Origin of the sequence: Aestuariivivens sediminis, from assembly GCF_022662105.1 — a bacterium.
Taxonomy (GTDB): domain Bacteria; phylum Bacteroidota; class Bacteroidia; order Flavobacteriales; family Flavobacteriaceae; genus Aestuariivivens; species Aestuariivivens sediminis.
In genome coordinates this window covers 57672-115342 of the sequence record NZ_JAKMCP010000004.1, presented here as the reverse complement: position 1 = coordinate 115342, position 57671 = coordinate 57672, and the positions used below count along the sequence as shown (strand labels likewise).

General features: G+C 39.3%; 40 protein-coding genes and 1 tRNA gene (2 of these 41 cut by a window edge). 6 read left to right on the top strand and 35 right to left on the bottom strand.

The features are described from left to right. A protein-coding gene (locus MR054_RS12035) for a DNA polymerase III subunit (protein ID WP_242083658.1) crosses the window boundary here: on the top strand, window positions 1-169 show its 3' end. The gene continues 986 nt to the left of window position 1, outside the view; the window shows 169 of its 1155 coding nt (coding positions 987-1155); its start codon lies beyond the left edge, outside the window; its stop codon occupies window positions 167-169. 5 nt (window positions 170-174) lie between these two features. Here the strand turns inward: MR054_RS12035 and MR054_RS12030 are convergent, their stop codons facing one another. The 3 genes from MR054_RS12030 to MR054_RS12020 all read right to left on the bottom strand — a co-directional run bounded on the left by MR054_RS12030 (window position 175) and on the right by MR054_RS12020 (window position 4079). Then, window positions 175-2526: a TonB-dependent receptor plug domain-containing protein gene (locus MR054_RS12030; protein ID WP_242158073.1), complete on the bottom strand. Its 2352-nt coding sequence runs from the start codon at window positions 2524-2526 to the stop codon at window positions 175-177. A 53-nt stretch (window positions 2527-2579) separates the two neighbouring features. Next, window positions 2580-3500 (bottom strand): FecR family protein, encoded by a 921-nt coding sequence (locus MR054_RS12025; RefSeq protein WP_242158071.1) that lies wholly within the window; start codon window positions 3498-3500, stop codon window positions 2580-2582. Between the two features lie 66 nt (window positions 3501-3566). Continuing rightward, on the bottom strand, window positions 3567-4079 hold the full coding sequence (locus MR054_RS12020; RefSeq protein WP_242158069.1) for an RNA polymerase sigma factor: 513 nt from the start codon (window positions 4077-4079) through the stop codon (window positions 3567-3569). A gap of 322 nt (window positions 4080-4401) precedes the next feature. Here MR054_RS12020 and MR054_RS12015 point away from each other — a divergent pair, with 322 nt between their 5' ends. Continuing rightward, window positions 4402-4830: a DUF6438 domain-containing protein gene (locus MR054_RS12015; protein ID WP_242158067.1), complete on the top strand. Its 429-nt coding sequence runs from the start codon at window positions 4402-4404 to the stop codon at window positions 4828-4830. 263 nt (window positions 4831-5093) lie between these two features. On the opposite strand, the gene MR054_RS12010 is transcribed toward MR054_RS12015, so the two are convergent. The 5 genes from MR054_RS12010 to MR054_RS11990 form a co-directional block, all read right to left on the bottom strand. Beyond that, window positions 5094-5612 carry an OmpH/Skp family outer membrane protein gene (locus MR054_RS12010; protein ID WP_242158065.1) on the bottom strand — a complete coding sequence of 173 codons (519 nt, stop codon included), beginning with the start codon at window positions 5610-5612 and terminating at the stop codon, window positions 5094-5096. A gap of 229 nt (window positions 5613-5841) precedes the next feature. Continuing rightward, entirely contained in the window at window positions 5842-6702 is an 861-nt protein-coding gene (locus tag MR054_RS12005) for a class I SAM-dependent methyltransferase (RefSeq protein ID WP_338081522.1), read from the bottom strand. A 66-nt stretch (window positions 6703-6768) separates the two neighbouring features. Next, on the bottom strand, window positions 6769-8640 hold the full coding sequence (gene mnmG, locus MR054_RS12000) for a tRNA uridine-5-carboxymethylaminomethyl(34) synthesis enzyme MnmG (RefSeq protein ID WP_242158064.1): 1872 nt from the start codon (window positions 8638-8640) through the stop codon (window positions 6769-6771). A gap of 82 nt (window positions 8641-8722) precedes the next feature. Beyond that, window positions 8723-9133, bottom strand: coding sequence for an rRNA maturation RNase YbeY (gene ybeY, locus MR054_RS11995; protein ID WP_242158063.1), 411 nt, complete (start codon window positions 9131-9133; stop codon window positions 8723-8725). Then, a complete protein-coding gene (locus MR054_RS11990; protein WP_242158062.1) occupies window positions 9126-12521 on the bottom strand; it encodes a DUF4175 family protein in 3396 nt (1131 codons plus the stop codon). The genes ybeY and MR054_RS11990 overlap by 8 nt, the downstream gene beginning before the upstream one ends. 91 nt (window positions 12522-12612) lie before the next feature. Here MR054_RS11990 and gltX point away from each other — a divergent pair, with 91 nt between their 5' ends. Continuing rightward, the gene (gltX, locus tag MR054_RS11985) at window positions 12613-14127 is read left to right on the top strand and encodes a glutamate--tRNA ligase (RefSeq protein ID WP_242158061.1); all 1515 of its coding nucleotides are present in this window, start codon (window positions 12613-12615) and stop codon (window positions 14125-14127) included. Window positions 14128-14226: 99 nt separating this feature from the next. On the opposite strand, the gene MR054_RS11980 is transcribed toward gltX, so the two are convergent. Then, window positions 14227-14910, bottom strand: coding sequence for a hypothetical protein (locus MR054_RS11980; RefSeq protein WP_242158060.1), 684 nt, complete (start codon window positions 14908-14910; stop codon window positions 14227-14229). A gap of 84 nt (window positions 14911-14994) precedes the next feature. Here MR054_RS11980 and MR054_RS11975 point away from each other — a divergent pair, with 84 nt between their 5' ends. Then, entirely contained in the window at window positions 14995-15918 is a 924-nt protein-coding gene (locus tag MR054_RS11975; RefSeq protein ID WP_242083636.1) for an SPFH domain-containing protein, read from the top strand. A gap of 107 nt (window positions 15919-16025) precedes the next feature. Here MR054_RS11975 and MR054_RS11970 read toward each other — a convergent pair whose 3' ends face one another. The 6 genes from MR054_RS11970 to MR054_RS11945 form a co-directional block, all read right to left on the bottom strand. Next, the gene (locus MR054_RS11970) at window positions 16026-16331 is read right to left on the bottom strand and encodes a hypothetical protein (protein ID WP_242158059.1); all 306 of its coding nucleotides are present in this window, start codon (window positions 16329-16331) and stop codon (window positions 16026-16028) included. Between the two features lie 106 nt (window positions 16332-16437). Further along, window positions 16438-17070 carry a response regulator gene (locus MR054_RS11965; protein ID WP_242158058.1) on the bottom strand — a complete coding sequence of 211 codons (633 nt, stop codon included), beginning with the start codon at window positions 17068-17070 and terminating at the stop codon, window positions 16438-16440. Then, a complete protein-coding gene (locus MR054_RS11960) occupies window positions 17057-18553 on the bottom strand; it encodes a sensor histidine kinase (RefSeq protein ID WP_242158057.1) in 1497 nt (498 codons plus the stop codon). The genes MR054_RS11965 and MR054_RS11960 overlap by 14 nt, the downstream gene beginning before the upstream one ends. Before the next feature lie 206 nt (window positions 18554-18759). Continuing rightward, window positions 18760-19923, bottom strand: a complete 1164-nt coding sequence (locus MR054_RS11955; protein WP_242158055.1) for a GNAT family N-acetyltransferase — start codon at window positions 19921-19923, stop codon at window positions 18760-18762. Between the two features lie 68 nt (window positions 19924-19991). Then, window positions 19992-20480 carry a DUF1761 domain-containing protein gene (locus MR054_RS11950; protein ID WP_242158053.1) on the bottom strand — a complete coding sequence of 163 codons (489 nt, stop codon included), beginning with the start codon at window positions 20478-20480 and terminating at the stop codon, window positions 19992-19994. 80 nt (window positions 20481-20560) lie between these two features. Beyond that, entirely contained in the window at window positions 20561-22567 is a 2007-nt protein-coding gene (locus MR054_RS11945) for a glutamine--tRNA ligase/YqeY domain fusion protein (RefSeq protein ID WP_242083630.1), read from the bottom strand. Window positions 22568-22665: 98 nt separating this feature from the next. Between MR054_RS11945 and folB the strand changes: the two genes are divergently transcribed. Then, on the top strand, window positions 22666-23028 hold the full coding sequence (gene folB / locus MR054_RS11940) for a dihydroneopterin aldolase (protein WP_242083629.1): 363 nt from the start codon (window positions 22666-22668) through the stop codon (window positions 23026-23028). A 77-nt stretch (window positions 23029-23105) separates the two neighbouring features. Then, window positions 23106-23176: transfer RNA gene (locus MR054_RS11935), tRNA-Cys, on the top strand. Window positions 23177-23245: 69 nt separating this feature from the next. Here the strand turns inward: MR054_RS11935 and MR054_RS11930 are convergent. From MR054_RS11930 to MR054_RS11835, 20 genes are all read right to left on the bottom strand, one after another. Further along, the gene (locus MR054_RS11930) at window positions 23246-23941 is read right to left on the bottom strand and encodes a LysE family translocator (RefSeq protein WP_242083628.1); all 696 of its coding nucleotides are present in this window, start codon (window positions 23939-23941) and stop codon (window positions 23246-23248) included. A gap of 111 nt (window positions 23942-24052) precedes the next feature. Beyond that, window positions 24053-27796, bottom strand: coding sequence for a glycosyl hydrolase (locus MR054_RS11925; RefSeq protein WP_242158051.1), 3744 nt, complete (start codon window positions 27794-27796; stop codon window positions 24053-24055). Window positions 27797-27870: 74 nt separating this feature from the next. Further along, window positions 27871-29271: a T9SS type A sorting domain-containing protein gene (locus MR054_RS11920; RefSeq protein WP_242158050.1), complete on the bottom strand. Its 1401-nt coding sequence runs from the start codon at window positions 29269-29271 to the stop codon at window positions 27871-27873. Window positions 29272-29591: 320 nt separating this feature from the next. Then, window positions 29592-32879, bottom strand: coding sequence for a VCBS repeat-containing protein (locus MR054_RS11915; RefSeq protein WP_242158049.1), 3288 nt, complete (start codon window positions 32877-32879; stop codon window positions 29592-29594). Window positions 32880-33006: 127 nt separating this feature from the next. Beyond that, window positions 33007-33918, bottom strand: a complete 912-nt coding sequence (locus MR054_RS11910; RefSeq protein WP_242158048.1) for a glycoside hydrolase family 17 protein — start codon at window positions 33916-33918, stop codon at window positions 33007-33009. A gap of 2 nt (window positions 33919-33920) precedes the next feature. Continuing rightward, on the bottom strand, window positions 33921-36278 hold the full coding sequence (locus MR054_RS11905; protein ID WP_242158047.1) for an MFS transporter: 2358 nt from the start codon (window positions 36276-36278) through the stop codon (window positions 33921-33923). A 153-nt stretch (window positions 36279-36431) separates the two neighbouring features. Then, window positions 36432-37343 carry a glycoside hydrolase family 17 protein gene (locus tag MR054_RS11900; RefSeq protein WP_242083619.1) on the bottom strand — a complete coding sequence of 304 codons (912 nt, stop codon included), beginning with the start codon at window positions 37341-37343 and terminating at the stop codon, window positions 36432-36434. Window positions 37344-37394: 51 nt separating this feature from the next. After that, window positions 37395-38024, bottom strand: coding sequence for a hypothetical protein (locus MR054_RS11895; RefSeq protein WP_242158046.1), 630 nt, complete (start codon window positions 38022-38024; stop codon window positions 37395-37397). 39 nt (window positions 38025-38063) lie between these two features. Beyond that, window positions 38064-39494, bottom strand: a complete 1431-nt coding sequence (locus tag MR054_RS11890; protein ID WP_242083614.1) for an MFS transporter — start codon at window positions 39492-39494, stop codon at window positions 38064-38066. A gap of 14 nt (window positions 39495-39508) precedes the next feature. Then, on the bottom strand, window positions 39509-40969 hold the full coding sequence (locus MR054_RS11885; protein ID WP_420868345.1) for a glycoside hydrolase family 30 protein: 1461 nt from the start codon (window positions 40967-40969) through the stop codon (window positions 39509-39511). 63 nt (window positions 40970-41032) lie between these two features. Further along, a complete protein-coding gene (locus tag MR054_RS11880; RefSeq protein WP_242158043.1) occupies window positions 41033-42316 on the bottom strand; it encodes a glycoside hydrolase family 17 protein in 1284 nt (427 codons plus the stop codon). A gap of 2 nt (window positions 42317-42318) precedes the next feature. Further along, the gene (locus tag MR054_RS11875) at window positions 42319-43539 is read right to left on the bottom strand and encodes a glycoside hydrolase family 17 protein (protein ID WP_242158042.1); all 1221 of its coding nucleotides are present in this window, start codon (window positions 43537-43539) and stop codon (window positions 42319-42321) included. Window positions 43540-43583: 44 nt separating this feature from the next. Continuing rightward, the gene (locus MR054_RS11870) at window positions 43584-46991 is read right to left on the bottom strand and encodes a hypothetical protein (RefSeq protein WP_242158041.1); all 3408 of its coding nucleotides are present in this window, start codon (window positions 46989-46991) and stop codon (window positions 43584-43586) included. A 117-nt stretch (window positions 46992-47108) separates the two neighbouring features. Continuing rightward, complete coding sequence (locus MR054_RS11865; RefSeq protein ID WP_242158040.1) at window positions 47109-49298, bottom strand: immunoglobulin-like domain-containing protein; 2190 nt, start codon at window positions 49296-49298, stop codon at window positions 47109-47111. Window positions 49299-49316: 18 nt separating this feature from the next. Next, complete coding sequence (locus tag MR054_RS11860) at window positions 49317-50210, bottom strand: glycoside hydrolase family 16 protein (RefSeq protein WP_242158039.1); 894 nt, start codon at window positions 50208-50210, stop codon at window positions 49317-49319. Window positions 50211-50239: 29 nt separating this feature from the next. After that, window positions 50240-51652 (bottom strand): glycosyl hydrolase family 16, encoded by a 1413-nt coding sequence (locus tag MR054_RS11855; protein WP_242158038.1) that lies wholly within the window; start codon window positions 51650-51652, stop codon window positions 50240-50242. Window positions 51653-51664: 12 nt separating this feature from the next. Then, window positions 51665-54856, bottom strand: a complete 3192-nt coding sequence (locus tag MR054_RS11850; RefSeq protein WP_242158037.1) for a glycoside hydrolase family 2 TIM barrel-domain containing protein — start codon at window positions 54854-54856, stop codon at window positions 51665-51667. 393 nt (window positions 54857-55249) lie between these two features. After that, complete coding sequence (locus tag MR054_RS11845; RefSeq protein ID WP_242158036.1) at window positions 55250-55948, bottom strand: phytanoyl-CoA dioxygenase family protein; 699 nt, start codon at window positions 55946-55948, stop codon at window positions 55250-55252. A gap of 44 nt (window positions 55949-55992) precedes the next feature. Further along, window positions 55993-57537, bottom strand: coding sequence for a sugar porter family MFS transporter (locus MR054_RS11840; protein ID WP_242158229.1), 1545 nt, complete (start codon window positions 57535-57537; stop codon window positions 55993-55995). 41 nt (window positions 57538-57578) lie between these two features. Continuing rightward, window positions 57579-57671, bottom strand: the final stretch of a protein-coding gene (locus tag MR054_RS11835) for a hypothetical protein (protein ID WP_242158034.1). The gene runs 1857 nt beyond the window's last position; only the last 93 of its 1950 coding nucleotides appear in the window; its start codon lies beyond the right edge, outside the window; the stop codon is at window positions 57579-57581.

Below are 57671 nucleotides of genomic sequence, written 5' to 3'. Positions count from 1 at the left end.
TTTTAAACTGGAGAATTTTGCCCCTTTCATTCACAATACTAATATTATAGAAATCAGTAATGAATTACAGGAGGCCATCTACCATATTGAACGCAATGGCAATTCTAAAATTATTTTAACCGATTTATCGATAAAACTTACACGATTACTGCATAAAAAAGCGAAGTAGCCTTTTTAAAATTGCACGCGAAACACGAGGTTAGGGGTTAACCCCAGGGAGGTTTTGTTTATTTCCCGAAGTTCTGCCTCACTGTTTTGGGTGTTTTGTCTGATTTCATAGGTCCGGCTTAACACATTTTCCCTGTTATATATGTTTAATAATGAAACCCCTAATTTCCCCTTCCAGTTATCCTTTTTGGACAACTTAAAGGTATAGGTGGCGGAAAGATCCAACCTGTGATAATCCGGTAGACGTGCCCTATTGGTATCTTCAAATACAATGACCGTGCCGTTAGGGGTGTTTTCTGTACCTGTGGCTCTTGTAAATGGTATTCCGGTCCTTATATTCCATCCTAATGACAAGTTAAAGTGATTCCATTCATAGGTGTGGGACCAAACAAGGTTATGGGTGATGTCTGTATTACCGGGGAATTTTTCTCCGTTGTTAATGGTCTTAAATAAGAAATCGTTGTTAATTAAGGAATAACTGAGCCAGGTCCGGTAGTTTTGAATCTTTTTCTTGATTAAGACATCCAGGCCAAAAACATCACTCTCGCCTATAGAGAAAAAATCCTGTCTTCTATCAAATCCCAGTGTGATGGAGGTCAATCCGTCTATTTTTTTATAATACAGCTCAACATCCAAATTCCATCCATTCTTGCTAAAAATCATGCCTGTGGTTAGCTGCGTGCTTTTTAGGATCGGGATGTCTTCCCCGTCGGACAGCACCCACACCTGATTTTCTAATCCAAATTCCTGGGTGTTGAATTCAACCACCTGACTCACCGTTTGATGTAAGCGCTCTCCTGATATTTTAAACTTTAAAAACGGATTTAAATGCGCACTGAGTTGCACTCTGGGCTCGACAAAAATCTTATCCAAAACCGAAAAATAATTGGTTCTCAGACCCGTGTTGACAAACCATTTCTGTTTCAGCTTATACTGATAGTCCAGATAAAGGGCATGGGCATTATTCGTATCGACCTGGGATTCATTAAAATTCTCTTCCGGACTTTCGGTATCCGAAAAACTAAGGGCATACTCCACATGGTTGGACGAGAACTGATAGCCCAGACCCCAGGTTGACCTTGGACTAACCTCCCCGGTTATATCCCATGAAAAGCCGAAATCATCAATCGTATTGGTCTTATCTAACTGGTCATCCAGTTCGCCGGAAATCCTGTTACTTCCCACATATTCCAAATCGAAATTAGAATAATAAAGCTTAAAATCGTGTGAAAACGCGTCATTATAAACATGACTCCAGTCTAAACTCAAGCCTTGATTTACAATATTCAACTGGTCCTGTGAGGCTTCTTCAAAGGCTTCAATTAAAAAGCCATAATCCAATTTATTCCTGGCGTACAAACTACTTAACTCCAGGTTGTCCTTAGGGCCAATATCGACCATGGCCTTTGCGGTCAGGTCCGTAAAATAAAAAAGGTCGTTGGTGGTGGTGACTTCATCATCTTCGAAGACCCTGTTCCCGTTGGCAATTTTGGTTTCCTGAAACACCCTTTTCGATAAGTTACTAAAGGTTTCTGTTTGAATGGCATCCGTAATGGAGCGTCTGGCAGAACATACCAGTGAGGCGTTCTTCCCCAAAGGTGCCTTTACAAAGGCATCGGCATGGGTCATATTAAAACCAAATCCGCCTTCCAGTTTCTCAGGAATTGAATTGTCGGACTCCATATCAATAACCCCCGCAATGCGGTCGCCATATTTGGCTTTGGTTCCGCTCTTATACAATTTAATTTGATTGGTAATGTAGGGATTAAAAGCAGAAATGGTTCCAAAAAAATGCCCCGTATGATACATCTTTATACCGTCCCAAAGAATTAAATTCTGGTCCGGTGTGCCTCCCCGAATGAATAAGTCCGACGCGGTTTCGTTTGGGCTTTGAACACCGGGGATTAACTGCAGGCTTTGTAACACATCGGGTTCTGTTAAACCGGGCAGGATCCCTAAGGATTGCGGGGAGATGATTATGGAAGAATCCTCCCCGTCGTTACGAATACCTGAGGTAATATATTCCTCAATCAATATTTCATCAAGCTCCTGGGTATCCGTGAGTTGCCGTTTCGTAATGGTAACTGTATAATACCGGTTAGATGCCTTATTGAACTTCAGGAACAACTGGTCTGAAATGGTGAGCAGGAGCTCTTCTAAAGAGGCGTCTACTGCATTAAGGGTAAGGGTCCTGTTATTAACGAGTTCGGCATTGAAGGATAATTTAATGTTGAATGTGTTTTCCAAATCGGAAAACACTTCACTGAGCGGCGTGTTTTGATAATCAACGGTTATGGTTTCTTGAGCGGACAGGCAGACCGTAAAGAAAAAAAGGAAAACCGCTAAGTTATACTTCATTTGCTATTCTAAATTAATCCAGGGACATCCAAATTTAGAATAAAATAACCACATTATGGATTATTGTGGTAGGAATTAAGATGAATAACACCATTTTCCTTGTCTACAGAATACGACAGTCCCATTGGCCCGGAAACCGTCTTTAAGGCTAAACTTAGGTTTTTATGGGTAAATGCACCGGTAAAACGGGTATTCAAATCGATGGCGGATGTGTCAAATTTTATTCCAAACTGATTCTCTAAAGCCCCCAATACCTGTGCAATAGGGGCATTATAAAAGGTGGTTTCTCCCGCGGTCCAGTTAGTCGCATTAACATCAAATTTCCATTCTTCAAGACCATTATTAATAACCCTCACGGCATCTCCCGGCAATAAAATCAAATCCTTGTTCAGCACATTGCTGGTAACGCGTACCTTACCCTCCATACATTGCACTTCAAAGTAGGTATCTCTGGAAATGACATTGAATTCGGTACCCAAAACCTCAACCATCCCTAAATCGGTTAACACTTTAAAAGACTGCCCTTTCTCCACATCAAAAAAGGCCTCACCGGATAACTCTATCGTTCGGTTAGCGACCCATCCTGCCTTTTTAAATGCAACTTGAGAATTGGCATTAAGCTCCACTTTGGAATGGTCCGGAAGCAACACGGCCAATTGTTCGCTATATCCCGTTTCGTAATGGGAGCTCATGGTGGTGACATAGAGCAGACCAAGGGCAATAACGAGAACAGCGGCTGCTGTATAGGCCCAATACGGTATGAGTTTTCTAACTTTGGTCCGGGACTGAGATGAATTGTGTTCTTTTAATTGTATTAATAGTGCTTGATGGTTAAAAGTAGGTGCTTTTAAATTTTGGGACGCATCATTAATCTTTTTAAGAACCGGATAATCTTGAGACGTTTTAAATCGTTCCAGCTCTTCAGGACTGAGTTCACCTGCAATCCATCGTGCTAAAAACGTTTTATCTTTCATAAAATTTTCCATACTATGCAAAAGTTCTTATACGTATAAAACAGTTGGTTTTCGTTTTACCCTACTTTAAATGTTACCTAATTTATCTCTCAGGGCGATTAAGGCCAAACTCATGCGTTTTTCTACAGCTTTAATCGATATCCCTACAATCTCTGAAATTTCAGAATATTTCTTCTTGTCAATCCGACTCAACAAAAACACCTCACGTTGTTTCTCCGGTAATCCGGCAATGGCCTCATTGAGTTTCTCCATAAATTGCTGTTCCTCCAAAAGGAACTCCGGAGTTTGGTTGTTGATGCTCTTATTCGGATTGGATTGGTACTTCAGGACAATCTTTTTATGGGCTGCCTCATTAAAAAAAAGATTCCTGGCAACCGTAAATACATATGATTTTGCTTTTTCAAAATCGACTTTCGAACAATTACGCCAAAGCTTTATAAAAGCATCCTGAACAATGTCCTCGGCCTGTTGCCGATCACCACATTTATAATATATAAAGTTGAATACGGTGGTAGAATGGGTGTTAAAAAGCTGTTCATAGTTTTTTGGATCACAAACAGATTTGGATGTACTAGTCATACGTATAGTAATAACAAGGCTTATTCACCAAAAATAAAAAAATTAAATATAAAAGTAGGGTAATCTGCTTTTAAACTGTTTTACTTATAAACAAGATTGTTAGCGCCCCAATTAACCGTCTTGTTTTTTTAGCCCCAAGCCCCATTTTTACTGTTTTCTTACCTACGAATGTCATGGTAACCCATATCATGCTATGGCTTTGATGTCATAACATGGATGGTATTCAGATCTTGCTGATCTCTTGACGGATAAGTTCGTTTATTTTGTAAAAGCATGCCCCTTTTATGGCTTTGACCAAAAAATTAACGACTTACTAAATTGAATGTTGAACAGAACTAAAGTTGCTATGACTTTATTGACCTCTTATTTTGTGAATAAGCAAAACCGATATGACGATAAGGATGACGCTTTCCTCAGCCTGACCAAAGGAAAGTCTATGAATGACCATCCCGTATTTGATGTATGGCTTTTTGAAGATGGAACCGTTATCTATAAAGGCATTGAGAATGTTAAAAAAACGGGGATTCATAGAACGACCCTGTCCTTAAACCTACTCGATAAAATAAAAGCCCTGGCACTAAACCTATCGTCCAAGGAGATTGGCGATGCCAAAGGAAGGGACAATCCGTTGAGTATCATTAAATACAATGACCGAAAAATTGTCTACCAATCGGCCAGGGCCAGAGGAAATTTATTGGAATTGAATACACTATTGGAACATGTCGCCAACAGCTTAAACGACAGCGAATAACATTTCACAATACAAATAAAAGAGAATGAGGGTTCAAACTTTATTTGTGAGCCTCCGTAAACCTAACGACGGAGGCTTTTTTTTATCTCTTAAGTTAATCGCGAGGGCCTCTTGTCCCCTTTTGGGGACCACTCACTTAAAGTGGTTTTCAGATGCCATACACCCCCTGAGAAAAATGACAGGTGAATTCCCGAATCGCCTGGTGACCCTCTGGGTTGCACCAAATAGGATCAATTGAAGATTAAGGCCCTGGGTAACCGTTGTTACTGCTTTTGATACGCTGCGTTTAAAGCATCCAAAATAATTTGAGTTAAATTATTTTCATCGGTCCCATAAAGCACAGAAGCGGCCGCATCGCTAGTCCCTAAAATGTAAGTGTAGCCATTGTCCTTGCCATAATTCCGTACAAAGGTCTTTACCTTTATAATTAAGGAGTCTATTTCCGTTTGAAAGGCTTGTGACAATTGTTGTTGCTCAAATTGCATTTGTTGCTGCAGCATTTGTTGTTTTTGCTGTAAACCCTGTATCAGTTCCTGGGCCTTTTTTTGTGACGCCTTTCGCGCATCGATTTGCGTTTGTTGCACTTCCAACTGAAACGCTTTACTAATACTGTCCGCTCGTTTTGTAAAGGCTTCCTCCCTGGCCTGGAATTTGTCTTCTACATCTCTTTTTTCCTGATATTGATTGATGACCGTTCCATTATCGACATATCCGATTTTTTTCTCCTGCTGGCAAGCCAGGGTTCCAAGTGCTACGATGAACACATACATTATAGTTTTCATTACCTAAAAATTTTAAAATTCGAACAAAAGTAATAAAGTAGCACTTGATATGAGGCGGAAAGGCATGAATTTATAGCTATAAGAATAATTTATAGACATATTAAATTTGAATAATTTTTGATTATCATATTTTGACTTAAATAAAGCGATTTAAGAGCGTATTTAATATCCTTAAATACTTATTTGTACGGAAGTGCTAAAATGCCTTCTGAAGTGATTTAAAACGATTTTATTTGTTTTTAATGACATAAATGAAGGACGACGCTTCTTTTGTTTTAAAATAGTTCAAATTGGAAAGGCATCCAATCCAAATGGCCCGTACAACATTCATTTGACCAAACTTATATTTCTCTGACAGCAAGCTCACATAAAACGCATCGAACCACATGGGTTTCATGGCAACCACTTTCATATCGTGCCGTTCTACCAATTTAGAAATGGAGGCTTTATTAAAATGCCATAGATGTCTGGGCACATCATAGGCTGCCCAAAAGTTTTTATAATATGAGGCATCATAACTTTTATAATTAGGTACGGCTATCATTAAAGTGCCCTGAGGTTTTAAAAGTTTTTTAAACAGCCTAAGCTGTTTCTCTAAATTGGGTAAGTGCTCCAGAACATGCCACAAGGTTATGACATCAAAACGCCTTTCATGACGCGTGGCCAACCACTCCGGAGGATGTACCGCATCATTTGTTTTTTGATTCGCCAAGGCTCTTGCGTGATCATGGGGTTCAATTCCGGTAATGCTCCAGCCCTTTATCATGGCCCGCTCCAGAAAATCTCCCGTGCCGCATCCTACATCCAACAGATGATTGCCATCCCCCGACCAACGTCTAACGCATTTTAACTTGGATCTTAGCGTTACAGATTTTACAAGGTGATAGCCGTGTTCAAACCAATTTCGTCGGTTTCCCGTATGCGAAATATAATCCTCGCTTTGGTAATATTCAGACCACCTTTCCTGAGGGGGTTGCGGTACCGTTTCTAAAAATCCGTATTCCCGGTTTTCCATTAACTTGAATACCTCTCCCGAAACGGAATGATCCTTAACTTCTAAATAAAATTGAATTTCCCTTTCTGTTATCACAAATCAACCACGCTTTAATTAAAATTGTAATATCCCCTATAATGTTCCACGTGGAACATATGGGGTCTATCTTCCCATATAAACCAATAAAACTGAAATGTCATTGGGGGACACCCCACTAATCCTGGAGGCCTGTGAAACGGTCTTTGGCCGTACTTTTTTAAGCTTTTCACGCGCTTCGAAACTCATGGATTTGATTTTAGCATAGTCGAAATCCTCCGGAATTTTTACATATTCCAATCGGTTGAGCTTGTCGGCATTGTTTTTTTCCTTCGCGATATACCCGGAATATTTCACTTGAATTTCGGTTTGTTCAATAACCTCCCGATCCAACTGATGATCCTGGATGTAGGCCGCAACGCTCTCCAGCTGTTGCATAGCCTTCATGTCCAGGTTGGGTCTGGCAAAAATCTTAAACAGCTTTCCGGCCTGACTCACCGGGGCTGAATTATGGGATTCTAAAATGGGGTTGATGTCCTCAGGACGCACACTGGTGTTTTTAAAAAAGGACACAAAATGCTTCGAGGATGCCTGCTTTTCCTCCATACGTCTTAATCGCTTTTCAGAGGCCAATCCCAATGCATAGCCTTTAGGGGTTAGTCTCAAATCGGCATTATCCTGACGCAATAAGGTTCTGTATTCCGCTCTTGAGGTAAACATCCTGTAGGGTTCTTCCGTGCCTTTCGTAATTAAATCATCAATCAAAACGCCTATATAGGCCTCATCGCGTTGTAGGGTAAAGGGTGCTTTCCCCTGGACCTTTAAACTGGCATTTATTCCGGCCATTAATCCTTGTGAAGCCGCCTCTTCATAACCCGTGGTCCCGTTTATCTGTCCGGCAAAAAACAAGCCTTTAACTAATTTGGTTTCCAAAGTATGCCAAAGTTGAGTGGGAGGAAAATAATCATATTCTATGGCATAACCGGGTCTAAAAAACTTAACGTTCTCAAAGCCTTCAACAGAACGTAATGCCCGAAACTGAACCTCCTCGGGAAGGGAGGTGGAAAATCCATTCACATAAACCTCAACAGTATTCCATCCTTCCGGTTCGACAAACAACTGATGTCTTTCCCTATCGGCAAAACGATTAATTTTATCCTCTATGGATGGACAATAGCGTGGCCCTAAACTTTTAATGCGTCCATTAAACATAGGAGACCGATCGAAGCCTTCCCGTAACAGATCATGAACCAGCGCACTCGTATAGGTCATGTAACAGGACCGTTGTTTTTCCAAAGGTTTGGTGATATCTAAAAAGGAAAATTTTTCAGGTTGCGCATCACCGGGCTGCTCCACCATTTTGGAATAATCCAAAGAGCGTCCATCCACCCGGGGAGGTGTTCCGGTTTTCATCCGTCCGGCATCGAAGCCTAAATCGACCAATTGTTCTGTAATTCCGGTAGCGGCCTTTTCACCGGCCCTGCCTCCACCAAAATTTTTATCTCCAATATGGATGAGTCCATTGAGAAAAGTGCCATTGGTTAACACTACCGATTTGGATCTTATATCGACCCCCAAAGCCGTTTTTACACCCACGACACGCTCTCCTTCAATAAGAAGACCGCTTACCATGTCCTGATAAAAATCAAGATTTGGCGTGCGTTCTAAAAGGAGTCTCCAATCTTCAGCAAAACGCATTCGGTCACTCTGCACCCGGGGACTCCACATCGCCGGTCCCTTGGACTTATTCAACATTTTAAACTGAATGGCCGAGGTGTCGGACACCAGTCCACTATAGCCTCCCAAAGCATCAATTTCCCGTACAATCTGACCCTTGGCTATACCACCCATAGCCGGATTACAAGACATTTGCGCAATGTTCTGCAAATTCATAGTAACCAGCAGGGTCTTACTCCCCATGTTTGCCGCCGCTGCCGCCGCTTCGCTTCCCGCATGACCGGCTCCAACAACTATAACATCATAAACTTCATTAAACATAATTAATCAAATAAGCATTACATTGTTCCACGTGGAACACCGTACCTTAAAGTTTGCAAATATACGTCGAATTCCTGAATTGTTACCCCCAAAGATTAAGGTAATGGGTCTCCTTAGCTCTCATGTTTGCCTTATCTGTCTCGTGTTTATCGGTATACCCACAGTAATGCAAAATACCATGAATCATAACGCGAAGTAATTCATTATGAAAAGCCACCCCAAAAGTCCCGGCATTTTCTGCTACCCGTTCTACGGAAATATAAATATCGCCTTGTATTATTTTTCCTATAGAATAATCGAAACTTATAATATCCGTCAACGTATCGTGATTTAGAAATTCGACATTCAATTTATGCAAATATGCGTCGTCACAAAATATATAACTGATATCGCCTTCAGAACATCCCTCTAAGCCAATGACCTTAGAGATCCAATTTGAAATCTCCAATTCATTATCCAACTTAAAATCGGTTTCATAATTATAATCAATCATTCACTGAATTAAAATAGGCTTTTACTTTCTTTTTATATTCGAGATGCAAAGGTAAGGCTTGTCGATTCAATATTTCCGTTGTATTAAAATATTGTTTGGCCGACTGAATCGCATTGGTACTCGTGTTCGTAAAGGTTTTGGTATTCGACTCGGATTCCCGTCTATCCTCCTGGCCCTGTTGTAAAGTGGCCTGTTCCAACTTTAAAAGTTGATGCTGCAAGTCCATCATCTTTTGAAGCGTTCGCTGTGTAAACCCTTTATTCAGCAAATCGAGTTCTACCTCTTCCATGTCCTTTAAAATGCGATCTCCAACACCGCGCTGGCCTTCCTTTTCCAGACGTTCTTTCAATGCCTTACGCAATTCCTGCTGTTGCTGATAGATCTCAAACAACTTTTCACTGATAAACTCATCGGAAAAATTCTGACCTTCACCACCTTCCTTTTGACCGTCCTTTTGTTCCCCTTTATTTTTACCATCGCCTTCATTTTCCTCTAATCCATTGGGACGTTCTCCTTCGTTTTTTGGTTGGCCCTCCTCACTGTCCTTCATGCCCTCCTGCATCATTTTCTTAAGTTCTTCCTGACCCATAATAATATCGGGTAACTGCATCTCGCCTTTACCGTTACCGGGCTTCATGCTCAGCGATTCCTGCATATTGTCCAGAATGGAACTTAAAAAATCGGCCAAATTATTAGCAGCAGTAACCGCAAATTGTTGCTTCGACACCCCTTGATAAAGTTGATTTTCGGCTAAAAGACTCAAAGCTTTATCCATATTAAAATACACCTCGGTGATCTCCTTATTCACCTGTTCTGAAATTTTTGGCTGTCGTAATGACAAGGCAAAAAGACTGTCATCAATATGTTCGAAATGTTCTTTGAGGTAATTTTGCTCACGCAGGTAGTTCGCATATTTATTATGATTGACCTCAATGGTCTTGAATTGATGCATCAAGTCCTCTTCATCAAAGGAAAAGAGCAGTAAATTATCTAATATTTGCCTAAGCATTTGGATGTCTTCCTGCATCTGTTCCCCGCCACCCGATTGCATGCTACTTTGCATGCGCTGACTCATCTGCTTCATTTTTTGACCGGCTTTCTTTTGACTTTTCTGAGCATTTTTTAAATTCTCATCTTTCTCTTTTTGATCTCCCTGATCCTCCTCGCCCATAGGATTCGGAGCCATTTCCTGCAATTGTTCTGTAGCCTTATCCTGCTCCTTATCCACTTCGTTTTCATCCAATTTATCGCGTGGGATGTCCAATGGTTTCTTCAGGCCCTTGTTGTCTTTTTCCAATTGATCCAAATCCTTTTTATACGCATCAAACTGCTTGTTGAGTTCTTCCTGGCGTTCTTTTAATTGGTCTTGCTCGGCGCTGTTTGATAATTTTTCCTGCTCCTCCCCTAATTTCATTAAATCCTCATTAAGCTTATTAAACTTTTTTTCAACATAATACCGTTTCGTTAACTCCAATAACTGCTCCAGGCTGCGCTTTTTATTTTTATTCTGCTTGGCCAGCTCTTCCAGTTTTTCTACTAAATCTTCCTGATTAATCTTATCCTGGAGTTGTCTCAATTCCTCCAACAATTTCTCATCCTGTTTTAACTGGGCTTCATTTTCTTCCAATCGCTTTTTCAAATCCTCATTAAACACATCCTTATCCCGGTGTTCCTTTTGAAAATCCTCTAAGTTATCCTTTAACTTCTTGTTAAAATGCTTCATCATTTCATCCTGCTGCTCCTGTCGCTTTAAAAATGATTCCAATTTCTTCTTGTCATTAAAATTCAGCAAGGATTTTTCTTTCTGGGTCCTGGTTAATTCCTCCAGTTGTTGTTCCTGTTTTTTGTAATGGTTTAAGGAATTGTTGATGTCCTGAATGGTTTGACTCTGTTGCTCCAAACGTCTTTTTGTTTCCTCTTCATCGGTTCGTTTTCTGTAGGTAAATGTGCTGCTCTTTGCCCTTTTGAAATGATTAATAGCATCATTGTCAAAAACCTGAAAATACAATTCATAAGGTCGGCCCTCTTCAACCTCCAGACCATCCGGGAACACGCTTACAAACTGGGACACGTTGGACGCAGAAATGGCAATTGATTCCGTTTTTTTATGGCTTGTATCATCCAAAGGATAATACACTAATTCCAGCTTTGACAGCCCGTAATCATCACTGGCCTGGCCATAAAAATATAGGGTTTGCTGGTCTATACTATCCGTTTGCACCTGAAGGTTCAATTCGGGAAATTCATCCTTAATAACGGTGATTCTAAAGGCCAAATTCTCATAATTACTAACGTTCTCATTACTGGTACTAATTTGATAATCGACATGGTTAAACACCTGCTTCGAGGCCTCAAACACGTTGGATTGACCTGATGAAAACCCGAGCGTATCTTTGGCATATAGGTGTACGCTGTCTGTAGATTTGGTTATGACCTTCCAGGTGATTTTAGTTCCCTCTGGCACGGATGCATTTCCCGTGCTTTTGATCACTTCATTGGATTTCTTTGTATGCACAGGATAATCCAAGGCCATTTCAAAATTTACTAAGGCGGGCACCTTAAGAACCGTTAACTCATAGGGTTTGGATTGAATGCCGTTCGCTTCCAATTGAAATTCTACAGGGCTTTGGGGTTTGGAAAATACAAACTCAAAGGTCGTTGCATTGGTCTTCTGTAAAAAATAGGACTCCCCGTTAAATTGGATTCGGGCATTTTCGGGAACCACCTCACCTACCGTCTTTACAATAAGTTTAAAGTCCTGATTCTCAAACGTATTCAACGCTTCGTTCACCACAAAAAACGTAAAAGGAGCTGGCGGTTCGAATGGTGTTTTGAAATGCACGACACGGGTGTAACTGTCACTAAACCAGTTAAAATTTCCAAAAACGAAACTCCCCAAAAGGATCGCCACAGGAATGGCTGCATATTTCAAATATTTGGTATTTTTACGCAGGTTAATGGCCACTTTAAACGGTATGGGCTTCAATTCCAATGATTTTTGTTCAATACTGGCCAATACCAATTCCGACTGGTGCCTGGATTGATTAAGCTGTAAGACATTGAGCAATTTATCATTGACTTCGGGGAAGTATCTTCCAATCATCTTAGAGGCCGCTTCATGGTCTATCCCCTTTTGAAGCTTAAAGAGTTTGGCCAGCGGCAAAACCACAAATTTCGCCAATAACAACAGCTCAACGCTAACAAAGACCCAAAACAAAACCGTTCTGGCCGTGGGGTTTAACCATAACATGTATTCCACAAAGAGCACCACTAACATATACAACAACCCAATGGCAAAAAACAAAATGATCCCCTTTAGCAAGGCATTGAGGTAATACTTCCTAATGAATTGCTCTAACTTAATGACTATGTCGTTAAAATCGCTCATCCTATAAAAACAGTGATACTAAACTACAATTTTATTTAGTACGGGGCTTATAATTATGTGTTAATTGTATCTTTGCTCAAAATAACCAAAAATGACCAAAACCGTACGTGTGCGCTTTGCGCCAAGTCCAACGGGACCATTACATATAGGTGGTGTTCGTACTGCTTTATTCAATTATTTATTCGCGAAAAAACACGGTGGGACATTTGTGCTTAGAATTGAAGATACGGACCAAAATCGTTTTGTAAAAGGCGCTGAAAACTACATTATTGAATCCTTGAACTGGTGCCACATCCCCTTTGACGAGGGCCCGGGTAAAAACGAACGATTTGGCCCCTACAGACAGAGTGAGCGCAAAGCGTTGTACAAACAATATGCCGACGTGTTAATTGCATCCGGTCATGCCTATTACGCCTTTGACACTGCAGAAATACTGGATTTCCATAGAAAAGACCACGAGGCAAAAGGCAAAACCTTTGTGTATAACTGGCACAACCGGTTAAAGCTTACTAATTCCTTATCCTTAAGCGCCAAAGAAACCCAGGCCAAGATACATGCCGGAGAACCCTATGTGATTCGCTTTAAATCCCCACAAGGGCAAACCCTCCATTTGAAAGACCTGATTCGCGGTGATATCAAGGTAGACTCCAATACCTTAGATGATAAAATCCTGTTTAAAAGTGATGGTATGCCTACCTATCACCTCGCCAATATTATTGACGACCACCTCATGCAAATTTCTCATGTTATCCGTGGCGAGGAATGGCTGCCCTCTTTAGCTTTGCATTATCTCCTGTACAAGGCCTTTGGATGGGACATCCCTCAATTTGCGCACCTTCCCTTAATATTAAAGCCAACGGGTAAAGGCAAATTAAGTAAGCGTGATGGTGATAAACTCGGGTTTCCCGTATTTCCTCTGGAATGGGAGGATCCCAAAACCCATGAGATTTCCAGAGGGTATAAGGAAGAAGGGTATTTCCCCCAGGCCGTAGTTAACTTTTTGGCCTTTTTGGGTTGGAATCCCGGTACAGAACAAGAGCTGTTTAGTTTGGAAGCCCTAATCACCAATTTTGACATTGCACGGGTTCACAAAGGGGGCGCCCGTTTTGACGCCGACAAAATCAAGTGGTTTAATCATCAATACATGCAGTTGCAAGATAATGTGAGTCTGGCTGAAGCATTCAAATCGGAACACAATGCCCTGGAGGATATTGACGTTAACTATATCGCCCTGGTGATTGGCTTAATTAAGGAGCGCGCTACATTCATTAGTGATTTTTGGGATCTGAGTTTTTATTTCTTTAAAGCCCCGAAACAATACGACAACAAAGATCTAAATAAAGCAATTAAGGAGGACACTCCGGAACTTATGGCTGAATTGGCAACTCTGGTAAGCACTATGGATGCGTTTACATCAAAGAACCTTCAAATCACCATAAAAAGCTGGATCGCAAGCAAGAATGTGGGGTTTGGTAAAGTAATGATGCCCTTACGATTAGCCCTGGTCGGCGCCCTTCAAGGACCCGATGTTTTTGATATCATGTACATGATTGGCAAAACAGAAACCGTTAGTCGTATTAAAACATTGATGCGCCATTTGCCATAACCCTGTCATTCTGAATTCATACCCACGGGGCAGGGTAGTAGCGGATTAGCTGTTAATCGGTAGTTTCAATGGCTGCTAAAACCCCTCAGGCCCATGCCCTTAAAAAGAAACCATCGCACCAAAAACCAACATGGACTGATTGCCCTTAAAGCGAGCATCCCCTCCGCTAGTATCCAGATTTTGGTCTTCCAGTTTTTTCAAGAGGTTCGTAAATCCATAAATATACTGAGCCTTTAGTCTAAAAAACCCATATCCTACCGAAGCCCCAATTACCCCGTTAAAGTTAAATTGGGACACGGCACTGATATCTTCTACTTTCAGGTTGTCATAATTATTGATATAATACCCCTCTTGATTCTCATTTTTTAGTTCAAGTTTCCCATTATACTGTATCATAGGCCCGGCATCAATAGTCAAATGGCTACCAATCAATTTAATATGCCCCAATAATGCCAATTGTGCTGCAAATAATTTGTATTGTATTAGCTCTTGTTCCTGTCCCCCCTGGGTTGCTCTTCCCTCTATACCGATGTAATTTTCGGAAAGTTGCATGCCATAGCTCATATTGTACCATCTATGGGGAATATCTACCGTAGCGGATGCCCCGAATAAAAATCCGTTGTCCTTCTTTGTGATAAAATTATCGGTTTCGATATCGAGTTGGGTAATTGCCCCAAAGATTCCAATACCGTTGGTAATTTTATACGTTTTATGCTGAGCAAAACTTTTTGTAACAAAAACCAGTAAAAGTGCTACTAATAGGGTGCGAGGTTTGTATTGCATTTGTTGGTTGATTGGTTTGGTATGACCCTCAAATATAGTATAAATTTTGTATCTTAATTTTTTAAACCTAATTAAACACCTATCATGAACTATCTTTTCTATCCGCTGGTTATTTTCCTGATCCTCGTTATTTCCATTTCTGCATTCTTCATAGTAAAACAACAGACAGCGGCCATCATTGAACGTTTTGGCCGTTTTCATAGTATCCGCCAATCCGGATTACAATTAAAAATTCCCCTTGTAGACCGGATCGCAGGCAAACTGAGCCTTAAAATCCAACAACTGGATGTCCTGGTGGAAACCAAAACCCTGGACGATGTATTTGTCCGCCTCAAAGTATCTGTACAATATAAGGTAATCCGTGACAAGGTCTATGACGCTTTTTATAAATTAGATTATCCCCACGACCAAATTACAAGCTATGTCTTTGACGTCGTACGGGCAGAAGTCCCTAAGATGAAGTTGGATGATGTGTTTGTAAAAAAAGATGATATCGCCATTGCCGTGAAGTCGGAGTTAAACGATGCCATGCTGGATTACGGGTATGACATTATCAAAACTTTAGTAACCGATATAGACCCGGATGCTCAGGTAAAATCGGCCATGAACCGTATTAATGCTGCAGAACGTGAAAAAATAGCCGCACAATACGAAGGTGATGCCCAACGTATATTAATTGTTGAAAAGGCCAAAGCCGAAGCCGAAAGCAAACGGCTACAGGGGCAAGGTATTGCCGACCAGCGTCGTGAAATTGCCCGCGGACTGGAAGAATCCGTTGAAGTCCTGAATCGGGTGGGTATTAATAGTCAGGAGGCCTCGGCCCTTATTGTAGTCACGCAACATTACGACACCCTTCAGTCCTTAGGCGAAGAAACCAATAGTAATTTAATCCTGCTTCCCAATGCCCCTCAGGCCGGAAGTAATATGCTGAATGATATGGTGGCCAGTTTTACGGCAAGCAACCAGATAGGAGAGGCCATGAAAGACGCTAAAAAGAAAGGAAAATAATTCGGCTTAAACCTAAATTATCGAAGCCCACAGTCAAAAATATAATTTAAAAAGTGGGACAGCAGGCCTACCTGTCAATAACACGTCCACAGGAGATGAACACGCTATCATCTCCTTATTTTGTTCCATGGCTTATAATTTTTGTAGGCTGGTCCCGTAAGCTTAGAGCGTTCGGATCCAAAAACTATTGATGTGTATTTTACCGTCTTGTTTTTATTCCAAGGTTTCTGGTTTTTAAATGCGGGCCCCGTCAGGTTTTCTTTTTTGGAAAATGAATAAACTGCTAAAGGTTCACTCTTATTTAACCAAGGCTTATAATTTTTATAGGCCGGACCCTTTAACTCACTTCTTTTCTGTGCCATTACGCCATAGGACACCAAACTTAGCGTCAAAAATAAAACTAGATTTCTCATAGGTCCAATACATTAAATTTTGATGTAAAATTAAGCACAGACCACAGTGCTTAACCCTATGAGAAATTACCTATTTTGTATCCGTAATAATACGGATACACATTAATCATATAAGATTTATTTTAACCGCCTTTTTAATAAGTTCTGCGGTATTCTTGACATTGAGTTTTTTAAGTATGTTTGCACGATGGGTTTCTATAGTTCTGGAACTTACATATAATTTTGCTGCAATTTCCTTGGTGGTTAACCCTTTTGATATTAGTTCTAACACTTCGAGTTCCTTTTTCGAGAGCATATCGTTACTAACCGTATGTTCCGACATAAAATTGATCATCTTTTCGGAAATTTTTTGATTGAAATACTTCTTACCCTTACTAACCATCCGTACGGCCTTTAACAACTCTTCCTGATCTGTGTTTTTTAAAAGATACCCGTAGGCCCCCTTTTTAGCACATTTAGCGATATAATTGCCCGCATCGTGCATCGATATCACAATTGGTTTAATTGCATTGTTTAAGTGCTTTAAACGCTTTAAAACTTCAAACCCATCCATGTTTGGCATGGTTATATCCAATAATATGATGTCAATATTATTATCTGTCTTAATAAACTCTAACAATTCTACACCATCACTAGCGCAGTTAACAACTTCAACATCGTTATGATTTTTTAGAAGTTCTTTAAGGCCGTTTCTAAACAACTCATGATCATCCGCAATAATCAATCTAATTTTTTCCATCCTCTATCGGTAATTCTATAGTAAAAGTTGTACTACTTCGCCTGGAATTAATCTCAAAGGTCCCATTACACATTTCCACGCGCTCTTTAATATTAACGATACCTGAACCCAAATTTACGTTGTTTACATTAAAACCAATACCATCATCAAAATAAAAGAGTGAAATAAAATCATCAAATTCAGATAGGGTGACTCGAATGTGTTTTGCCATAGCATGTTTTAAGGTATTGTTTGTAAGTTCCTGGCATATTCTGAAAAGATTAATTTCTTGATCCTTAGTAATATTGCTATGCTTTGGTTTTAATAAATCTTCAAATTCTATTGAAATATCCGTAGATTTTCTCATCTGATTGAAAAAATTACTTAGTGCCACACCTACTCCAAAATCGTCAATAGTAGAAGGCAGTAAGGCATTCGACATTAAGCGCACCTCTGAAATGGTCTCATCAGTCAATTTTTTCAATTCCTGCTGTAATTCCCCATTCCCCACTTTATTCTCAATATAAAACTTTAAAGATGTTAAAAGTGGGCCAATCCCATCGTGTAATTCACGGGCAAGACGACGTCTTTCATTTTCCAGTCCTTCTAATAGTTGCCGTTTGGTTCTCAGACTACGGGTATTTTCATTATTTCTATACTCTAAAAGTTTATCGCGCATCTTAATCAAACTTTTCCCCAATGAGTCATTTTCACCTTTTGGAATGTAGTGTGTATTTAAATTCATTTCACCTATCTTATTCGAAAAATCTACTGCCCCTTGCAATGACTTTTTCAAATGATTTAAAGCATCATACATTTCTTTTATTTCATTTGAGTTTTTGGAAAACACCTCTGTTCCGTCATAATTACCTTCTGCCATCACCTTAAGACTTTTTTTCATCTTTATAATAGGGTCTGCAATTATTTTGGTTAAAAACAAGGAAATAAAAATGGCTAGAATCATAATGACCAACATTAAAATTAATAGCCGCCATTTTAAACTTTTCAATGGTGCCTCTACTTCATCCTTGTCTATTTCTGAAAGAATAATCAATTTCAAATTTGAAAATTCAATTAAGCTATAAACACCATAGACCTCTACATTTCTATAATCCCGGTAAATGCCTTTACCGGATTTCGATCGTATCGCATTTCGCACACCTTCGGTATTTACCATGATATCCGTTGGAGATGATTCTTGAAGGAACCGCGATTGCGTTCGCATTTTAAAATCTTCTCCTACTAAATACGACTCCCCTGTTTTACCCATTCCGGTTCGTTCTAAAAGAACATCCATAATCCTGTCGTATTTAACCATTTTCATAACGGGAAGACTATCCTCAATTTTAACCAACGCAATGCCTAATTCCTTATTCTTTATTAGGGAAGTAAAGTCATAAATTCCAGGTTCACTTATCTGTTCTGGTAATTGGAAATTCAAACTGTCCTCCGGAAATTTTGGAATGGGATTATTGATGAATTCCTGCCACTCCGCCTGAATCAACTTTTCTAACTGGTTTTCCTTTAAAGTCTTTATAGAGTTAAGCTGTTGAAGGATTCGATTCTTTAAAACATCTGAAAACTGATTATAAAAAGTAATGGATAGCAGTATTGCAACGAAAAAAACAAGACTGTTAATAATTATTAATATGAGTGATTTTAAGCTAATCTCTTTTGAAAATTTAAGTTCTCTAAGCTACAAAGATAGGACTAATTGGTTTCAATGAAAGGGTGTCGCTCCTTCCAATTCTGGGTTGGATTCATAAGTTTAAAGACAGGGTACAACATGGCGTTTAGAATGGGATTTGTATGCTTTAAATACATGACCATTGGTACAGGTTTAGCACCTACCGAACTCTTAATGGCCATGGCTGTTCGGGCATAAACTATGGTGGAAAACCGATTCTCAATACCAAACTCGAGCATGTCATACAGCATGTTTAAATACAACTGATTGGGGTATTGGTGTTCGGCATCATAGCCCAAAAAATAAGTTTCCAGGTGTTTTCCGTTTAAAATTAGGGTGTAAAACCCAACAAGGGTCTGGTCCAAAAAGTAACCATAGACCCTAAAGTTAGATTTCAATTGAAGCTTTAGGCTGTAAAAATGGTTTTCAGGTAAGACAAAGGTATTAAATCGTGCATTGTTGGACACATTTAAATACAATTGATGTAATACTTTGGAATTCTTTTGAATGGTTTCTATATCGAGCTCTTTCACTATGATTCCGTTAAATTTCCTTCTCGCACGTTTGTATCGGTCCCTGTATTTTTTATTTAAATCTGCAATGTAATCCTCCATCGTCAACCAGTGATCATCTACAAATAACATCATATTGGGCTGTACCTTAACCTGGTTTAGCTGATGTCTCCTAAAAATACCCGGATCCTCAATAATAGGATCCTCTTTAAAAAAATCCTTAACAATAATGGCCCTGATGGTTTTGTTTTCAGTCTTTTTGATGTCCCGGGTCAAATCCTGAAGCCCTTTAAAAATGAGTTCAAAATAGTCGGCTTGAGTGATTTCATTGGCATCAAAGCAAAGTGCGTGTTGCCCCGTATGCGTTAAGTTACCAACGACCAGAACCTGTCCCTTTAACCCCCGGGACACCATATCTCGTAGGACAGCCCTTAAACGTGATGCCGGGGTTTTTCTAAACATCTCCTTCAGGTATAGTCGTACATGCTGTATTATAGCGATTCCAACAAGATCCTCATTCTTAAAAACTCCCATATAAAAGCATTGCATGTTTTTAGGTGTGGCCTGTTCTAACGCTTTTAAATAAGGGGTTTGTAAAAACAGATCATGGCCTCCGAGATGGTTCCAATGCTCAGGGAGTTCATCATAAGATTTATAAATGCGAACTGTTTTCAATAGTCAAGAAAAAAGACTGAAATTAAATACACTTCAGTCTTTATTTATAAGAATAAATTACAATATTTTTATTGCCATCCACAAATTATAGCTCCCATAACACCCATAGTAACTATCCAATACCCACTGTTGATGAATATATATTTAGCCCCTTTGCGTTCAAAAAGGGCATTGGTGCCCAAAATTGGAAGCGCAATAAAAATACCCCCAAAAACACCATGAAGTGCTCCATGTCCAAAAGTTCGGAAGGCATCACCATAGTCTGCCATAAAAGCAGCATAGGACGGTAGAGCGCCATCTACCTTATCCAAACCTCCAATCATGCTCATAGCTCCCATTTGGTGAATCGTTATTGGCAGTAATGACATGGCCAGTAAAAAAGCAAAAATTAAAGCAAGAATAAAAATTTTAGCCATGTTGGCGCCTTTCATATTCTCCTCTGTCATGCCTGCCGCTTGCATCCATGCATTACCAAATACTTTTGGGTTATACCAAATAAATCCAATTACCAGTGCAGAAATCGCTGCTACCAGCAGTGCTAAAAAATTAATGTCCATAATGATTCATGTTTAGTTAGTTGCTAAATATAATCAAAATACCGCGAAGTGAACTTTTTTTAACAATATGACAAAGGCCATCAAGACGATATAATAGCCTTAACCTCAGCAACTAATAGGTCGTTTTGATCCAACAGGGCTTTATCTATGAAGGCTTTTATGTTATTATTGTTCGACAATCCATTCTCCAGGAGGACTCCTAAGGTAATTGCCACGGCTATACGAGTCCCCACTTTTTTAACAGCCGTGTTAAATAACGGTTCAAGCTCCTGGTAACTCACCGCCTTGGCCAACTCCTGAATCTCTGCTTTAACCTTTTCCCGTTTGGCCTGTGGTAAATTGGTGTATTTCTTGCCTAATTGCTGAATCACATCAATGGCCTTTCGTTTCGGGGCCTGGGCCTTCTGCGTATTCGAATGTTGATTTTGAGGGGTTTTATTGGACTGCTTTGCCCAGGTGTCCCTGAGACCAACCGTTTTATTAAAGACCAGATGCTCCCGGGTCGCCTCCTGATCCACATTAAAGTATCCGAGGCGTTGAAACTGAAATCGGTCTCCTGTTTTAGCCTCTTTCAAGCTAGGTTCGACAAAAGCCTCAATGACTCTTAACGAATCCGGATTTAAGAATTCCATAAAATCCCGGTCCGGATAACTATCGGGAGCCTCATCCATAAACAACCTGTCATATTCCCTAACCTCCGCTTTAATGGCGTGTGCTATCGATACCCAGTGCAAGGTTCCCTTAACTTTTCGCGACGTATCCTCCGAATAGGTACAGTGAATTTCGACACTATTTTGGTTATTATCCTTAACCACCTTTTCGGCCTTGATAATATAAGCGTTCTTAAGACGAACCTCTCCTCCCAACCTGAGTCTGAAAAATTTGTTGCCCGCCACTTCTTTAAAATCTTCCTGTTCGATATACAATTCTCGTGAAAAGGGTACTTTTCTGTACCCGGCATCTTCATCCTCCGGATTGTTCTCCGCATCCAACCATTCCACCTTGCCTTCCGGATAATTGGTAATCACCAGTTTCACCGGATTTAATACGGCCATAACCCTGGGGGCTACCTTGTTCAAATCTTCACGAACACAAAACTCTAAAAGCGATACGTCTATGACATTATCCCTTTTGGCAACACCAACGGTCTCCACAAACTTCTTAATGGCGTTCGGGGTGTACCCCCTTCTTCTAAGCCCTGAAATGGTAGGCATTCTGGGATCGTCCCAGCCACTTACAACACCATCCTCCACCAACTTCAACAGCTTGCGTTTGCTCATAATGGTATAGCTTAGATTTAAACGTGCAAATTCGCGTTGCTTTGGCCGTAACTTCCGGGGATCGACAATCTGGTCCAAAAACCAATCGTACAACTCTCTGTGTGGTTTAAATTCCAAAGAGCACAAGGAATGTGATATTTGTTCAATATAGTCGCTCTCCCCATGGGTCCAATCGTACATGGGGTAAATGCACCAATCACTCCCTGTTCTGTGATGGTCCTTTTTGATGACGCGATACATGATGGGATCCCGCATCAGCATATTGGGATGCTGCATATCTATTTTGGCCCTTAAAATATGTTCTCCTTCTTCAAATTCCCCCTTTTTCATGCGTTCAAAGAGCTCTAGGTTTTCGGCTACACTACGATCCCTGTAAGGTCCCTCCACCCCCGGTTGTGTGGGTGTCCCCTTTTGCTCGGCCATGGCTTCACTGGATTGGGAATCGACATAGGCCTTCCCTTCCTTTATCAATAGGACGGCCCAGTCATAAAGGGTTTGAAAATAGTCGGAGGAGTAGAGCTCCTGATCCCACTTATAACCCAACCAGGAAATGTCTTCTTTGATGGCATCCACATACTCCTGTTCTTCTTTAGCCGGATTGGTGTCATCAAAACGCAGATTAACAGGTGCCTCGTATTTTTCTCCAAATCCAAAACTAATCCCTATGGCCTTGGTGTGACCTATATGGAGATAGCCATTGGGTTCCGGAGGAAACCGAAAACGTAACTTTTCCTTTGGCAACCCATTAGCCAAATCGTCTTCTATAATTTGCTCAATAAAATTAAGTGATTTTCTTTCTTCAGACATAAAATGTAAACTTCCAAAATTAGCAACCGGAAACTCTTGTACTTAAGTAAAAATGTTTGAACAAAATTAGGTAATTTTACCGACTTAAATAAGATTCCATGGGAATTATAAAAGTTGAAAATATTCGTGTATTTGCTTATCACGGTTGCTTAAAGGAAGAATCTAAAATTGGAAGTGATTACCGCGTGGATTTAAGGGTTAAAGCCGATTTACAGCCCTCTGCAAAAAGTGATAACTTGAATGACACGGTAAATTATGTGTTTTTAAATCGTATTATCAAGGAAGAGATGGATAAACCTTCCCATTTGCTGGAAACCGTTTGTCGGCGTATTTTAAATCGTATATTCAACGAAGCCCCTTTGGTGACCAAAGCCTGGGTAAGTGTGAGTAAGTTGAATCCTCCAATTGGAGGCGATGTACAGCGCGTAACCGTTAAAATGAGTGAAACGCGCAAAAATTAGATTGTTTATAGTCTAAAGTCTTTATTTTTTATATTTTTGCTCTCTCTATCAGGGGCCTCTACAAATACAGAGGATTTGGCGTCATGGCCGAGTGGCTAGGCAGAGGTCTGCAAAACCTTCTACAGCGGTTCGAATCCGCTTGACGCCTCAAAAAAGTGACTGGGTATCAATTGTCAGGCTGAGCGCAGTCGAAGCCTTTTTGAAACCAGTCACTTTTTTATTGGGGTAATTTATCTCTAATCGGGTTTATTTTTTCCAGTTTCTCTATATTCTTTTCATAGCTCTTTGGAAAAAGGCCCTGAACCAATAACAATATGCCAAAACCCAAAATAACCATAGCAATTATTTTCTTTGCCTTGAAAATAAGCCTGGGCGTTAGCCTGGCTCTGAGTTTTTTGGCTATTAATATTTTAAACACATCGGTTATAAAATAGGAGGCTAACATAGACACAATAAAAATGAATCCTCCATTTTCAGAACTGGTCAAAGAATCTCCTAAAACAATAAAGCCAAGCCATCCCAATAATACCCCTATATTGATAAAATTAAGTAAAAACCCCTTTATAAATAATTTACCATAGTCCTTCTGTATTTCCACTTTATGGTATTCCTTAACGATGGCCCTGAATGACTGTGACGTTCTTATAAAGGATATTACACCATATACGATCAGCAAAACGCCTCCAAAGATTAAAAAATTGGGGTCATTACTAATTTTTCCTCTCAGGTTATTGGTACTGTAAAAGGCAATGATAATAAATATAATATCGGCAAGGATGACCCCTAAATCAAAAATTAAAGCGCTTCTAAAGCCTTTGGTCGCTCCGGTTTCCAAAAGCACAAAAAAAACTGGACCTATAGTGAAAGCCAGTATAATACCAAATGGAACAGCCGTTAAAATATCATCAAACATAACTTTGTGAAGCTTAATACAAAGTAAAGAAATATTTACGCCTTCTCAAACCATAAAAAAGCGTGTGGGTCTAAACCCACACGCCCACATAGCCGGCATCTCAATTAATGCTTATTGTTTTATCAATTTAAAGGTGTAGGTGCCCTGGTCTGTTGTCATTTGTGCAAAATATAATCCGGATTTTAGACCTAATCCCTCAATTAAGGCCTCATTGCTGTCGGGTTGCAGGGATTGTATTGCATTGCCTAATACATCGAATAGCACTATGGACCGGATTTTACTGTTCAGTGCTTTGACGGTCCAATGCGTATTGGTAGGGTTGGGGTAGGGCCTCAAGGCATTTACATTTCGATCTGCAATCGATAAGCTTGCCACCTGGTATACATCATCAAAATAAAAGATGGAGGTGTTCGACCCATCCCCCAGGTTGCCGAAGTCAAACATAAATACCATACTATCAAAACTACTGATTCCCGCAGCCGAAAAATCCCAGAACAAGGTTTCCCACTGTCCCGTGGTTGAGGTTACCGCATCCCTTTCGGTAGCATTACCCCGATTGGATTGTTGCTCCAGCTTCAGTTTTACAGGGGTCCCAATTGGTGCTTCCGTCCATAATTTTAAGGTCAGGTATCTTTCTGTCGTAAAGTTCAAGGCGCTATTCAAATTCAAATAGGCCCCTGCCCAGGATTTACCGCCATTTCTTACTATTTTTGCAAGTTTTGTACTGCTATTCCCTGTACTCTGAGGGGCACTAACCGGTTCGACCGTTCCGGTCCCCCCGTCGAAATTTGAAAAGTTTGCCGTTGTCGGTGTGGTTTCAAAATCAAAGGGTAACCCCGTGTTCTCTTCGGTAGGTGTACAAACCGTATTGTTATAACTAAAGGTCATTCGCCCCAAATTAAACTCTCCATTGGTGACGACCAATCTTAACACATGAATACCGGCGGTTAAATTGACATTGCTGACCGCTTTTGTACTCCAATTGTTCCAGTTACCGGTATAGCCAAAAACGATATCCGGACTCACTTTAACACCATCCATCTCCAAATAGAAAGGTCCCCCGCCACTCGTGTTCCCCGAGACATATCTTATGCTCAAATCGTAACATCCTGTTGTTTGCACATCAATGGTGTACTCCAGCCATTCTCCTCCGGTTATCCAGCCTACCGTGTCTCCTTCGGTAACATCGGATACGGCATCGACGTATTCACCGGTTCTGAAATTCCCCTGATTATCGATTGAGGAATCGGAATACGCTATATGCTGTCCATTGCCGCCTTCAAAAACATCGTAGTGTGCACTCTCAATGGTTCCGGGTATGCTGCTTGGTGTTCCGGAATACGGCAGTTGATCACCCACTTGAATACTTATGATATTACTGATGCTAAAGGCGGATCCCACATATATTTTCGCATAGATGTTATAAATCCCCAAAGCTAAAGTTCCGGTATTGAGCGTATAGGGAGCCGCAGTATCTTCACCCATATAAGAGGTCCCGTTATAAAATTCAACCCTGGTAATGCCACTTCCCGTAGTTATGGCCGTTAAATTGGCACTACCATTCTCTGCAGTCTGATAGGTGTCGGATTCTACTATTCCCGAGGCACTAACGTCCTTGCTTGTTGCCATCTCATTGGCCGGAACATCGAGCATATAGCCATCTGAAAAGGTTACGGTAATGGACGTATCCGAATAATTGTGTGCCACATAGGTTTTATCTCCCCCGTCATTAAACACGGCGGCGATGGGATAGTTTGCGGTAAGGCCGGCATCCAATTGTCCCATGGCATTCATAGCGTGCAACCAATGGTAGGTTTGCGCATCTGAAATCCCAAATTTTAAATTCCTGTCAGGATCCGCTTCATAACGCGCTATCGCTTCGGCAGGATCTAAAAAAGACAGATATTTCCAAATCGTATCGTGCCATAAATTAGGATTGGTATCATTGGGGTTTAAAATCCCGGTATGGGTCTTTAACTCATCCCAAATTTTCTGAACATAGCCGATGTTCTGTCCCAGATATAACGAGCCCCCGTGCATGGGATAGAGCTCTATGCCATATGATGCCGCAATATCCGACGTCCAAAAGGTGCCGTTGTCATAGGAATTCCCCCAAACGCGCGACACTAAACTATAGGGATGGGAGGGACTGAAATTCCGTTCATACATGTCAAACCAATATTCTTCCACAGCTGTTTGTTCGGTAGTGTATAAATAAATCCCCAAATCCCTTATGGAGTCATTTTCGGTTATGGTCCCCCAGTGAATTAGGGAGGAATTAAATTGCATGCTTTCGGATGTCGATTCCTGGTCATTTCCTTGAGGAAAGGTTGCAAAACCATTGGCCCAGCAATGTCCTGCATAAGGACTGAAATTTCTCAAGTACGGGAATTGGGAATCATTTCGGTTGGAAGTTGCGGCATCTCTTACCAACAGATTGACCATATCACCCCATTGGTTGGCCCATCCGGGTTCAAATTGTTCCATGAATGCGGCTGCATGTATAAAATAGCCCCAATGAAAGTGATGATCGTTAATGTTTGTATCCTGTCCATGACCGGCAGGGTACCCCAGCATGGCCGACCAAACGGTATTATAATAGAAGAGAAAGGCGACCTCACCAACCTGATAGGTGAGCCAATCCTCCAATCGGGCTTTAATGGTGGCCACCATTTTATCCCTTGCCACCGTATTCCCCATTTGATCTGCAATTCTAGCCGTTTGAATCAAGCGATTCATCACCTGACCTTCATTATAGGAATCGGTCCAGGTGGCCAAAACATCATTTTCAAGTTGTGAAATTTTTGTATGCAGATCGGCGGGATTAAAACCCGGGCTGTAAATTCCTAGGTCCGGCATGGTAGGGAGTATCCCCTTAAAGGTGTTTTCCGTTGTAAAGGTATTGCCATCCAAAGTCTTTAATTCCCCTCGAATGACGCTATAACTGTATCCATTAGGCGTGGCCGAACTTTGTGATAAATTATCCCATTGATGCGGCAATAAGCCTTGTAGAACATTGGTATTGGTAGCAGACCCATCCTTAACCTCTACGCTCACACTATAGGTGGTTGATACCTTTGAAGTGGTTTCGTTGAAATTATAGGTGGCCTGGGTATCCGTAGGAAACACATAAGCATAAGTTTTATATTCATTGGCTACGGTGGTCACATTTGAAGCCGTTAGCGGTATCATAGCCATGGACCAGTAATTTTGTCCGTTTAGGGTGGAGGTATAGATATTGCCGTTTTGAGACCACACACTTCCGACCGGTGCATAAATGGCAAAGTCTCCGCCGTTTCTGGCATCTGTAACCGTAATCATTTCCCCTGAAACATGAACTACTCCGGAATTTATGGTAATGGATGCGATCTCCGCATTACCTTTTTGAAAATATATAAACGGCATTCCCATACCTGAAGTCGCATTAAAGCGATCGCCCCAATTCATAGTAACCGTCCAGTCTGAATAATCGGAAACCGTGGCTTTTGTTTCATTAAGGCCCTGAACGCCCACTATAATGGGTTGGATATCGTCAATAACGCCCCATGGTATGTAGGTGACGATTAGCCCCTGATTTATGGTTTTCATGGTCATGGGATAATTGAACAGATTATCGGCATGATTGAACTTAATTAAAGAGGACCACCAGTCGTTGGTCGGAACGGGTTTCCCCGCGGCATTTCCACTTAACTGCGGGGATTCTGTGGGATAACCATTTCTGCCTGCCGCATCGGTTCCGGGAAAAGTGGTGGTGTAGCTTCCGTTACCAACAGCAACTTGCGCACCTAATGGTGAAGTGATTACCATTAAAACAAGTAGCATCCATTGCGTAATTTGCCGTTGATTTGATGTCATTGCTATGTCATGTTTAAGTACAAAAAAGGTGCTATTTCGAGCACCTTTTCTGAGATCAAATACGTTAAATTATTTTATTTTTTTACAAGTTTTAGGGATTCCTGGCCATTGGGCGTATTAATCTTTGCGAAATACATCCCCGGTTTCAAGAGGGATCCGTTAATGGTAGTTTCGTTTTTATTCGGCGCTATAGACAGTACATTCTTGCCAAGTACGTCATATACCCTAATGGACGTTATTATTGCACTCTGGGATCTGATGTTCCAACTGTCTTGAGTGGGGTTAGGGTAGAGTTTAAACTTTGCCAATTGATTACCCTCAATTCCAAGGGTCGTGTTTTTATGTAAATATAAGTTATCATACCATACCACATTTTTTAAGTTACTGGTAATGGCAAATTGCCTCATGGTTGGATGTGTGAAAGCAACTTCTAAATCAAACGAATACCATGTACCAGGAACCGGTGCGGGAGATAAAGCGTTTATGTCTATAGGAATAATGGTGTCATCCGAACCAGTACCAGAAGGCCCTACCGCTTTCAAATTAAATACCTTTCCTACCAAATCGGTGCCGGTCTGGATAAAAAGGTCTACGTGAATGTGTGTCAACCCCGTTATATCTTGTTGATTCGCATCAAAATCTATTCCTTGACAATCTCGATCATTATAGGCTAAAACCGCATTTCCTCCAGCTGTTGTGGCTGTTACGGCATCAGCCCCACACCAACCGGCATCAAGGTTAATAGCCGGAATGGCCGCATATTTATCACTATAAATTGATACAACATCAGCTGCTGCTCTCGTTGGAGGCGTTGGTGCTGCAACCGTTGGAGGCTGGGAACAAACATTTGGACAGGAACCTCCGCAATCAACACCTGTTTCATCACCATCTTGAATACCGTTTGAACATGTATCGGCAGGGCCCTTAATATTATCTACATAAAATGTTCTTGCCGGTGTTGCAATGGGACTGCCACCAGGGAAAAATGTAACTTCTCCTGCTTCCCAGTATGCATGAATAACAAAAGCAGAATAGATTCCATTCGCCATTGCTGCTTGTCCATCTAATGCGGTATCAAAGGTAAATGCAAGCGTTTGCCAAGTATCATCACCATTATGGGTAACTTCCGCTGCTGCTGCGGGTGCGCCGGACAATCCACCATTCACTTTTACTAAAAAGGTAATAGCTGTTGCAGACTTCACATCTATGGTCATGGTTTGGGTACTGCTTAAATTAACATTTGTTGTTAAATTTAAATTTACGCCTTGCCAGGGTTCACCAGCAGTATTCCCAACAATTTCCAATACTTGCGATGTATTAGATCCTGTGCCTGCCATCACAGTTGGTGCCGGCATACCTCCAAAGGTGGCGCCATTAACACCGCCACTTTCCCCAGCTTCGAAGCCTAATACGAGGTCTTGAGAAAACCCAACGGAGGCGATTAAAACAAATAGTAATAATGTAATTTTTTTCATGATAATACAGTTTAGATTAATTTTAATTTCGATGTTCCCCAAGGTAAACCATATTATCAGGGTTGCATCATTTAAGACCGCAACAAAACACATACACACACAGAAATAAATGCACACCTCAAATAAAAACCCTCTAATGCTTTGAATATCATGCTCTTGAGAAGTTAGGGCAGTTCTTGAATCACAGACTTGCAAAAATATAATGATAATGTTGTGGTAATGTTGTGGTAGATAACCATGCATACGCCACAAAGCTGACTTCTAGTAAGTGAATACGTTAAAAAAATTTTAGTTTTTAACGGGTATTTACGCCCTAATAACTACTTTAAACCAAATGCAGAAATCGATGCGTTATTATTAGCAACAAGAATATAAGTCTTGTTCCCTGAACTTAAATACTTAATATCTCTACTATCCAAAGGAACATAAAATCCACTTTCTTGTAAATCTGCCCATTCAAAATTATTACTTCCATCGCCAATAAGAATACTCCCCATACCAGCATCGTACCGGGTGGTTTCAACCTCTACACCAAAATGATTTCCTACGGTAATTATATCCTTATGGCCATCGCCATTCACATCGAAAACCAAAGCTGACTTAATTGGAGAAATTTGTAACTCGTTTGGTAGTGTTTTCCTTATTAGCTTTCCGTTGTCATTTATTAGTATCATACTCTCAAAGCTTTTAATTTCGTAAACGACCGCATCGTCCACTTTATTCTCGGGTAAAATTTCAACCAGCTTAGATGAAGCAAACGTGTGGTAGTCCTTAAATTTTTCTGCTACATAGGGCATCTGTTGGCTAGTGCATTCCCTTCCTCTTACAGGAACATAATCATCTTTATAAAACTTAGCTAAAACCACATCGTTAGTGCCATTTTCATCAAAATCGTTAGCATAAAGCTTAAAAGGATGCTCATTTGATGCCTTAAATTTATTGTTAAGTCCTAAATTACCTAAAATGTAATCGTCGTCGCCATCATTATCCAAATCACTTGCTGTTATAGACCACCAAATACCCCTTGAATTCTCTAATCCATATTTTTCCGTTGCTTTTTCAAACAACCCCTTATTGTTTATTAGAATTTCTATATTCATCCATTCGCCAACGATTATAAGATCCTCATCCTTATCATTATCAATATCTGTAAAAACTGCATCTGTAACCATTCCAATGTCCTTAAGACCCGGTGCCTTATCAACTGATGCCTTCGTAAACTTTCCTTTGTTATTGATGAGTATATAACTAGTAGGAGGGAAGCCATATTTACCAGAAATAAGACGTACACCTACAAACAAGTCCACATCGCCATCATCATCAATATCAGAGGCTTTTACACATTGTGAACTTTCAAAAATATTGGGTAGTGCAGTACTTTTTGTAAATGAACCTGAGCCATCGTTGAGGTAAAGCCTATCTTTAAGTAAGGCATCACCTCTTTGATATTCGCTTCCTCCACTGGCCACATATAAATCAAAATCCCCATCATTATCCGCATCAAAAAATAATGCCTGCAGATCTTCTGCAGCCTTATCTGCTGCCCATGGTTGTGATTGGGCTTCTACGAAGTTTCCTTCTTTGCTTTGAAAATATAATACACCGCTTTGTCCAACCGCACCACCAATAAACAAATCGTCAAGATTATCACCATTTACATCAGAAACTGCCATAAACGGTCCATTTTGTGACACATTATGTGGTAATAAAATCTCACGCTGATACTCGTTAAAATCATTTTCCTTGTGCGAATAACGTATTCCCAGTTCGGCTGGGGGTACATTAGATACAATTGGTTCAGGAGTTTTTTCGCTTCTTACCCCCTTACCAGCCTTCGCGTATTTCGCTGTTAGTTCAATATTTGCCCCAATATCTTTAAAACTATTTGTTTTACCATCCGGCCATATAACCTCAACCTTATCAACATGAGTGTCTTTTCCTAATCCAAAAAACAACCCTGGTTCGACAGAAGAGAGATAACCGCGGCTAACCGTATTCTCTGCTACTTGTTTATTACCGTTATGATGTATAATAACCTTGGTGCCATAGCCAAATTTATTATTTTCAGACCCTTCCAAAGCCACTTTTAAAAAGTTCCCCGATGCATTATTCTTATACACGAATGCAACTGCATCCATGTTAATAATTACTAAGTCTAAATCGCCATCATTATCCAAATCGCCATAGGCCATTCCGCTCGAAAAACCAGGTGAATCGAAACCCCAATCCTTTGCCACCTTCTGGAATTTCAAATCGCCCATATTCTTGAAAGCATAATTGGCCAAAGGAACAGAGGGCGCTTTCTTAGCCATTTCGTAAAATTCTTGAGATCCTGATTCAAGCCTCTGTTTTAATTCCACTAAAAAATCATTATTCCTAACATCTTTTTTAACCCCATTAGAAATAATAATATCTCTCTTACCGTCATTATCCAGATCAACCAATAAACCTGCCCAACTCCAATCTGTTTTCGCAATACCTGCGATACTCGACACATCGGAAAAACTCCTGCCCCCTCTATTAATTTGTAAGGTGTTTGTCATGTACTGATAGTGATTACCGGCGTTAACAAGGCTATCGAACTTGGCGGTGCTCATTGAACCCATGTTTGTTTTAGATCTGTAATGATCAGCCGCCGCCATATCGAGGGTAATTAAATCTGTAAACCCATCATTATTAACATCACCAGTATCTGTACCCATACTAAATTGGGAGATGTGCTTTATTTTTTCATGAATTACATTTTTGAATGTGCCATCGCCATTATTGTAATACAAGAAATCTGGTCCATCATAATCATTTGCTATGTAAAGATCGGTCCATCCATCATTATTGAAGTCGGCAGCACTTACGCTTAATCCATATGTTAATTCCCTGGAAATACCAGCTTTTTCGGAGACATCGTAGTATTTACCTCCCTCATTTTTATACAATTTATCACTGTAAAATTTCTCACGTTCTTTAGGGATATTAATGTAACGCATAAAAAGCCTTGCGTCTGGAGGCTGATTTACCTGATACATATCTAAATCCCCATCGTTATCCATATCGAAAAACACTGCTTGCGATGAAAAGCCCGCATCTGCAAGTCCATAAGTCATTGCAGACTCTGTAAACGTAAGGTCTTGGTTATTGATGTATAATTGATTTTTACGATCTTCGGGAACCATCGATTCCCCATTTCTGGAAACATAAATATCTAAATACCCGTCTGAATTTACATCAGCCATCGTAACACCCCATGACCAACCCGAATTTCGTGCTGCTCTCGATTTCTTTGTTATATTCTCAAATTGAAAATTTCCTTTATTTAGGTATAATCTATCTGATACCTGATTCCCGCAGAAAAAAATGTCTGAAAGACCATCGTTGTTAATATCGCCAATTGCTACTCCAGCACCGCTATAGATTTGATTGTAGTATAAATGGTTGACCTTTTCAGATTCCTTGATAGCATTATTGAAGTCAATTCCTGTGGTTTCTGAATCTAATAAGGTAAAGCCCCCAACCAACGTTTCAGGGTATAAATCTCGAATTGGTTCCTGGCAAGAAACCAAGACCATACCAAATAACACACTTATTTTTAAATAAATGAACCTTATTTTCATTTGTTAAAACCGTTTCTAAATTACAGTAAGGCGCAATATTCGCAAGTAAATAATCTTATAAAAATAACAAAACTATTGAACTTAATGTTTGCCGTATTCTCATATTTTGAGCATTAAACAACCCGGTTTAACTTCTTAATAACACATGTTTTTCATAAAACTTCAGCCTTTCATCTTTATCCCAAAGTCCCCAATAAGCACCAACATCTCCTTCTGTACCAATCTTCCAGGATTCATCAAAGGATGAAAAATAAAAAATATCTATTTCGTCTTCTTTAGACCAAAGTTGAGTGTTGATAAAATATTTGATTGCGTTCTTAGATGATGGAAGCGCTCCATTGAGTCCCACGCCTTGGCTTGGCCAACCCGTTTCGGTGATAATTACCTTTTTGCCATTGCCTGCTCGCTTAGCCTGGTTATACATGTCTTTCATGTAAAGCAATGAATATTCGATACTGCAACCTTCCCAATACGGATAGCAATTTGCCAAAATAATATCGCAAGCTTCCGTAACTCTAGGTTTATGTACAAATTCATAATAGGCATCCACATAGCCCACTGGCACATTTGTTATGTGTCCTTTAACGTCGTAAATAAAATCTAGAAGTTCATCTTCAGATAAGTCCTTTCTATATAAAACTTCATTACCAACTGCGGCAATATCTACATATCCTTCATTAGCTAATTTTTTAAGACCGGCAATTTCTTTATTATTGGTTTTCTCATTGTTTCCCAACCACGCTCCTACAAGGGTTTTAATTCCATACTCCTTCGCAATAATTGGAATAAGTTCATTACCCTCAGTACAGGAAAAAGAGCGTATCCACTTTGTATATGGTCTGATGATTTTCATACGCCTGCGAATTTGCTTTTCGGTAAGATGATCTCCGGGCTCCTGTCCCTCGATGTAAGGACTAAAACAAATACCGTGCATGCCATTTTTCAATACTCGTTTAAACAAATTCTGAAGACCCTTAACGGTTTTTCCTTCCAGCTGTCCACCAGATAAAGACATGATTTTATCAGCTCTATAAGACATTTCTAACTAAATTTTAAATTTTGATTTTTATCCCATAATCCCCATCTCTGGCCCAGCTCTCCCTCATGATGTACTTTCCAGGATTCATCAAAGGAGGAGAAATAGAACATTTCAATACCTTGATTTTTAGCCCAAATATTCGCATTAATGAAATACTTCATTGCATTGTCATTTGAAGGCATCGCATTAGCCGTATTTTCGCCTTTGTTGGGCCACCCCGTTTCCGAAATAATCACGGGTTTACCATTAGCAGCTTTTTTGGCTACTGCATACATGTGTCTGAGTTTAGCGGGAGCACTATCTATGTCATAACCCTCCCAGAAGGGATAGCAATTCGCTAAGACTACATCACATGTCTCGACAAGTTTTGGACGTTCAGAAAATTGATAATAGGCATCGACATATCCTACCGGTATGTGAGGTACGGCTTTTTTAACTCTTTTAATGTATCTTAAAATTTGGATTTCAGATAATTCTTTTCTTAACAAAACTTCATTTCCAACTACAGCTATATCCACATGTCCTTCTTTGGCCAGTTTTATTAAAGTTTTAATTTCCCTCTCATTCCGGGTCCTATCTTTGCTAATCCATGCTCCTACAATTGTATTTAATCCTTTTTCTTTAGCAGCCTTAGGTGTAAATTCATTTCCACCGGTACATGAAAAAGATCGTACCCATTCCGTATAAGGAGCAATGATATTCATGCGTTCCTTAATTTGACTTTCCGTTAAAATATCACCAATACCCTGTCCTTCTTTATAGGGACTAAAACACAGTCCAGGCATACCTTCATTTAAAGTCCTTAAAAATACTTCTCTTATTTTAGGACTAGTTTCAGATTGAAAGTCCATATCGCCAAAGGTATATGCCTCCGCTTCAATATTGGCAAAGGACAATAATTTATTAGCGTGATAAAAAGAGGTTTGTGGGGCTAATGGTGGCGGGTTTCTTCTTTCTAATTGCTCTCTAACTTCGTTGGCTCGATCTTCGGTTACATCATAATCCCTCATGACGAAAATAGCTATAGTGGTTCCCAATATGGGTAAACCAGAAAAGAACAGTCGCAGACCTGTTATTGCTCCTTCTGGTTGGACCTGAGCTCCTGAATCAAATCCAACAGAACTCATAATTACACCACTTAAACCCCCTGCTATTGCAAAGCCAAATTTTACCATCCACCAATAGATGGCTCCAAAAGTCCCTTCTCTACGCTTACCCGTTTTAAGTTCATCAAGGTCAATAACATCGGCGGTCATAGACATCATAAGCACAAAAAGGCTACCAATTCCGAAAGAGAATAGGGGTAAAGCAAAAATAAACATATAAGGTTTTCCGGGAACAAACAAGAACCACAGCATAATATATCCTATTAAGGAAATAGCCTGTGCGTAAATAAAAGCTCTCTTCTTGCCTAATATTTTTGACATACGAGCAACAATGGGTATGACGATAAAAGTCGTTACCAAGGCGCCAATAGAACCAAAAAGAGTTGGCCAAATTCCTGCCGCACCAGCGTCCCCCTCAAACAAATGATATACAATGATAAAAAATGAAAAAGCTGCTATGGTATTAAAAGCGTTAAAAACTAAAAATGTGGCAATACATAATTTTCTAAATGGTCTCAAAGCAAAAGCATCCTTGAAACCAGATATTATTTCCAATAAGCTTTTACCAATAGTTTTAAGCTTTAAAGGCGCATAATTTTCATTAAGGGTAGATTTTGATTTTATAAAAATAGCTGGAACCATGGCAAAAAGCATACAAATAACACCGACCCAAATAGCCAAAGTCCTTGTTGCTACATCAGCAGATTCAAATAACGCTTGATCATACATTATTACCCAAAACCAAGGAGCTATTACCCAAGCCCATTGTCCAATCCATTGGGCTACTGCCATAATACTGGTGCGTTCATGAAAATCGTTACTCATTTCATAACCCATAGCAACATAAGGCACACTAAAAATTGTGAGCCCCAAATAAAACACAAAAGACCATAATAAGAAATAAGTAAAATTATAATCTATCCCGTCGGCCCTATAGAGTTGCCACATGATTATAAAGGCCATCCCCATAATAATAGCCCCTATCATGACGTATTGCCGCCTACGTCCCCAACGGGACTTAGTGTTGTCGGAAATAAAACCCATTATGGGGTCTGTAATAGAATCAAATATCCTGGGAAAGAAGTATATCACACCCCACATCCAGCCAGGGAAGCCAAGGTCTTGAACCAGGACAACCATAAATATACCTAATACGGCTGGGAACATTTGATTCGCTAGCATCCCTATACCAAAAGCAACTTTTTGTCCAAATGGAACTTTATTCTTTAGTGCCGTTTTAGTAGCTGTTGACATAATTTTATTATGTGTTTAGAAAAAACCTGTATGATTCTTTTCTAGTTGATTATATACATAAGAATGCATATCTGTTTGCGGTCTCTGTTATAGCGCCTATTGCAAGCAAAAACAAAATTGGATGAATTTTGTTAATTTATTTATTGTATTTCTTCAAAATTTTAGATTCTCATGCTTATCCCAAAGGCCCCAATAAGCACCTACGTTCCCTTCATTTCCAGTTTTCCAAGATTCATCAAAAGATGAAAAATAAAATATCGGAATACTGTTCTCCTTGGTCCATCTAATGGTATCTATAAAATACTTCATTGCTGCTTCCTCGCCTGCAATAGCACCATTTAAATCTCCTCCTTGGCTAGGCCAACCTGTTTCCGTAATAATAATGGGTTTACCTTGAGCTGCATCGACAACAGAACCATACATTGCCTGCATATGGCTCAAAGCATATTCAATAGGGCATCCCTCCCAATAAGGATATAAATTTGCCAAAACCACATCGGTACTTTCAACTAGAATAGGATGTCTTGAAAATTCATAATATGCATCTACATAGCCTACGGGGATATCTAAGCCCGCCAGGGCTTCCTTTACTCTTGTAATGTATCCAACTAATTCTTCTAACGTCAAATCGTTTCTATACAACACTTCGTTTCCGACGGCGGCAACATCGACATTCCCGGCTTTGGCAAGCGATATTAAACTCTCTATTTCCCTTTCATTATCCTCCTTATCATCACTAAGCCATGCGCCCACCAATGTTTTAAGGTTGTTCTTTTTTGCCGCTATTGGGACAAACTCATTGCCCTCAATACATGAAAAGGACCTCACTGCACCAACATAAGGTTTTAATATATTAATACGTTGTTCAACTTGCTCCATACTGATATCATCACCAGGAGATTGTCCATCTTTATACATGCTAAAACAGATGCCATGAAACCCCTCTTGAATGGTTCTACGCCACAATGCCTTCAGATCCTCTAAAGAAAAACCTGAAAGATCTATGCCCTTAGTCGCTATTTGACTGTAATTAAATTTGTAATACGCTTCTTCTCTATAAGACATTTTTCTATTCTTTAATTATTAAACATTATTTGATTATTTCTTATTTATGTTCTAAAATACTCCCCTACAGTTCTTTCGGGTGTAAACTTTAATTCTATCCACTTCATTGGCCCCAGTGGGCAATTCTTCAAGTTGCAATCCCGGATAATCTTCCTTTTCCTTCCATTTTGAAATCGTTTCACTAAAGAAGCTGGATGCCGAGCTATCCGCTTCATAAACGATTAAGTCGTAGGTTTCGCCTAATTCTCCTCCAAATCGTGTAACGACTTGCCATTCTCCGTCTCTTTTGTAAGAGGTATTCGTGTAATCGGACTGTGGGTAATAGCGATCATCTGAGGGGCGAATTAACACCCAAATATCATTTTCATTGGCGTCCGGATAAACTCCCATGACTAAAATTCTACAATCCACAGAATCCTTATCAATAGGAGAAATAACCCTGGTCGACTTCACCGGACCTTCTATATTTAACTTTTTTCCAATTGAAATTTGTTCGATTTGTCTATTGTAGTTCACCAGTTGGGAGGAATAGCTGGCATATATGAGTATTAACACCCCTATTATGCCTGCAGGTATTCCCAGTTTGGCACTTATGATTCTAGCTCCAGTTTTCCTTTTTATGCTACTAAGGATTGCAATTAAAATAAGCACAAATCCCGCAATTATAAGTTTTGTTGACATGGTATTCTTAGTTTAATTAAATCATTGACCCATTTCTATTTACAATACGCCTCTTCTTTCCTCCAATTGTTGTTTAATCTCTTTGGCCCTTTCTTCGCTTAGGCTGTATTTCCACATTACCCAAATGGCGAGTAACGCTGTTACTACTGGAATAACAATATCCGCTATCCTCAGGTTTGTAAGGGTATCGGTTGTTTGGGTAGCGGCATTCCCGTCAAAACCTATTAAACTCAATACAAGACCCCCTAAAACTAAAGCTAAGCCCTGACCAAGCTTTACGACCCACCAATATAAAGCTCCAAAAGTTCCCTCTTTTCTAGGCATGCCATTCCTAAGTTCATCCAAATCACAAACATCAGCGGTCATACTCATCATTAAGGTAAACAGGCTTCCTAACCCAAATGACATTAAGGGAATCGGAATAAAAGAAAGCCAGACATTATCCGGATTAAAGGACCACCATTTTAAAATATATCCGACAATTGAAAGTGCTGTTGAAATTATAAAAGCATTCTTTTTGCCCCATTTGTTAGACATGGCTGTTACAATAGGAATAACTAAAAATGCAGAAACCAATGCGCCTACAGAGCTAAACCAGGCCGGCCAGGTTGCGGTCGCCTCGTAACTCCCATTAAAGATGTAAAAAACGAAAATAAAAAAGCTGAAGGACGCCACAATTTGAAAACCATTAAATACCAAAAAGGTAGCACCGCACAATTTCATAAACGGTTTATTCTTTACCGCCTGACTTATACTTATGAATAAATCTTTCATATTGGCAACTATATTCTTTAAGGTTAAAGGCTTTCTATTTCCCATATTACCCGAGTCCATGCCTCTACAAAAAATTGCGGGCAAAAGTCCCAAAAGCAAACAGGCTATCCCAACATATAGTGCCATTGTTCTAACCCCTTCAGCCTGATCTTTAAAAATATCCGGGTCAGCAATAATAACCCAAAACCACGGTACAATCACCCATGCTATAAGACCTACTGTTTGAGAAAAAGCCATTAAACGGGTTCTCTCATTATAATCGGAAGTCATTTCGTATCCCAAACCTACCAGTGGAGTGGCAAACATGGTATTTCCAATTAGAAAGACCATAGACATAATTAGAAAATACCAAAAATTATAGTCCGCAGAATTATTCTCATCCAGTTGCCAGAGCAGCACAAATGTAATCGCGCTAATAATGCCTCCGATGAGGATATAGGGTCTCCGCCTGCCCCATTTTGAGCTCGTATTGTCCGAAATAAATCCCATGATCGGATCTGTAATGGCATCGAAAAAACGTGGTAATCCTCCTAAAAGACCGGCCAGGAATGGATCCATTCCAAATGCTGTTAATAAAAAGAACATAAAGAACCCTAAGGCTCCCGGGTAAAGATTTAAAACCAAATGTCCCGCGCCAAAAGCAGCTTTTTGACCTAGTGGCACCCTGTCTTTTGTCGCTGTTTTTACTTTAGACATAATTCTGTGTTTAGTTAGTTATTCGTTTTATTTCCATCTATTAAGATGGTCTGAATAGCCTTTCCATCAATTGAAAAATTAGCTGTTCTTCCGTCTAAGTTTAAACGTATAGATTTTGGAGACTCTAAATGATTGAACAATACTAAAGCAATAGATCCATCGGGATTATGCGCAGCGGTAGCCATTACGTTGTCATCGGAATTTTCTAAATCTATTATTGTGGCTCCCGGCCTAATATATTTACTGAAATGGGCCATGACATAATACAAGGGGGTAAAATAAATTTCATCTGCATCTTCATCAACAATTACCGGTGCTACACACCAGTTTTTAAACCAGTTTGGTCCGCCTTGCCTATTTAAAACCATATTCCAATCTACCCATCCATCAACCCAATTATTCAGACAACCAATAATGTCCCTTGCATAACGATTAACGGGAGCATATTTTGGATGTAAATATTTATCTTCTTCTGGTGCCCATGTCCAGCCCCAGTCCGTAGCTTCTTTTTTCCAATACCAGGAATCCTCCTTCCAGACAGGAACTTGGGCGTCTACACAAGCTTCAGACTGGATTAAAAACTTATCTGGTGCTTTGTGGTGTGCATATTGTAATGCTTCAGGAAAATAATGAAACGTACTCGCATACCAATGTATCGCTGTGCCGTCAAAATATTTAGAAGTTTCTTCGTTCTTGTATTGTGAATCTACCCACTCCTTAAGATGTTCTCTATTTTGGTCATAGCCTAATATTTTCAAATCTGCCTTTCCTTCTGCCTCTAATTTTGGGCCCAAATGATTCACTACAAAATTGGTCATTTCCTCAGGAGTAAAGTGCATACTTTCCCAATTATTACCATTTCCTAGAGGTTCGTTTTCCACTGTGAATCCCCAAATATCGATACCTTCGGATTTGTAAGCATCTGCATACTTGGAGAAAAACAAAGCCCAAGTGTCATAATATTCAGGGCGCAATTTTCCACCTACCCAACTATTATTATCTTTCATCCAAGGTGCGGCAGTCCATGGAGAAGCAAAAATTTTAAAGCCATCCGTCGATGCCGCCAAAGCGTCCTTGATGAAAGGTATTAAATCATTTTTATCTTCTTCAATTGTAAAATGATCAAGATTTTTATCTCCTTCGATAGGTGTATAAGAGTAATTTTTTAATGAAAAGTCACAAGAATTCATATGTGTTCTTGTTAAGGAATAATGGGCCCCAGATTCACTGAAATAGGCATCGATTATTTTCTTGCGGTTTTCCTTGCTCAAATTATTTAGAAGGTATGCTGATGACTCAGTGAATGCGCCACCAAAACCTGTTATGGTTTGAAATGTTTTTTCAGGATTCAACTTGAGAACGACTTTCTCGTCTGCCTTTTTAAAATCGGTAATTCTGTTCAATTTATTGCCAGCCTCTGAAGTTTCGAAAACTTCAATTACAATCGTTTTATCTTGGTTCTTACAACTTGTCATAAGCAGCGCAACGGTAATAAATAATATTATATGTCTTAAGCTATTCATTTAAATCGCCTTTTTTTATTCGTGTTGATTGACACTCCATTCCTTAAGCGTTGGAGGAACTTGCACCTCTTTCATCAAGGCATCTTTTTCTCCATTATAGGTCTTGGTGATTGGATTGTCGTTTCTTGTAAGCCCATCAAATAGTCCTTTGTCCACTTCATCCCAAAGTGCATATTTTGCTTTACCATCTACAGTAAACAGGCCAAAATGCTTCTCGGAGTTGCCCGGATCATCACCACCCTTCCAGGGTTCATCAAATCCTTCAAAATAAAAACATGACATACCCGCTTCATTAGTCCAATCTCGCATGTGCTTATAGTAAAGTGCCTGTTTGTACTCATCGCATGCTCTAGACCCTTCGGGACTAAAATGATCTGAGGAAAAACTTGCCCACCCCGTCTCACCAATATGAATTGGCTTATCAGCGCCAATACTTTCCATGTATTTTTTTACATTCTCATATTGAGAAATCGCATACTTCTTTGACCTTAACATAGAGATATCAATTATTTCCCTCTCACTTTTACCTTCTAAACCTTCAGGGTTTAACCAAAAATCCGGATTGTAGTGCGTATCATGCATAGGGTAGGTGTGCATGGAAATAAAATCGACAGCATTAATTAGTGTATTTAAATCCTCAGTATGGTATTCTTCTCCACCGCCACCCCAGGAAGCGAAGTTATCGGAACTTGTTATCCACAAGCTCATCGGTAATTTTCCTTCTTTCTTTAAATCTTGAAGATAATTTACCCATTTTAAGATAATCCAAGGCTCTACATAATAACTCGTCGCCCATTTCACCATCGCTTCATTTCCTACAGCAATTACCTTTACAATATCTGGATATTGGTTTGCCAGTTTCACCACTTTTTCCATTTGTGGTTTATTGGCCTCACTTTCTATATTATGAATAGGCTCTTTGTCCGTCCATGCATTTTTACAATCTATCCACGCTCCAAGCATCACATACATTTCAAAACTTGGATCATTTTGCTTTAATTCGCTAATTGCTTTTAATAAATTCTCGGCTTGGGGTTTGTGAACTTTATATGTTCGAATGATTCTAATACCCAAGGCATGCAAGAGCTTCATATCTTCCTTTAGCTCATCATTAGTGGGTTCAATACTATGATCGGGGTGTCTATATCCACCATAAGACATGGCCAAATATTCAGGATTGCCTAAAATATCTTTGGCAGTTATCTGTTCATTTTCATTAACCACATGGTCACTCTTCTTTTTTGAAGTATTACAAGAAGACAGGAACAAGAGCAATAAGAGTATTAGAACATTCTTCATAATTAATAATTATAGGTAGTTTCTATTTTTAAAGGAGGTACATGAACTTCTCGAATTAAATCTTCCACTTTACCGTTGTATGTTTTGGTAATTGATTGGCCATCTCTTTTTAGGCCCTTAAAAATTCCATTATCCACTAAATCCCAAATAGCATATTTTGCTTCTCCTTTAAGATTTATTAATCCAAAATGATTTTCAGATCCAAATGGGTTTTGAGCGTCTTTCCATTGCTCATCAAAGGCTTCAAAATAAAAGCATGAAATATGTTCCTTTTTAGTCCACTCCCTCATGAGTTGGTAATATCTTCCTGATTTGTATTCGTCCGCTGCTTTTGAACCATCAGCCCCATAATGCTCATTTGATAGGGTAGCCCAGCCGGTTTCTCCGATATGAACGGGTTTATTAATCCCTAAGCTTCTCATATAATTAGCCACACCATCATATTGCTGTTGTGAAAATAACAAGGCTCGTTGCATTGCAGATTCAATTTTTTCAATATCTGGCAAATTTGATTCTTCCTCAGGAACAAGCCAAAATTGAGGATTATAATGAGAATTGTGCATAGGATAAGTATGCATCGAAATGTAATCTACGGCCCTGATTAGGTTATTCAAATCTTCGGTATGATAACTTGGGTCGCCTCCGCCCCAAGATGAAAAATCGTCTGAGCTCGTAATCCAGAGATCTTTATCAAGTTCGCCCTTTTCCTTCAATTCTTGTAGGTAGGTTACCCATTTTAAAATTACGTTTGGTCTTACAAAATAGCTTGTGGCCCATGTTACCATCGCTTCATTACCAACGGCAATGATTTTTACTATATCTGGATATTGTTTGGCTAATGCAACTGCCCGATCAATTTCTCCTGCATTCTGCTCACTTTCCACTTCATGATTTGGTATTTTACCTGTCCAGGCATTTTTGCAGTCAATCCAAGCACCCAACATTACATACATTTCAAAATTGGAGTCTTCCTTTTTAAGATCTCTAATAGCTTTAAGCAAATTAGAAGCTTCTTGGAGTTGTACGTTGTAGGTTCTTAGAATTTTAATCCCCATGGCAGATAAAATTTTCATATCCTCCTTGAGTTGGGATATGGTAGGTTGAATGTCCCTAGTCTTCTCCCGGTAACCCCCATAAGACATGGCTATATAGTTTGGATCTTCTAAAATATCGGCAGCAGTTATGTGCTTTTCCGTGCTTGTCTTTATTGTGTCTTTTATCATTTTTAATAAAAAATGTTGTTAAATAAAACCTTATTTATTGTCTTCTAGCTGTTTATAAGAACTTCGATTTGATTAATTTCTCCTTTTCTTTCAAAGATTAATTTAGAGGTATTTGAATCGAGTCTCAAACTATCTATGTGTTTCTTGTCCCCATTGTTATAACATATTTTTATGCCCGTTTTAGAAGATTTCTTATAAATGACTGGCACTTGGCAATACGTAAAACCTAGTGAGTTACTGCTTAATGAAATTGATTGATTGTCGTTATTAACATTCGTGAAATCAAAAATTGCAGAATCGTTTAAAAACTCACTTGACTGTAGCAGTCTTGGATTGAATTTAAGCTCTCCACCTTCAACAAAAACACCTAATTCTCCAAAACGACTTAAAATATCTTCTTTAACTTGCCCAGTCATTCCTGGTTGTTGCGCACCTTTAGTCGCCGGAGTATGAGAATATGGGTCTGTCGGGAAAGCACCATAAAGCTCAGGAGATTTGTGAACACCTATTCCCGCATTAATCTCATAATAATGTTCTAGTAATTTCCCAGTTACAACCTCACTTTCATTGCTATGAATTGCTCTCCAACAATTTTCTTGTACCGCCAATAATAACTTTGAAACCATATGCCAATAAATTGAGCCTAAGCCTTCATAACCAAAAAATGTCCCTGAACGTCCAGTAAAGGATTTATGATCGAAAATATCTTCAAATATTTGGAGCACAAGTTGTTTTTCGGATTCGATTAAAGATTTGTACTTACTATCAAGGCTGTCAATCGCATCTTTTAGGCTATTGGCGTTATTGAAATTCGCATTGAAATGGTAATTGCCTTTTATGTCCTTTAAGATAATCTGCCTATTGCCATCTTCTATTAGTCTTTGAAGAAGACTTGATTCTTCAACTTTATTCTTAGGAATATTATTCTTCTCATCAAATTTTGGCAGTTCTTTATCCGGATATAAAATATAACTGTATTGGTCTTCCCTAAAAAGAGAGCTCTGTTTTAAACCATCCAACAAATCCAAGGCTTGAGTAGGGGATAGGTATCCTGCACTTAGAGCAGCCACTTGACCTTCCAGCATCTCAGGCAAGTATGAAATAGATACCTCATCATCATTCTCTACAGTCATCAAATTATAAGCGTGATACATATTATCATTGCGCTTGTTGGCATTAATGCTTTGTTCTAAGAAGGATTTTGTTACTTTTATAAATTGATCAATATTTTCGAGACTTAACTCCGATTTATTACTTGAAAATCCTTTCTCATAAATTAGACCTCGATAATTACTTCCAGCATTACCCAAACCGTCTAAAACGGTCTTTCTGTCTTTATCGGAAATCGTTCCCTCTAAAATATGGGCATTATTATTTAAAGTGTTGACCACACTATCATAAAAGGTTTTTAATTCATCAGAAATGAGAACCTTCCCTACATTCGATTTCGCAACTACTTTTTCAAAAAAACTTAAGAACCTGTATAGATAGTAAAGAGTGACCATTGAAACGCCATTACCAACCAAGGCATTGTTGGCATCATTCCATTCCGGTCGCTGCGTATTGAGCCAAATTCCTCCCTCCGGTATAAAATTGGAAATCTTTGAAAGAACAGTCGCCAATAGTTTCTCTATAAGATTTACATGATAGATACTATTGTTTTTATCTCTTAGTATTGCGCCATCAGCTCCCAATTCATTTCGCCTTTCGTTTATCTTTCGATCCAAGGAATGGTCAAAATCAATCGTGTCTTTTGGGTTTCTTATGGTTGCTTCGTAACTCTTAATTATATAAGGTACATTAGCGTAAACAAAAATGTCTTGATTAAATCGTTTTTCTAGAGCTCCTGGGTAGTATTCTTCTATAAATTCTAAAAACTTCAGCAAATAAATGATTTGATGATCACCCCAATAGCCAATATAGGACCAAGGATCATGTTCTTCAATTACTTCCCAGTCAAATCCATCTTTGGTTATGCGATAAGGATTGTACCCTTCAAAAGTCGTCGCATTTAAAAACTTATGGATCATGCCTTCTATAAATTCGGGGTAGGAGATGGCTAAAGCCTCCCAATTTTGAAAAATATCGCGCCAATTACCCTCGTAGTCCAAAATTTTTGATCCATCAATTTCGTTTCTCGTGTTTATAGAGAACCTGTTCCAAGGCCTACTCGGGTCTCCGTGTCTTCTGCTGAATTTAAGAGGTAAATATTCCAAGCATAAGCGCTGAAAATCCTTATTCTCATCTTCTTCAGCAAGCTTTTGAATATGCTTTAAAGAAATAATTCCGGTTAATGAATTTAACGCGCTCTTTCTGCCATTAAAAACATCCTTATTTGCCTTTTGCAGATATTTTATAAAATCTTCCCTTTCAATATTATAGCCATCGTCAAAAATACCACCACGCATGATATTGAAAAGTGTATTGGAAAAATGGCGCATATTGATTAGAGGATCCTTTGTTAATTGTAGTCCATCTGAGGCGGCAACAAGTTTAACAAGATTTTTGGTTCCCAAATCAATGTCATCCTGAACAATTTTCAGTAAATCGTCTGACTTCAATAGCTCTGCAACACCAATCACATCTGAAATTGACTGATTGACATTGGCCGCCAACAACCAACTTTCCTCTGACTCTGTTTGAAGTTCAATCATTGAAGATATAAAATAAGCCCCTTTTTCAGCCTTAATATCAACTTCCTGTTCTACCGATTCCCCTCTTCTAAAGCGGTCCAGTTGCAGCGAAGACAATAAATAAGTTGGATTTTCTAAACCATTGGACCAAGCGATATTAGCTTTTAATGATTCACTGGGTTCTGCTTTATCTACTATAACTGCACTAAGCGCATATATCCCTATCCCTGTCTCTTCGCGCAATTCATTTCTCTTATAGGCATCAACCAAATTACTTCTGCTGTTCTGTAAGTCAGATGTTACATTAGCTGGTAAAATATTTTGTAATCCATCCAAAACGTCAATCTCAAGAGTGTTTCCAGAATGGTTGCTTAAAGTAGATTTTTTTACAAAACCAAAATCATTGCTTGAATTCCATTCATATTTAAATGTTAACCCTAAATCTAAATTGATTTCTTCAAAAACAATTTTGTTGCCATAGATATTTTTATAAAGATTCCTTTTTGTTTTGTAAACACCCATTTGACGAATAGAAAATGGTTCCCAAATTTTTATTCCGTCATTATCCTTTATTTGGAATATGGACTTACTACCTGTAATCTCCGCCATTTCGGTGATTTTGTCATCTGTGTAATATGGAAACAAAGAAGATTCTGAATTCTTTCTACCTGCAGTTAAACCACCATTACTTGAAATAAACATCCAGTGATTGGAGTCGCTCACAATACTCATAAAAAATGGTCGCATTTTATCGCAATTGGAAATCTTATAGAATTGTTCTCCATTAAGATTTACTAATTCTCCCTTTACCTCTTTCATTTGGTTAGAAAATTATGGTTTGTCTTGAAAAACTGTGTTTTTAGTTTTAAATTCTTATCGTTTATATAAAAAAGGCTAGCTAGCAAAATTTAGCTAGCCTCTACTACGTTTTACAATTTATTTTGCAACTACAGAAACGTTATCAATATTTATAGTTCCTCCACAAGTTGCAGCTCCTCCACAAACTAACTCGAATAATAGAGAAACCCCTCCGTCTACATTACCAGCAGTCGTAAACTCATAAGTTCTTGTTGCCCAATTTGCTGTAACACTTGCATCACCAGCCACTAACACATGTTGCGTTGCAGGATCATTAGAACCATCAGCTGGTTCAGAAAATGTAAACGCCTGGAACACTGCGCCATCTACTAATGCCGAACTTGCTTGAATATCAAAAGTTACTACATAAGTGGTGTTTGGCTGTATTGTACCTACTCCAAATCTCTCCTGTTTTAACCCTGGGTTTGCTCCTTGTGCAGTTGTTATTTGACCAGAATTAGTACCTCCTCCGTTGCTTATGCTTGTAGAAATGGTTGTAGTCCCTCCATTGTCAAAAAGACCCCAACAATCAGCATTAGCTTCAAAATCTCCATCTGATATAAAATCTCCAGCTGGTGGTGCTGGACAGGTGCCGCCACCGCCACCGCCGCCACCGCCGCCGCCGCCGGAGCCACGGTTCAGTTTCAAGTCATCGAAATAATATGTATTTGTACTTGCTGTTGCCAAATCGAAGAATATTACAAGCCTGTCGTATATACCGCTATCTCCTGCACCAAAAGGAATGGTTAACTCTTCCCACTCATTTGTTTTTGTTGTAGCTGCAGTAGACGCTCTATCTCCAGAATTTGTAGCTCCACTAGTGGTTTTATCCTCAAGTTTCAGAGTTACTTTGTAACCTGATACAGGCGAGAAGACCTTTATAGTGAAATTATCGCCGTCTGCAAATGTGAACTTTTCGTCGAAATCAATTTGCAAATTATCCCAAGGCTGAACGTTAGATTTGGTTACTTTTCCAACCTTACAGGACGTATTTACCGACCCACTAAAATCCGGGTTGTCAACGTACTCATACGTTACATTATCTTCGAAGAATTTATTTGACTCGCCCCCTTGAGTAGCCGTTGTGCCAGGGTCGTTCATAAAAGTTAAATTAAAATCCGAAGGACTTAAAGACTGCATGGTCTCGGCGGTACAGCCGCCGCCACCGCCGCCACCGCCGAGGTTAAGCTTGATGTCATCTATGTAGTACGCATTCGTATTTGCAACACCTTGTAAATCGAAGAAAATTACCATTTTATCATATTTTCCACTGCTGCTAGCATTAAACGGAATGGTTAACTCTTCCCATTCATTCGTCTTGGTAGTCTGAGTAGTGGATAAGACATCTCCAGAATTTATAGCTCCGGCCGAACCTTTATCTTCAAGTTTCAGGGTAACATTATAACCAGAAACTGGAGAGTATACTTTCATGGTAATACTTGAACCGTCTGTAAATGTAAATTTATCAGCGAAATCTATTTGCAGGTTATCCCATGGTTGCACGCCAGATTTAGTAATTTTACCAACTTTACATGATTTATTTACATCATTGTCTATATCTGGGTTGTCTACATATTCGTAGGTTACATTATCCTCGAATATACTAACCCCGCCACCGGCAACTTCAGGATCGGTTAAAAACGTAATATTAAGGTCCGCAGTATTATAGGACTCTTCGGTTTCTGCTTCACACGCAATAGCAGAAACGATAACGGTTCTCTGAACTTCATCTGCTGCATTACCCTGTGAATCGGAAACATTATACGTTATTACATAAGTCCCCTCTGTACTAGTGTCTACTGTATCGCCTCCAACAACGATATTAGCCGTAATATCCCCATCAACTTCATCAAGTGCTGTAGCACCAGGATCTGTAAACGTATCTCCTAATGTCACATTTATTGTTGCGTCTCCTATTAAAGCAATTAGCGGTGCTTCTTTATCTAATACCATTATTATTGACTCAAACGTATCTGATGCTCCGGCAACATTAATTGCAGTTAATTTTACCGTATAAGATCCAATACCGTAAGCGAATACAGGATTAATTAAACTTGAGGTGGTACCGTTTTGATCACCAAAATTCCAGGTATACTTATTAGCATTCTCTGATATGTTAATAAATGTAGCCACACCCTCATCACTTAACGTATAAGTAAAGCCTGCAGTAACGGTTGGTAAAGTCGCATCATCGTCTTCGCAACCTATAAAGGCAATGGCCAAAATAAGTATTGAAATTTGTTTAAATTTTCTTAATAATTGTTTCATTGTTATTTTTTTTAGTTGTTACTGTTTGTATACTCTTACGTAATCGACAAGCATGGTTTGTGGGAATATCTCATCAGTGTCTGGAGCTCCAGGGAAATTTCCTCCGACTGCTAAATTTAGAATAATGTAATATGGTTTATTGAATACCCATTCGCCTAACTCGCCAGTTTCATTTTCAGGCGTTACTACGAGATCAGCGGGTGTTATTTGGTTGTATAATACATCGTCAACATAGAAATTTATATAGTCTTGACCCCACTCAATACCAAATATGTGAAATCCTGCATCCAAACGCTCTCCTATATCATAACTTTTTGTAATTTGACCTTGAGGCGTGGTTAAACCTGAATACCCTGGCCCATGTATTGTGCCGCTAATTTCTGTGGGTTCTTGTCTTCTGTATTCCATAATGTCAATTTCTCCACATAATGGCCAATTGGAATCAAGCTGCTCTCCAACATTTTCACAATCAGCTCCCAGTAACCAAAATGCTGGCCATAACCCCGAACCTGCAGGTAGCCTTATACGCGCTTCGAAACGCCCATACTGTTGTTCAAATTTTCCCTTTGTAGAAAGTCTTGCAGACGTGTAAGTAGAATTTTGAAAATTCTCTTTCTGGGCCGTAATAAGCAACACACCATTCTGTACGGTTATATTTTGTGGACGACTTGTATAAAACTGTAGCTCACTATTTCCCCAGCCGTTAAAACCAGTTCCTGTATCGTAACCCCAAATATCAGGGTTTGGAGTACCATCTGTATCAAACTCATCTGCCCAAACAAGTTTATTAAAAGTTGCTACTGTTTGTGTTTCATCCGTATCACAACTATAGATAACTAAAACCGCTATCAATAGAAGGGAAATGAACAGAAAGGGTTTTGTGTTTCTTGTATGTTTCATTGTTTTATTCATATTTTGAATTTTAATTATCTCACTTATTCTTAATAGAAGTAAATATTATCTAAAATGAAATCCGGGCCTCCAGCTAAAATAATCGCTCCCAAATTGTTCTTTTGAGCAGCGAGGTCCCCGTCTAAAGGAATATCTATAGATGTCCAGGCCCCAACAGTTAAACCAGTAGCATTATATCTTTTATCCTTGTCATCTCCATCAGGAAAACCAGTGAAGATATTTGTTTCTATCTCACCATTTGCTCCAACATCTCTAATTTGGATGTTAACATTGGTTCCTGGATTCTCAGCATAAATATCGACATGCATATGTGTTAAAGTTGATGCGTCTATTGTGCTATCGAAAATAATACCCGTAAAATTATTATTTGAATATAAGAGTACCTTTTGACCTGTTGCACCTAATTCGGTTGTTTGTGTAGTTGAACCGCCGAAACCAGGGTTAAAATTACTAATAGTAGCAGGTGTATATGCATCGCTAAAAATAGACTTTACATCGGCCGCTGGTCGTGTTGGTACAGGAGCAAGTGCCAAAGCCCCACTAGAGGTTATTGTTATAGATCCCACTGCTTTTATTCCAGCTAATGATGCCGTTACTTCAGCAACACCTTCTCCAATAATAGTTGTAACTCCTTTCTCGTCTACAATTGCAACGTCGGTATTAGATGATATAAAATTAAAATATGCAGGTGCCGTGTTAACTGTTACATCTCTTCCATCGGCGACATTAAATTTTGCCTGTAATCCAGACGCTGCAAGATTAATTTCACTTCCCGAAAATGTTTGCAACACGCTATCTTCTCCAGAAAAGATTATTGGTCTTGGTTGAGAAACCGAGCCTTCGTTTTCAAATTTAAGCTCGTCTATCCAAAACGTATATCCATTTCCGCCTGTCTCTTGTGTCCCCGCAGAATACCAAAACATGCCTCTTTCTTCAATCAATTTAGAAGGGTCTGGAATAGGGATAACATACTTAGACCAATTTGTTCCCAAACTTACACTTGATGCATTAACCTGATATTTGTTACCCAAAAAATCTTGTCCAAAACCCAACTCACCTATAACAACTCCTTGGGATGCCTTGGCCCAAAAAGTGAGCGCATTATAACCCGTTAAATCCCTTCCTGCCCCATCTATCCTAAAAATGGCTCCTGCATAATTCCCTTCTGGATCATTTGCATTAGGCACATCAAAACGCATGGAGGCATCACTATTGTAGCCTTCATTTTCATCTACAGTCCAGGCTGTGGGCTTAGATCCAGCGAAGGGAAAATAAAAGTCAGATCCCAGTCCTACTGGCGAATCTGAAAAGATTTCAGGAGCGTTTGCGAATTTAGCGAAAACAGCTTCATCTGAAAGCTCTCTTTCGCAACTCACCAAGGCAACAGAAAGAAGCCCTAAAAGGCAGGTCTTATATCCTAATTTTAATTTAATGTTTTTCATTTTCATAATATTTTATTTACCAATGTTGATATGTACATATGTTCTAATTTCCCATTCGCTTCCGTTATCAAATCCAACCGGGCTAAGTGGTGGAACAGGAGGGAAGGTGTTTGGGGGAACTGCCGTTGGTGCATATCTAGGAGAAAACTCATTTAAAGAACGCCAGGTTCCTCTTACTCCAATTTTCGTCTCGGGAAGAATAAACCAATCTGGTTTTCCTATCGAGGTTGAAATATCTATCATATTTTGAACAGGAAAGGTTAAGTTAAAATCTCTGTGATAATCAAAAGGACCCCAGTCATTTACTTTGAAACCATACTCAAATTTCCATTTCTTAAAAATCATTTTTATGTCACCTCCAAATCTATCAATAGTTCTATCGCTATCCCCGTTGGCCTGAGCGGTGCCGCCATATAGGTTACCTATAATCCCTAAGTCAGGACTCACTTTGGAAACGATCCTAGAGCTTATTTCCCAAAGATCCTGTGCGGGAGCTGATTGAGGGAAAGCAAAAAATGTACGATTTGCCAAAAACCCAATAGCAGCATCCTGGGCTGTAGGATGATGTCTATAAACAAAACCTAAGTTAAAAGCAAACTTAGCATCTTCTGCTCGGTCGTTATCCCATTCGTAAAACCACGATCCTGGTGTTGGGTCGTAAGTTAAAAGTAATTCCCCTGCCGTAGTTTCTCTGTTACCTCCTCGGACAGCAAAAGGATCGTCAATAAAGTTTCTTAACCTACCAGGAGCAGAAACATCATTAGGCATTGGGTCTACCAAGGGTTTTTGCCAAAGAAAATTAGGTGCAATTTGCCAATTTCCCATTAAGTAAGTAAACCCAGAAAGTATGTTGGTTTGGTTACCACTTCCCGAATCTTTGAGTTTCCAGCCCGTAAAGGTTCTCGTAGCATCAGCGCCACCATTGGCAACCAAGCCCATATAAGCGGCTTGAGCATACCAATTAAACTTTCCTGCTTGAACAGTTATCTTAGCTTTACCGCCCCAATTATCATCCGAATTAATGATGTCCTGATAAACGACATAGTTTCCTGATTCTCCTCTTACATCTTGAAAAGTACTACCATTAAGAGGTCTGCCCCCCCAAATACCGCCCAAGGACAATCCAAAACTTCCAAATTCTTTCTCGAGGACCAAAGTTGCACGCTCAGTAGGCCATGGTGGAATAACGCCCGAAACAACCTGATTTGCATCCAAGACACGGCGGCCATTTTCATCAAAAGTTAATGATGTATTCAAATCCCTATGGTATATACCGGTGATGTCCCAGTGTTTTAATTGAGTTCTATATTTCACCAAGAAAGTAGGATTGGCTCCCCACCATAACTGAGGTCCAAATGCGGCTTTCAAACCTTTATAAGCCCTTTTGCCGTCAATTTCCAAGCCTAAAATTTCCCCATTATAAATATCTAAATTAGGGCCATAATTTGCTTCGGGATATACGCCAAAGAAATCGCCTTCATAGCCCCAGTGATAATGCCCTGTTCTGTAAAACCCTCTAACATCAGCATGTTTGGCATCCCATTCGAACTCGGCGTTGTAAACTCTTACTCGGTTATTGTCTGTAATAACAACCTCTTCTCCTTGATTATTTATTACAGTTATTGGACGACCAACATTTTCATAAAAAATCTCATTAATCGGATTCTGAGCCACATTACCAAGTATGTTGAAATTTACTTCGGCACGCATATTAGTTGTTGGCCTACCTTCAATACCCACGTAATAGGACTGCATATGATCGAAACCTAATTGATTAGGATATACTTCTGCATCAGGATCTGGGTTATCCGGCGTAGTAATTAAAGACCCTCCAGTATTAAACGTACTAAATTCCGCTCTTAACGTACTAAGTTTAATTTTTCCGCCCTGAGTGGCTTCAAAAGCCGCTTTGTCTCCTCTTGCCTTTAGGACAGCATCCATTAAATTAATATTATTAAAATAATTCTGAACAAATGAAGCGTCTACACCTTCCTCGTAAGGGTTTAGCTCATGGGCATCCTTTAGGGCATAATATGCAGCTCGAGGAAACAAATCGTAAAGACCTCTTGGAGAAGTTGGTCCTTTAGCTGTAATCCCAAACCACTCTTCATTCATATTGTTCTCTCCTTCCCTAAAATCCCTTTGATAACCTCCATTGGCCCAAGATGCATTCGTGTCGTGTATATCCGCATTTTCTCTTTTATCAAAACCATACTTCCACCAGCCATCACTAAATTGAAATGTGAATCCTCCTATTGAAATTTCTGTCTTGCCTAAACCTGCGGCATGAAGATAGATTTCCCTCCAGTTTTCTACCATGTAATAGGCCTGTGATTTTTGATCTTCTTTATTCTCAATAGCATTAAACGCATCGGCGCCAAACTCTGTGAACATAATTGGCATATTCAGTTTCTCCTTCACCGTATCGAACATGTCAGTAAATGAAGGACCTCGATATGAATTAACTCCATAAATATCCACATCTTTACATTCCTCAGCAACAATATCAATAAACAGAACATCTCCATTACAAATAGCCACAGGATGGGAAGCATCCATAGACTTCATCATTTTAGCAGCCTCATTCATAAGTCGATACATAGGGCGACCTCTGCTTTCTCCTATAAATTGTATTCTTCCTTCATCATCAGGAAAGTCTTCGGTTTCAGCTCCCGCCCAGAACAAACCATAATTGTTTTCATTTCCCAATAGATAAAGGAGCAGACCAGGGGTGTTTTTGTAACCCTCGACAAGAGTCTTTACTTCATTGAGTAAATGTTCTTTGGTTTTTGGGTCGTCATATATAGTTACGGGTGTCCAAACACCATCTAAGGTAAGGCCGTAGCGCCCAAAAGAATGGTTAAGCATGGTATATATACCATAATTCTCATAAATGTACTTTATCCATCTTGCAGGTACACCTGTATATTGGCGGATCACATTCACATTCATGTTTCTTAGTAAGGACATTTCGGTATCTAGCCCTGCCCTAATGATGTCATCTGGTTTATTCCAAAAGTCCGCATTTACAGTATTTGTACCTATAGGTATGTAATCCCAGTTCATACCATTAATCATGAAATCCTTGCCATTGACTACCAACTTCATTCCTTGGGAATCCTTAATAACCTCTACTTGTGCTTTCTGAGCAAATATTGAAGTAATAAATAATAAGAGCAATGCATTTAGAAGCTTGTTTCTCATAGTTTCGTATTGTTTAAAAGTTGTTGTAAATAGGCTAAATAACTTATCAGGCGAGAATTGGGTCACCTAAAATAAAATAAATTAAGGGATTAACAACAAAAATCACCACTACAAATTGCATACGTCGAAAATCGTAAGAAAGCTAGTTCTAACGATAGATTTTACTCACTTAAATCCACAAATGTCGTGGTAATGTATGGGTGTTTTTTGTAATTGTTGTACTCATATTGGTTTGCCTCTTGAAACAATCCATCCTCGCACATGCCGTTTTGCTTTTGAATATACGCTACTGGAATCAATAATGGAGGGGTGAACACCAAATCCTTTCCGTTTTCTGTTTAGATTAATATTGGTTTGGCTATTTAGCTACAGGATAAGCTTTATCTAAGATTCTTAATGAAAACGCTCTTCAATTATTTCGCTAGTAGAGAATTTGTATTTCATATTTCTATATACACAAATATCGGTTATATCCTCTGGTGTTCCCTTAGGTACAACTCTAAAATTGGATGATATGCGTATAGACTTTGCAGGTAATACTCTATGAAAACAATGTCCGTGAAGAAAGATAACGGTACCTTTCTTAGGCTTATACAACACCTGTCCTTCCAAATCTTCATGCGGATTACCAACAGGAAGAATTCCTGCCTTGTGCGCTTTGGGCATAATAACAATAGCACCTCCGGTCTCATCGTTAATATCGTGAGTATAAACCAAGCGATTTAAATTAAACTTCAACGGGTCATCCGGTATACAGTCTTGGTGCCATGCTTGCCCTTTGCTTCCCGCCTTCGAAAACATCATCATGCAATATAGATTATCCCAGCCTTTTGTAAGAAGCGTATCTGTAATGTCATTAAACTTTTCATCCTTATCAATTTCGTCAAATCCACCATTATCGTCCCTATATGGAAACCATGGTATTACCTCCGCTGAGGATTTTGAAATAAACTCTTCGCTATGTTCCCATTTAGGATTTAAACCAAAGTGCTTAAGGATTTTTGAGTTATAGGCATCCATTAATTGATCGTCAAAAAAATTCTCAAATATTATATAGCCTTCATCCCAAAATTTATTATAAATATCTTCCAATTTTTATTCCTATTAATTATATAACAAAGATATCATTATTTGAATCAGAAAGTTAATTCCGATTCCAGTTCTTCTAGAGACTTCCCTTTAGTTTCCGGAAGTATTTTTACAAGAACAAAAAAGCCTAACAAGGCAATAATTCCGAATATTAAAAAAGTCGTTGAATTACCAAGCATTGAAATCTCTACAGGAAATATTTGTTGAACAAACCAACTACAAAAAGAATTGACAAATCCAATTATACCAATTGCCAAACCTCTGTATTTATTTGGATACACCTCAGAAAGCATTACCCACATTACGGGCCCAAGTGAAAATGCAAAACAGGCAGTAAAACACAAAATTCCTATTAATACTAAAATGGCGTTCATATTGGTAGCTGCTTCAAGAATAGCGCCTTCATTTTTAGCATATACTTTTGTTCCCAAAGCTTCTTTCATTGCGTTTTTGAAATCAACATCGTTATCAAAAGTTACTGACGCCACAGATGTTAATTTTTCTTGCTCTATACCAGGAAGACCTTTTATATCTTCGTCACTCAATTCGTAAGTTGCTTTTCCAAAACCATAGCTACAAACGATAAGGCTTATAGCTATTCCAGCCATTCCAAATAGCAATAATGGTCTCCTTCCCATTCTATCAATAAGAAAAATTGCAACTACTGTGAATAATACGGTCGTTAAGCTTAAAAAAACTCCAGATGCAAAAGCGGCATTTGTTCCTATTCCTGTCTGTTTAAAAATAGATGTCGCATAAAAGTATATCGCATTAATACCAGTTATTTGTTGCAATATTCCCAGAGTTAAACCTACAAGGAAAATAAAACGTAAACCAGGTTTTAACAAATCCCATATTTTTACTTTCGCTCTATTGGCGTCTCTGGCAATTGCTTCCTCGATAGCCTCAATTTCTAATTTTGCCTTAGAAGAACCGTGCAGTTCTGTGAGTATTTGTTTGGCTTTAGATATTCTGCTTTTCAAATAGAGCCACCTTGGGCTTTTAGGAATAAAGAACAGCATTATAAAATATATAAGTGCCGGTATGAATTCAATGCCCAGCATCCAACGCCAAACAGTTTCATTGCTTAAAAATTCCGCCCCTGATATATTGAGTTTATTTAAATAATAATTACACAGAAATGCCGCGAAAAATCCAAGTACAATATTTAATTGCTGTATCGATACCAATTTCCCTCTATTTTCTGCACTCGATATTTCTGCAATATATGCGGGCGCCAGAATTAGGGCTGCCCCAAATGCAATACCTCCTATCATTCTTGCAATCCATAACATCTGATAATTAATGGCATAAGCTGAAAGCAATGCCGATAGAGCGTAAAGAAAAGCTACAGCAATCAATATTCTTTTTCTTCCTAAAAAATCACTCAGTCTTCCAGATATAAGCATGGCAATCATGGCGGAGAAGGTAGGCGAACTTACTACCCAACCATTTTGTATATCGTTCAGGTCGAATTCGGGGCCCACATAAGACATGACACCCGAAATAATACCTGCGTCGAAACCGAAGAGAAAACCTCCGAGTGATACCACAAATGCAATAAATATTGTTTTTTTATTAGTACGGCTCATATACAAATCAATTTAATAGATTAAAAAATTCTAAATAATTATTATTCATTCCAAATGTCTGGAATCAGTTCATATCCTACCGCTCCAAGTGGTTTTTGATTAAACGGCTCCGCATGTTGTGAGTGTACTTGATA

Coding starts and splice junctions, on each gene's coding strand:
- MR054_RS12030 (WP_242158073.1), bottom strand. CDS start 2,526: ATGAAGTATAACTTAGCGGTTTTCCTTTTTTTCTTTACGGTCTGCCTG.
- MR054_RS12025 (WP_242158071.1), bottom strand. CDS start 3,500: ATGAAAGATAAAACGTTTTTAGCACGATGGATTGCAGGTGAACTCAGT.
- MR054_RS12020 (WP_242158069.1), bottom strand. CDS start 4,079: ATGACTAGTACATCCAAATCTGTTTGTGATCCAAAAAACTATGAACAG.
- MR054_RS12015 (WP_242158067.1), top strand. CDS start 4,402: ATGTTGAACAGAACTAAAGTTGCTATGACTTTATTGACCTCTTATTTT.
- MR054_RS12010 (WP_242158065.1), bottom strand. CDS start 5,612: ATGAAAACTATAATGTATGTGTTCATCGTAGCACTTGGAACCCTGGCT.
- mnmG (WP_242158064.1), bottom strand. CDS start 8,640: ATGTTTAATGAAGTTTATGATGTTATAGTTGTTGGAGCCGGTCATGCG.
- ybeY (WP_242158063.1), bottom strand. CDS start 9,133: ATGATTGATTATAATTATGAAACCGATTTTAAGTTGGATAATGAATTG.
- MR054_RS11990 (WP_242158062.1), bottom strand. CDS start 12,521: ATGAGCGATTTTAACGACATAGTCATTAAGTTAGAGCAATTCATTAGG.
- gltX (WP_242158061.1), top strand. CDS start 12,613: ATGACCAAAACCGTACGTGTGCGCTTTGCGCCAAGTCCAACGGGACCA.
- MR054_RS11980 (WP_242158060.1), bottom strand. CDS start 14,910: ATGCAATACAAACCTCGCACCCTATTAGTAGCACTTTTACTGGTTTTT.
- MR054_RS11975 (WP_242083636.1), top strand. CDS start 14,995: ATGAACTATCTTTTCTATCCGCTGGTTATTTTCCTGATCCTCGTTATT.
- MR054_RS11970 (WP_242158059.1), bottom strand. CDS start 16,331: ATGAGAAATCTAGTTTTATTTTTGACGCTAAGTTTGGTGTCCTATGGC.
- MR054_RS11965 (WP_242158058.1), bottom strand. CDS start 17,070: ATGGAAAAAATTAGATTGATTATTGCGGATGATCATGAGTTGTTTAGA.
- MR054_RS11950 (WP_242158053.1), bottom strand. CDS start 20,480: ATGGACATTAATTTTTTAGCACTGCTGGTAGCAGCGATTTCTGCACTG.
- MR054_RS11945 (WP_242083630.1), bottom strand. CDS start 22,567: ATGTCTGAAGAAAGAAAATCACTTAATTTTATTGAGCAAATTATAGAA.
- folB (WP_242083629.1), top strand. CDS start 22,666: ATGGGAATTATAAAAGTTGAAAATATTCGTGTATTTGCTTATCACGGT.
- MR054_RS11930 (WP_242083628.1), bottom strand. CDS start 23,941: ATGTTTGATGATATTTTAACGGCTGTTCCATTTGGTATTATACTGGCT.
- MR054_RS11925 (WP_242158051.1), bottom strand. CDS start 27,796: ATGACATCAAATCAACGGCAAATTACGCAATGGATGCTACTTGTTTTA.
- MR054_RS11920 (WP_242158050.1), bottom strand. CDS start 29,271: ATGAAAAAAATTACATTATTACTATTTGTTTTAATCGCCTCCGTTGGG.
- MR054_RS11915 (WP_242158049.1), bottom strand. CDS start 32,879: ATGAAAATAAGGTTCATTTATTTAAAAATAAGTGTGTTATTTGGTATG.
- MR054_RS11910 (WP_242158048.1), bottom strand. CDS start 33,918: ATGTCTTATAGAGCTGATAAAATCATGTCTTTATCTGGTGGACAGCTG.
- MR054_RS11905 (WP_242158047.1), bottom strand. CDS start 36,278: ATGTCAACAGCTACTAAAACGGCACTAAAGAATAAAGTTCCATTTGGA.
- MR054_RS11900 (WP_242083619.1), bottom strand. CDS start 37,343: ATGTCTTATAGAGAAGAAGCGTATTACAAATTTAATTACAGTCAAATA.
- MR054_RS11895 (WP_242158046.1), bottom strand. CDS start 38,024: ATGTCAACAAAACTTATAATTGCGGGATTTGTGCTTATTTTAATTGCA.
- MR054_RS11890 (WP_242083614.1), bottom strand. CDS start 39,494: ATGTCTAAAGTAAAAACAGCGACAAAAGACAGGGTGCCACTAGGTCAA.
- MR054_RS11885 (WP_420868345.1), bottom strand. CDS start 40,969: ATGACAAGTTGTAAGAACCAAGATAAAACGATTGTAATTGAAGTTTTC.
- MR054_RS11880 (WP_242158043.1), bottom strand. CDS start 42,316: ATGAAGAATGTTCTAATACTCTTATTGCTCTTGTTCCTGTCTTCTTGT.
- MR054_RS11875 (WP_242158042.1), bottom strand. CDS start 43,539: ATGATAAAAGACACAATAAAGACAAGCACGGAAAAGCACATAACTGCT.
- MR054_RS11870 (WP_242158041.1), bottom strand. CDS start 46,991: ATGAAAGAGGTAAAGGGAGAATTAGTAAATCTTAATGGAGAACAATTC.
- MR054_RS11865 (WP_242158040.1), bottom strand. CDS start 49,298: ATGAAACAATTATTAAGAAAATTTAAACAAATTTCAATACTTATTTTG.
- MR054_RS11860 (WP_242158039.1), bottom strand. CDS start 50,210: ATGAATAAAACAATGAAACATACAAGAAACACAAAACCCTTTCTGTTC.
- MR054_RS11855 (WP_242158038.1), bottom strand. CDS start 51,652: ATGAAAAACATTAAATTAAAATTAGGATATAAGACCTGCCTTTTAGGG.
- MR054_RS11850 (WP_242158037.1), bottom strand. CDS start 54,856: ATGAGAAACAAGCTTCTAAATGCATTGCTCTTATTATTTATTACTTCA.
- MR054_RS11840 (WP_242158229.1), bottom strand. CDS start 57,537: ATGAGCCGTACTAATAAAAAAACAATATTTATTGCATTTGTGGTATCA.